This window comes from Pseudomonas sp. REST10, from assembly GCF_029542605.1.
Classification (GTDB): domain Bacteria; phylum Pseudomonadota; class Gammaproteobacteria; order Pseudomonadales; family Pseudomonadaceae; genus Aquipseudomonas; species Aquipseudomonas khazarica.
Genome location: NZ_CP035677.1, coordinates 3,329,803 through 3,385,918, shown reverse-complemented (window position 1 = coordinate 3,385,918; position 56,116 = coordinate 3,329,803). Strand labels below are relative to the sequence as shown.

Sequence of the window (56,116 nt, the reverse complement as noted above, 5' to 3'; positions counted from 1 at the left end):
GGTGCTGGCCTACGTCTACCAGCTGCGTCAGTACCGCGCCGGCAAGGGTAAGCGCCCCGGACCGCTGCCGGACCTGCCCATCCCGCCGGACCTGCGTCGCGACACGTAAGCGGCGTCGTACGCGGCTTCGGCATTTGTGGAACGCTTCTTGCCATTACCCCTCTAGGACGCAGTCTCGCGTCAAAAGATTGAATGGTTGGGGTAGGGCACGTGGCAGTAGATCGAGCACAGTTAATCGGTGAAGTGCGCAGCAACCTGGCAGGCTTGCGCCATGGCAACCTGGGCATTCCGCTGTTGCTGCTGGTCATGCTCGGCATGGTCATGCTGCCGATCCCGGCGTTCCTGCTCGATGTGCTGTTCACCTTCAGCATCGCCCTGTCGATCGTCGTCCTGCTGGTCAGCATCTACGCCCTGCGACCGCTGGATTTCGCCGTGTTCCCCACCATCCTGCTGGCGGCGACGCTGCTGCGCCTGGCGCTGAACGTGGCGTCCACGCGCGTGGTGCTGCTCAACGGTCACGAGGGGCATGGCGCGGCGGGGCAGGTGATCCAGGCCTTCGGCGAGGTGGTGATCGGCGGCAACTACGTGGTCGGTATTGTGGTGTTCGCCATCCTCATGATCATCAACTTCGTGGTGGTCACCAAGGGTGCCGGGCGCATCTCCGAAGTGAGCGCGCGTTTCACCCTGGATGCCATGCCCGGCAAGCAGATGGCCATCGACGCCGACCTCAACGCCGGCCTCATCGACCAGGTCGAGGCCAAGAAGCGCCGCAGCGAAGTGGCGCAAGAGGCCGACTTCTACGGTTCCATGGACGGTGCCAGCAAGTTCGTCCGCGGTGACGCCATCGCCGGTTTGCTGATCCTGTTCATCAACCTCATCGGCGGTATCGCCATCGGCGTGCTGCAGCACAGCCTGGCCTTCTCCGACGCCGGCAAGGTCTACACCCTGCTGACCATCGGTGACGGCCTGGTGGCGCAGATTCCTTCCCTGTTGCTGTCCACGGCAGCGGCGGTGATGGTGACCCGCGTGTCCACCTCCGAGGACATGGGCGCGCAGGTCAACCGGCAGATGTTCGCCTCGCCGCGTGCGCTGGCCGTGGCCGCAGCGATCATGATCGCCATGGGCCTGGTGCCGGGCATGCCGCACTTTTCCTTCATCGGCCTGGGCCTGATCGCCGCCGGTGGTGCGTACTGGATCGCCCACCGCCAGCGCAAGGCCAAGGAAGAGGAGGTCAAGGAGGTCCAGCGTCAGCAGGAGCTGCTGCCGGCGCAGAAGGCCCAGGAGGTCAAGGAACTGGGCTGGGATGACGTCACTCCGGTGGACATGGTTGGCCTGGAGGTGGGCTATCGCCTGATTCCGCTGGTCGATCGCAACCAGGGCGGCCAGTTGCTGGCGCGGATCAAGGGCGTGCGCAAGAAGCTCTCGCAGGAAATGGGCTTTCTCATGCCCTCGGTGCATATCCGCGACAACCTCGACCTGGCGCCCAACGCCTATCGCCTGACGCTGATGGGCGTCAGCGTCGCCGAGGCGGAGGTTTATCCCGATCGGGAACTGGCGATCAACCCCGGCCAGGTGTTCGGCCCGCTCAACGGGATCGCCGCCAAGGATCCGGCGTTCGGCCTGGAGGCGGTATGGATCGACCCTAGCCAGCGTGATCAGGCGCAATCGCTCGGCTATACAGTGGTCGACGCCAGTACGGTGGTCGCCACCCACCTCAACCAGATCCTGCACAAGCACGCCCACGAATTGCTTGGTCACGAGGAAGTGCAGCAGCTCATGCAATTGCTGGCCAAGAGCTCGCCCAAGCTGGCCGAGGAGCTGGTGCCGGGGCTGGTGTCGCTGTCGACCCTGCTTAAGGTGTTGCAGGCACTGCTGCAGGAGCAGGTGCCGGTACGCGATATCCGCACCATCGCCGAGGCGATCGCCAACGTCGCGCCGAAGAGTCAAGATCCCGCCGCGATGGTCGCCGCGGTCCGCGTGTCGCTGGCCCGCGCAATCGTGCAAAGCATCGTGGGACTAGAGCCGGAGCTGCCTGTGATCACCCTGGAACCAAGGTTGGAACAGATATTGCTGAACAGTCTGCAGAAGGCCGGTCAGGGCAGCGAGGATGGCATCCTCCTCGAGCCCGGCATGGCTGAAAAGCTGCAGCGTTCCCTGGTGGATGCGGCGCAGCGCCAGGAAATGCTCGGCAAACCGGTGATCCTGCTGGTGGCCGGTCCGATCCGGGCGATGCTCTCGCGCTTCGCGCGGCTGGCGGTACCCAGCATGCACGTGCTGGCGTACCAGGAAATTCCGGACAACAAGCAGGTCACCATAGTCGCTACGGTTGGCCAGAACTGAGGTAAAGGGTCATGCAGGTCAAACGCTTCTTCGCCGCCGATATGCGGACCGCCATGAAACTGGTGCGTGACGAACTGGGCGCCGATGCCTCGATCATCGGCAACCGCCGCGTGGCTGGCGGTGTGGAGCTGACGGCTGCGCTGGATTACCAGGCGCCGGCCCCGGCACGCCCGAACCCGGCGCTGGAAGCCGAGTTGCGCAAGACCCAGGCGCGCATCGCCAGCGCCCAGGCCGAGCTGACCACCCGTGCCGAACAGGATGCCGGCAAGGATCGCCAGTTGTTCGCCAACGAGTCGCTGCTGGCGCCCGAGCTGCCGGCGACGCCGGTCAAGCCGCAGCGCCCGCTCGAGGCGCCTGTCGCCGCTGCACCGGCGGTCGATCCCCGGGCTCTGGACGCGATGCGCTTCGAGCTGCATGGCCTGCGTGAGCTGATCGAAGTCCAGCTGGGGTCCATCGCCTGGGGGCAGCTGCAGAATCGTCGTCCGCAGCAGGCCAACCTCTGGCGTCGCCTGCAGCGCATGGGCCTGTCGGCCGAGCTGTCGCAAGCCCTGCTGAGCAAGGTGGCCGGTGTGGCCGAGCCGCGTCAGGCCTGGCGCATGCTGCTGGCCCACCTGGCTCACGCGATCAGAACGCCCAAGGTCGAGCCGCTGGAAGAGGGTGGGGTGATCGCCCTGGTCGGTCCGGCCGGCATGGGCAAGACCACCACGCTGGCCAAGCTGGCTGCGCGCTACGTGCTTAAGTACGGCGCGCAGCAGGTCGCTCTGGTGAGCATGGACAGCTATCGTATTGGCGCACAGGAGCAACTGAAGACGCTTGGGCGTATCCTTGGCGTATCGGTGACCCAGGTCGATCCCGGTCAGTCTCTGCTGCAGGCTCTGACGCCGCTGGCCAAGAAACGCGTGGTGCTGGTCGACACCGCAGGCCTGCCAGGTAACGATCCGGCACTGCGCCTGCAGCTGGAGAGCCTGGCGTCGCCACGTATCAAGTCGAAGAATTATCTGGTTTTGGCGGCAACGAGTCAGAACCAAGTGCTCAAGGCGGCCTACCATAGTTACAAGCGCTGCGGACTTTCTGGTTGCATACTGACCAAGCTGGACGAGGCTGCGAGCCTGGGCGAGGTATTGGGTCTGGCTATAGGCCAGCATCTGCCGGTAGCCTATGTGACAGACGGGCCGCGCATTCCGGATGACCTGCAGGTGCCGCGCAGCCACCAGTTGGTCAGCCGCGCAGTGGGCCTGCAGTCTGCGGAGGAGCCGAGTGAGGACGCCATGGCGCAGTTGTTCGCCGGGCTCTATCACCAGCCCGCGCAGCGCGCCGGGTGAACGGCGACAATGTTGCACCCTCTCGCGCATGAGCGCGGGAGTGAACGGCCTGATGGTCAAGTCGAAGTTAGACAAGGTGTAGAAAGAACATGGGTATGCATCCCGTACAGGTGATTGCGGTGACCGGCGGCAAGGGTGGCGTCGGCAAGACCAATGTGTCGGTGAATCTGTCCATGGCCCTGGCCGACCTCGGTCGGCGGGTGATGCTGATGGACGCCGACCTGGGGCTGGCCAACGTCGACGTGCTGCTGGGGCTCACGCCCAAGCGCACCCTGGCCGATGTGATCGCCGGCGAGTGCGATCTGCGTGACGTGCTGCTGCAGGGGCCGGGCGGCATTCGCATCGTGCCGGCCGCGTCGGGCACGCAGAGCATGGTCAGCCTCACGCCGATGCAGCATGCCGGGCTGATCCAGGCATTCAGCGACATCAGCGAGAACCTCGATGTCCTGGTGATCGACACCGCCGCCGGTATCGGCGATGCGGTGGTCAGCTTCGTCCGGGCGGCGCAGGAAATCCTCGTGGTGGTGTGCGACGAACCGACCTCCATCACCGACGCCTACGCCCTGATCAAGCTGCTCAATCGTGACCATGGCATCAGCCGTTTCCGCGTGCTGGCCAACATGGCTCACAGTCCGCAGGAAGGGCGCAATCTCTTTGCTAAGCTGACCAAGGTGACGGATCGTTTTCTTGATGTCGCCCTGCAGTATGTCGGCGCCGTGCCCTACGACGAGTGCGTGCGCAAGGCCGTGCAGAAGCAGCGTGCCGTCTATGAGGCGTTCCCACGATCCAAGTGCGCCCTGGCGTTCAAGGCGATTGCTCAGAAGGTCGACACCTGGCCGTTACCGGCCAACCCCCGCGGCCATCTGGAGTTCTTCGTCGAGCGTCTGGTGCAGCAACCGACGGCTGACAGTGCCGTATGACAGCAGCTTCTGGACTTCGTATGTACAACAAGGCGCAGGCGCAGGACTCCCAGCACCAGTTGATCGAGCGCTATGCCTCCCTGGTCAAGCGCATCGCCTACCACCTGCTGGCACGCCTGCCAGCCAGCGTGCAGGTCGATGATCTGATCCAGGCGGGGATGATCGGCTTGCTCGAGGCCTCGCGCAAATACGACTCCAGCAAGGGTGCCAGTTTCGAAACCTTCGCCGGCATCCGCATTCGCGGTGCCATGCTCGACGAGGTACGCAAGGGCGATTGGGCGCCGCGTTCCGTGCACCGCAACAGCCGTATGGTCAGCGATGCGATTCGTGCAGTCGAAGCCCGAACCGGGCGCGACGCTAAAGATCACGAGGTTGCTGCCGAACTCCAATTGAGTCTGGAGGATTACTACGGCATTCTTGGCGACACTTTGGGCAGCCGCCTGTTCAGCTTCGACGACCTCTTGCAGGATGGCGAGCACGGCGGCTTGCACGAAGACGCCGGGCACACCCATCTCGAACCTTCGCGGGACCTCGAAGACGAACGCTTTCAGGCGGCTTTGGCCGAGGCCATCGCCGGTTTGCCCGAGCGTGAACGTCTCGTGCTGGCGCTGTATTACGATGAAGAACTGAACTTGAAAGAAATCGGTGAAGTGCTGGGGGTTAGCGAGTCACGTGTGAGCCAACTGCACAGTCAGTGCGCGGCACGCCTGCGCTCGCGACTGAGTGAATGGCGCGCAGGCTGAACAGCGGCGTACTCGCAGGCGGAAGCGGTTTCTCGATTAAAGGACGTAGTTGCAAGCGCAATACGTTTGGGACTGTACGGAGGTCGACTTGGACAAGAACATGAAAATCCTCATCGTTGACGATTTCTCGACGATGCGACGGATCATCAAGAACCTCTTGCGGGACTTGGGTTTCACCAACACCGCAGAAGCCGATGACGGCACGTCGGCGCTGCCGATGCTGCAGAGCGGCAGCTTCGACTTTCTGGTGACCGACTGGAACATGCCCGGCATGACCGGTATCGACTTGCTGCGCGCCGTTCGCGCCGACGAGCGTCTCAAGCACCTGCCGGTGCTGATGGTGACCGCCGAAGCCAAGCGCGACCAGATCATCGAGGCGGCTCAGGCCGGCGTGAATGGCTACGTGGTCAAACCCTTCACCGCCCAGGTGCTGAAGGAAAAGATCGAGAAGATCTTCGAGCGAGTCAACGGCTGATGTCGGCCGCGAGGGTGCTATGGAACATGATGACTCCACGATGGGTGACCTCGAGTCGACCCTGAAAAACAACGCCCGTGACCTGGTCGATAGCCTCGAACAAGGCAATTTCGGCGCCGCGGTGCAACTGATCAACGAACTCAACAAGGTCCGTGATCGCGGGCTCTATCACGAGGTCGGCAAGCTGACCCGTGAGCTGCACAACGCCATCGTCAACTTTCAGATCGACCCGCGCATGCCGCATGCGCAGGAACTGTCGCAGATCGCCGATGCGACCGAACGCCTGAACTACGTCGTTACCCAGACCGAGAGGGCGGCCAACCGCACCATGGACCTGGTGGAGCAGAGCGCTCCGCTGGTCAATGACCTGAGCGATGAGGCGCAGAGCCTGAGCGCCGAGTGGGGCCGTTTCATGCGTCGCGAGATGGGTGCCGAGGGGTTCCGCGAGCTGGCCAAGCGCGTCGAGCTGTTCCTGGCGCGCAGCGAGCGTGACGGCGCCAAACTGTCCAATCACCTCAACGACATTCTGCTGGCGCAGGACTATCAGGACCTCACCGGGCAGGTGATCAAGCGGGTCACCCAGCTGGTGACCGAGGTGGAAGGCAACCTGCTCAAGCTGATGCTGATGGCCAGCCAGGTCGACCGTTTTGCCGGCATTCAGCATGACCACGAAGCGTTGCGTGCCGAACAGGAAAAAATAAAAGAGCCATCGCGGGGTGAAGGTCCGCAGATTCATGCCGATAAGCGTGATGACGTTGCCTCCAGTCAGGACGATGTCGACGACCTGCTGTCCAGCCTAGGGTTCTAAGGAGCACACAATATGAGCTTCGGCGCCGATGAAGAGATCCTCCAGGACTTCCTGGTAGAGGCCGGCGAGATTCTCGAACAGTTGTCCGAGCAGTTGGTCGAGCTGGAAAGCCGGCCGGACGACATGAACCTGCTCAACGCCATCTTTCGCGGTTTCCATACCGTCAAGGGCGGAGCGGGCTTCCTCCAGCTCAACGAGCTGGTGGAGTGCTGCCACATAGCCGAGAACGTGTTCGATATCCTGCGCAAGGGTGAGCGTCGCGTCGACTCGGAGCTGATGGACGTGGTGCTCGAGGCTCTTGATGCAGTCAACGGCATGTTCGGCGAGGTGCGCGAGCGCCGCGAGCCGACGCCTGCCACGCCGGAGCTGCTGGCCGCGCTGGCGCGCCTGGCTGAACCGGCTGGTGCCGAGCCGGCGCCTGCGCCGGTCGTGGCAGCCGCGCCGGAACCCGCGCCGGAGCCTGAGCCGGTTGCTGCGGCGTCCGGCGACATCACCGACAGCGAGTTCGAACAGCTGCTCGACGCCTTGGGCGATGCCCCGGCCGTGGAAGCGGCGGCGCCTGCCAGTGACGACATCACCGACGACGAGTTCGAGTCGCTGCTCGACCAGTTGCATGGCAAGGGGCAGTTCAGTGGCCCGGTCGAGACGCCTGCCAGCACCGCCAGTGCTGCCGCACCGGCGCCGGCGCCTGCCAGTGACGACATCACCGACGATGAATTCGAGGCGTTGCTCGACCAGCTGCACGGCAAGGGGCAGTTCTCCGGCCCGGCCGAAACCGCCGCGCCAGCCGTCGCTGCCAGCGAACCGCCGGCGCCTGCCGGTGACGACATCACCGACGACGAGTTCGAGTCGCTGCTCGATCAGTTGCACGGCAAGGGCAAGTTCGTGCCGCCGAGTGAACCGGCTGCTCCCTCTCCGGCAGCGAAACCGGCTGCACCTGCAGCCAAGCCCGCCGCAGCGGCCAAGGCTGCTGCACCTGCTGCGCCCGCCAAACCGGCCGCTCCGGCCAAGGCCGAGCCCGCTGCTGGCCGCGCCGCAGCCGCGCCGGCACCTGCTGGCGACAAGGCACCGGCGGCGAGCGAAGCGGAAACCACCGTACGCGTCGACACCGCGCGCCTCGACGAGATCATGAACATGGTCGGCGAGCTGGTGCTGGTGCGTAACCGCCTGGTGCGCCTGGGCCTCAACAGCGGCGACGAGGCGATGTCCAAGGCGGTGTCGAACCTCGACGTGGTCACTGCGGACCTGCAGACCTCGGTGATGAAGACCCGCATGCAGCCGATCAAGAAGGTGTTCGGGCGCTTCCCGCGTCTGGTCCGCGATCTGGCGCGCAACCTGAAGAAAGAGATCAACCTCGAGCTGGTGGGCGAAGAGACCGACCTCGACAAGAACCTCGTCGAGGCCCTGGCCGACCCACTGGTGCACTTGGTGCGCAACGCCGTCGACCATGGCGTGGAAACGCCGGAGGAGCGCGAGAAGGCGGGCAAGGCCCGTGCCGGTCGTGTGGTGCTGTCCGCCGAGCAGGAAGGGGATCACATCCTGCTGTCGATCACCGACGACGGCAAGGGCATGGATGCCGACGTGCTGCGCGCCAAGGCCGTGGAAAAGGGCCTGCTGGACAAGGACGCGGCGGATCGCCTGAACGAGTTCGAATGCTACAACCTGATCTTCGCCCCGGGCTTCTCGACCAAGACCGAGATTTCCGACGTGTCCGGCCGTGGTGTCGGCATGGATGTGGTCAAGACCAAGATCACCCAGCTCAACGGCACGGTGAACGTGTTCTCGCAGAAGGGCCAGGGCTCGAAGATCATCATCAAGGTGCCGCTGACCCTGGCGATCATGCCCACGCTGATGGTGATGCTGGAAAACCAGGCATTCGCCTTCCCGCTGGTCAACGTCAACGAGATTTTCCACCTCGACCTGTCGCGTACCAACGTGGTCGATGGCCAGGAAGTGGTGATCGTGCGTGACAAGGCGCTGCCACTGTTCTATCTCAAGCGTTGGCTGGTACCGCAGGCCTTCCAGGAGGAACAGCGCGAAGGTCACGTGGTGATCCTCACCGTGGGCAGCCAGCGCATCGGTTTTGTCGTCGATCAATTGGTGGGTCAGGAAGAAGTGGTAATCAAGCCACTGGGCAAGATGCTGCAGGGCACTCCGGGCATGTCCGGGGCGACCATCACCGGCGACGGTCGCATCGCGCTGATTCTCGACGTACCGAGCATGCTCAAGCGCTACGCTCGGCGTTTCTGATGGTTTTGCGGCACGGGCCGAAGCCCGTGCCGTCTAGGAGTGTTTATGACTGTCAAGGTCTTGGTGGTGGACGATTCCGGCTTCTTCCGCCGGCGTGTTTCGGAAATTCTGTCTGCCGATTCCAGTATTCAGGTGGTAGGGACGGCCACCAACGGACGTGAAGCCATCGATCAGGCATTGGCGCTCAAGCCCGATGTGATCACCATGGATTACGAGATGCCGATGATGGACGGCATCACCGCAGTGAGGAACATCATGCAGCGCTGCCCGACGCCGGTGCTGATGTTCTCCTCGCTCACCCACGAGGGCGCCCGTGTCACGCTCGACGCGCTGGACGCCGGTGCCGTGGACTTCCTGCCGAAGAACTTCGAGGACATCTCGCGCAACCCCGAGAAGGTCAAGCAGATGCTGTGCGAGAAGGTGCACAGCATTGCGCGCAGTAACCGCCGTTTCAGTTCGGCCGCGGTGGCTCCGGCGCCGACAGCGGCCAGTCCGACGGCAGCGCCGGTTAGTCGCCCGGCCGCACCGGCCCGGCCCGCTGTGGCCAGCCCGGCTGCGCGCAGCGCAGCGCCGTCCAGCAGCGCCTCGGCAGCGCCCAAGCGCAAGGCCTACAAGCTGGTGGCCATCGGTACCTCGACCGGCGGCCCGGTGGCCCTGCAGCGGGTTCTGACCCAGTTGCCAGGCAATTTTCCGGCGCCTCTGGTGCTGATTCAGCACATGCCGGCGGCGTTCACCAAGGCCTTTGCCGAGCGTCTGGACAAGCTGTGCCGGATCCAGGTCAAGGAAGCCGAGGATGGCGACGTGCTGCGCCCCGGGCTGGCACTGCTGGCGCCGGGCGGCAAGCAGATGATGGTCGATTCGCGCGGCGTGGTGAAAATCCTCCCGGGTGACGAGCGTCTGAATTACAAGCCCTGTGTCGACATCACCTTTGGCTCCGCCGCCAAGTCCTATGGCGACAAGGTGCTGGCGGTGGTGCTGACCGGCATGGGCGCGGACGGCCGCGAGGGCGCGCGTCTGCTCAAGCAGGGCGGCAGCCAGGTGTGGGCACAGGACGAGGCCAGCTGCGTGATCTATGGCATGCCCATGGCCGTGGTGAAGGCCAATCTGGCCGATGCCGTCTATGGCCTGGATGACATCGGTCGTCACCTGACCGAGGCTTGCCAGTGACCAACGCTAATGCGGATGCCTGCCAATGGATGTACTGAGCCTCATCGGCGTCATTCTGGCGTTCGTGGCGATACTCGGCGGCAACTACCTCGAAGGCGGCAATGCCGGCGCGCTGCTCAACGGGCCGGCCGCATTGATCGTGCTGGGTGGCACCGTGGGCGCGGCGTTCCTGCAGACGCCGGTGACCGTGTTCAAGCGTTCGATGGTCGTCGTGCGCTGGATCTTCTTTCCGCCGCGTATCGACCTGGTTGGCGGCATCAACCGGGTCGTCGGCTGGAGCATGGTGGCGCGCAAGGAGGGCCTGCTGGGGCTGGAGGCTGTCGCCGACGCCGAGCCTGACCCGTACGCGCGCAAGGGCCTGCAGCTGCTGGTCGACGGCGCCGAGCCGGAGTCGATCCGCAGCATCCTCGAGGTCGACCTCTACACCCAGGAAGCACGCGACATCCAGGCTGCCAAGGTGTTCGAGAGCATGGGCGGCTACGCGCCGACCATCGGCATCATCGGCGCGGTGATGGGGCTGATCCACGTGATGGGCAACCTGGCCGACCCGAGCATACTCGGCAGCGGCATTGCCGTGGCGTTCGTCGCCACCATCTACGGTGTGGGTTTTGCCAACCTGCTGCTGTTGCCGGCCGGCAACAAGCTCAAATCCATCGCGCTGCGTCAGTCGCGTTACCGCGAGATGCTGCTCGAGGGCATCCTGTCCATCGCCGAGGGTGAGAATCCGCGTTCCATCGAGCTGAAGCTGCAAGGCTTCATGGACTGATGGAGGGATGGCAGCATGGCGCGCAGGCGGCACCAGGAAGAACACGAGAATCATGAGCGTTGGCTGGTCTCTTACGCCGACTTCATCACCCTGCTGTTCGCGTTTTTCGTGGTGATGTATTCGATTTCGTCGATCAACGAAGGCAAGTACAAGATTCTCTCCGAGTCGCTGACGGGAGTGTTCAATCAGCCGGATCGTTCGATCAAGCCGATCCCGGTGGGTGAAGAAAGGCCGCGTACCAGCGAGCCTGACGACACCACGCACGACGATCCCAGCTCCGATTCCACCCTGCAGAGCATCGCCTCGAGCGTGCGCGAGGTGTTCGGCGAGCTGATCCAGAGCGATCAGCTGACGGTGCGGGGCAACGAGATGTGGATCGAGATCGAACTCAGTTCCAGTCTGCTGTTCCCAAGTGGAGACGCCATCCCGAACAACCAGGCGTTTTCCATCATCGAGAAGGTCGCCAAGATTCTGGCGCCCTATCAGAACCCGGTCAAGGTGGAGGGCTTCACCGACAACCTGCCGATCCAGACCGCTCAGTACCCGACCAACTGGGAGTTGTCGTCGGCACGGGCGTCGAGCATCGTGCGTATGCTGGCCATGGATGGTGTCGACCCTTCGCGCCTGGCGGCGGTAGGCTACGGCGAGTTTCAGCCGATAGCGGACAACGCCTCGGCGGAGGGCAGGGCGCGCAATCGCCGGGTGGTGCTGGTGATTTCGCGCAATCTCGATACCCGTCGCGGTGCAGGCAGTACCTCGACTCGACAGTCCGGCGCTGGCACGCAACCTGCACCGGCGTCTGCGTCGGGGGTTCCGCAATCGTGACCTGTCAAATCCCAGTCGCCTGCCGCGAGCAGGTGACAGCCATTCTCGGCCTGAGCGCTGCGTGCCGGGAGGATGAGAGAAAATGAAAGTCTGGGCAGTAGCCAATCAGAAAGGTGGTGTCGGCAAGACCACTACGTCCATCGCCCTGGCAGGCCTCCTGGCCGATGCAGGCAAACGTGTGGTGGTGGTCGACCTCGACCCGCATGGGTCGATGACCAGTTATTTCGGGCATGACCCGGATACCCTGGAGCACAGCTGCTTCGACCTGTTCCTGCATCAGGGCAACGTGCCCCAGGGCCTGCCGAAGCAACTGCTGCATGGCACCAGCCACGAGAACATCTCGCTGCTGCCGTCGAGCACCGCACTGGCCACCCTGGAGCGCCAGTCTCCGGGGCAGAGCGGCCTGGGCCTGGTGATCGCCAAGAGCCTGGCGCAGCTGTGGGAGGATTTCGACCACGCCATCATCGACAGCCCGCCACTGCTTGGCGTGCTGATGGTCAACGCCCTGGCGGCCAGCCAGCAGCTGGTGATCCCGGTGCAGACCGAGTTCCTTGCGGTCAAGGGGCTCGAGCGCATGATCAGCACGTTGACCATGATCAACCGTTCACGCAAGCAGGCGCTGCCTTACACCATCGTGCCGACCCTGTTCGATCGCCGTACCCAGGCGTCGATGAGCACGTTGCGCGTTCTGCGCAATACTTATCCCGAGCACCTCTGGCCAGCCTACATTCCGGTCGACACGCGCCTGCGCGATGCCAGCCGGGCCGGGCGCACCCCGTCGCAGTTCGACGCGGGCAGCCGTGGCGTGATTGCCTACCGTGCCTTGCTCAAGCATCTGCTCAGCCACCAGCCAGCGGCGCAGGTGGCCTGAGATGAACGCTTGTGTTGAACTGCGCCACTCAAGTCGGAGCAGGCTGCAGCCGATAGACTGTAAAGATATCGTTTCGGGTTCCAGTCATGAGTCGTAACCTCGCCACCGCCACGCGTTCCCAGTTGGCCCTGCAGTCCTATCTCGACGGGCTGTTGCAGGAGGCTGTTGCCGAGCTGGAAGAGTCCGTCAGCCTCGACGAATTCGAGGCTGCGGTGCTCGAGGAACAGGTGCGTGATGCGCGTCTGCTCGAACCCGTGAGCGTGATTGCCGTGGCCGAGGCGCCCGCGCCTGCTCCGGTGCAGGCAGCGGTGCTGGTGGAAGCGCCGCCCGTGGAATTGCGGGTGCCGGTGCCGGCGCCAGTCATCGATGAGGCGCCTCCCGCCCTCGACCTCGATCTGGAGGTCGCTGCGCAACCGGCCGGGCTGCTGGCGGATGGTCGTCCTGCCTGGGCAGAAGAGCCGTTCGAGTGCCTGCTGTTCGACGTCGCCGGGCTGACGCTCGCCGTGCCGCTGATCTGCCTGGGCTCCATCTACCCGCTGGAGGGTCAGGAGCTGACGCCGTTGTTCGGCCAGCCGGACTGGTTTCTCGGTATCCTGCCGAGCCAGGCCGGTAACCTGAAGGTGCTGGACACCGCGCGCTGGGTGATGCCGGACCGCTACCGCGAGGACTTCCGCGAGGGCCTGCAGTACGTGATTTCGGTGCAGGGCTACGAGTGGGGGCTTGCCGTTCACCAGGTCAGCCGCTCGATTCGCCTGGACCCGAGCGAGGTCAAATGGCGCAGCCAGCGCACCCAGCGGCCATGGCTGGCCGGTACGGTGATCGAGCATATGTGCGCGCTGCTGGACGTCGCCGCACTGGCCGAATTGATCGCCAGCGGTGGCGCCAAACGGCTGAACGGTGGAAAACTGCATTGATAATTGGTGAGTTCGTGGTCACGGGCTCTATAGTTGAATGACAAGCGGGTTGACCCGCGAACGCCGCACTGGGCGGTTTCTGACGAGGCTAGGGACATGAAGAAAAGTTCTGCACAAGGTGCCGAAGATCCGATTCTGCAGTGGGTGACCTTTCGCCTGGACAACGAGACCTATGGCATCAACGTGATGCAGGTGCAGGAAGTCCTGCGCTACACCGAGATCGCTCCGGTCCCGGGGGCACCGAGTTACGTGCTGGGCATCATCAACCTGCGCGGCAACGTGGTGACCGTGATCGATACCCGCCAGCGCTTCGGCCTGGGGTCGGCGCCGGTGACCGACAACACCCGTATCGTCATCATCGAGGCGGACAAGCAGGTCGTCGGCATTCTCGTCGACAGCGTGGCCGAAGTGGTCTATCTGCGTCAGTCCGAGATAGAGACTGCGCCGAACGTCGGTAACGATGAATCGGCCAAGTTCATCCAGGGCGTCTGCAACAAGAACGGCGAGCTGCTGATCCTGGTCGAGCTGGACAAGCTGATGTCCGAGGAAGAGTGGTCGGAGCTGGAGAGCATCTGAGCCATGTCCGAGTTTGCCATGCTCGCTGCGGCCCTGGCCTTCCTGGCGCTGGTCTGCGTGGCACTGGGCATCGTCTGCAACGGCCTGCATCGCAACCAGCAGCGCCTGCTCGCCGAGCAGGCCAAGCGCGATGCACTGCGTGATGCGCGGATCAAGGAGCTCGGCAAGCGGCTCGATGCCTACCTGACCGGCAGCATTCGCATGGGCGAAGAGCTGCACGAGCTGCGCCGCGTGGTGGCGCCGCTGCCGGACAAGGTCAGTCAGATCGAGCAGCGCGACCCCAGCAGCCTGTCCTTCACCCAGGCTGCACGCCTGGTCGGCATGGGCGCCAGCGTCGACGACCTGACCCAGTCCTGCGGGCTGAGCAAGGCGGAAGCCGAGCTGATCAGCCGCCTGCACAAGCCCAGGGCGGGGCAACCGCAATAGCTGCCACTGATAGTCGGCAGCGTTCTTAGCAGGTCCACGGGCCTGCCCAATCAGTCCTAGCGCCTGTTTCATCCCATCTAAGCTGAAAGAAGGTTCTCGTGCGGCATTCGGAGGGGGATGATCATGCGTCGTCTGCTCGTTCTGCTCGCCAGCTGCTTGCTCTGCCGGTCGCTGATGGCTCAGGAAGCGCCTTTGCAAGTGTCCGGCGCCATCACCGTCAACGTCATGCAGGCCAAGCACCTGCATGACCATGGCGCGCTGTTCATCGATGTACGCCCGGCGCGCGAGTGGGGCTGGGGACATGTGCAGGGCGCCGTGCACCTGGACCTGCACGGCCGTTTTCCCGGCCTCGCCGAGGCATCCCTGCCGCGCGAGACGCCCCTGGTGATCTACTGCGACAGCGAGGTGTGCGCGCAGAGCGCCGTGGCCGTCGAGCAGGCGGTGCGCTGGGGCTACACCCGGGTGTTCTATTTCCGTGGTGGCTACTTCGTCTGGCAGCTGTTCGACCTGCCCAGCAGCAAGGAGGCCGCCGACCAGCGTCTGGCGGTCAGTTCGCCGGCCCCTTGAGCAGGGGCAGCGGTGGCGTGACGTCGCGTTCGGCATCCGGGTCGAAGCCTGCGGGTGTCTTGCCCTGCAGGTACCAGGCGAAGGCGATGATCTCGGCGATGCAGCGATACAGCGTCTCGGGAATGGCGTCCCCCAGCTCCAGGCGCGCGAGCAGGCGCACCAGTTCGGCATTCTCGTAGATCGGCACTTCGTATTCGCGGGCGATGGCGAGTATGGCTTCGGCCAGCTCGTCGTCGCCTTTGGCGCTGAGCACGGGGGCGCTCTGTCCGTCGTAGTTGAGGGCGATCGCCTGGCGCGGCTCGGGCTGTGTCTTGCGGCTCATGCGGTTTCATCCACCCAGCGTTGTTCCAGCGAGGTCTTCGGGCCTTGTGGCGGCATGCCCAGACTGCAGGCCAGTTCGCCGACCTCCAGGCCGGCGGCCTGCAGGCGCTCACGCAGATGGCCAAGTTCGGCGTTGATCAGCTGGGTGGTGTCGGCGCGTTCGGCCCACAGCTGGCTGGACAGGCTGCCGCGCAGTAACTGTGCGCGTACCTGCAGCGGGCCGAGGTGGTCCAGCTCGAACGCCAGCTCGACCTTCCACAGCGTGTCCTTCTGCTCGGCTTTCTCCGCTTTGCCGCTGTCCTCGCGCTGCAACTTGACCTGCAAGGGGATCACCTCCTGCTGGTGGCGCATGGGCAGCTCCAGCTGCCAGGTGGTGACCAGGTTGCCGTTGGCGTCCACCTGGGTCTGCGCCAGGCTCGACAGCTGGTGCGTCTGCAGCCGCGATACGGCGGCAGCGGCGAGCTTCAACAGGGTTTCCAGATCGGCCTCGCCGTCCATGTTCTGCAGCAGGCGCGACGGCAGGGGGAAGGTCAGCGCCTGCTGGCGTGCGGAGCCGCCGGTGGCGTTCACGCCAAGCAGCTGTCGGGCCAACGTAGGCAGGTTCTGGTTGAGGGCGTTCTGCAGGCCGGCAAGCGCGCTTGCACCGCCTGGCAGCTGCGGCATGAGCTGGGCGATCAGGCGCAGCAGGTTGGCCTTGAGGTCCTGGGGCAGGGCGGCGGTCTGGCCTTGCAGCAGCTTGGCTTCAAGCAGTACGCCGCTGCTTTCCAGTGCCTGTGCCAGGCCCTTGGCGGTGCTCAGCTGACTGCTGTCGGGGAGGGCGCCGAGCAGTTTGTCGATGCTGCCGCGCAGGGCGTCGTCCCCGGCACTGAGGTTCTGCAGGCCTTTGAACAGGCCTTCCAGGGACGCCTGGCGGTTCTGCTGCGCGGCCAGCTGCTGGCCCAGCACCAGCTGGTCCAGGCGGCCGCTCAGCGGCAGGAAGGCCAGATTCTGGCTGCCCTGTACCTGGGCGCTGAGCAGGCTGCCGAGGGGCAGCTCCAGCGGGCTGTCCAGGGCCAGCTGGCTGCCAGCCAGCGGTGTGTTGAGCAGGTTCACCAGCAGGCGATAGACCGGCTGGGCGTTCTGCGTCGGCAGCGCATCGCGGCTGACGACCTTGCCCTGCACCAACGTGCCCAGGGGCAGCTGCTGCAGGTCCAGGCTGGTCAGCGGTTTGTCGCCGCCGGCCTGCAGCGCCAGGGCCAGGCGGGTGTCCGACAGCGCCGTCACCAGCAGCGCGCTGCCCTGCGCCAGTGGTCGTGGGCTTTCCGCCTGCAGGGTGGTCTGCTTGCCGCCATCGAGCGTCAGCTTGAGCAGCAGCTGGAAGCTCTGCGCCTGCTCACGGATGGCGACCACCTCGGCCTTGGCGCTTTCGCCCGCGGCCAGCATGCCCTCCAGCGGCTGCAGCAGGCGCACGGCCAGGTCAGCGGCCGTCACCGTGCTGCGAATCACCGGTGGCGAGGAGGGAAGCGGACGTGGGCTGCTGATTTCGCTCATCTGGGCTCTTGGTCGAAAGTCTGTTAACAACCTGTCGAAAATGCTGACTGCGGGGACAGTGATGCGACATGTATAATGCCGCCCCGTTCCGCACCGTACTTCCGGCTCGCGTCAGTATAGCGGCCTGGACTCTGCCTACTTTAACCCTGCCAGGTATCGATGACCCGTACCGTTCCCTTTCTCGAAGCCGTAGCGCTCAGCTGTGAGCGGGATTGGCGCATGTTGTTCGAGCATCTGGATTTCTCCCTGCAGGCCGGGGACATGCTGCAGATCAGCGGCCCCAACGGCAGCGGCAAGACCAGCCTGCTGCGCCTGCTGGCCGGCCTGCGGCAGCCGACGGCGGGCGACATCCTGTTGCAGGGGCGGGCGCTGGCGCAGCAACGCAGCGAGCTGGCGCATGACCTGCTGTGGATCGGCCACGCGGCCGGTATCAAGGGCCTGCTGACTGCCGAGGAAAACCTGGCCTGGCTGTGCGCCCTGCATCGTGCGGCCGACCGCGAGGCGATCTGGCAGGCGCTGGAGGCGGTAGGCCTGCGTGGTTTCGAGGACGTGCCCTGCCACACCCTGTCCGCCGGGCAGCAGCGCCGTGTGGCCCTGGCCCGGCTGTATCTGCCCGACACGCCGCCGCTGTGGGTGCTCGACGAGCCGTTCACCGCCCTGGACAAGCATGGCGTGGCGCAACTGGAGGCGCATCTGGCGCGCCACTGCGAGCAGGGTGGCGTGGTGGTGCTGACCACCCACCACAGCCTCGCGCACAAGCCGGCTACCTACCGCGAACTCGATCTGGGGCAGCACGCCGCATGAGCAACGTCTTCACGCAACTGCTCAGCCGCGAGATGCGCCTGCTGGCCCGTCGCCCATCCGACCTGGCCAACCCGCTGGTGTTCTTCGCCATCGTCATCGCCCTGTTCCCCCTGGCGGTCGGGCCGGAGACGCAATTGTTGCAAACCCTTTCTCCCGGCCTGCTCTGGGTAGCGGCGCTACTGGCCGTGCTGCTCTCGCTGGACGGGCTGTTCCGCAGTGATTTCGAGGACGGCTCGCTGGAGCAGTGGGTCCTTTCGTCGCACCCCCTGCCTCTTCTGGTGTTGGCCAAGGTGCTGGCACACTGGCTGTTTAGCGGCCTGGCGCTGGTGTTGCTGGCGCCCCTGCTGGCCCTGATGCTCGGTTTGCCCGGGCGCTGCCTGCCGGTCCTGCTGCTGTCGTTGTTGCTCGGCACGCCGGTGCTGAGCCTGCTCGGCGCGGTGGGCGCAGCCCTCACCGTAGGTCTCAAGCGCGGCGGGTTGTTGCTGGCGCTGCTGATTCTGCCGCTGTACATCCCGGTGCTGATTCTCGGCAGCGGGGCTCTGCAGGCGGCCTTGCAAGGATTGCCGGCTGGCGGCCACCTGTTGTGGCTGGCCAGCCTCACTGCCCTGGCGGTGACGCTGACACCTTTTGCAATTGCCGCTGGCCTGACCATCAGCGTCGGCGAATAAGAACGAACCGTGATGCGTAGCCCGGATACAGTCCGGGCCACGTTACAGATGATGAGTCGACTGAATGAACTGGACGTGGTTTCACAAGTGGGGTTCGCCCAAGTGGTTCTATGAGATGAGCGGCCGCTGGCTGCCCTGGCTGAGCGTCGCGGCGCTGCTGCTGATCGCCGTCGGCCTGGTCTGGGGCCTGGCCTTCGCGCCGCCGGACTACCAGCAGGGCAACAGCTTCCGCATCATCTATATCCACGTTCCTGCGGCCTTCCTGGCCCAGTCCATCTACGTCATGCTGGCCGTCGCCGGCCTGGTCGGGCTGGTCTGGAAGATGAAGCTGGCCGATGTCGCCCTGCAACAGGCCGCGCCGGTCGGCGCCTGGATGACGGCGATCGCGCTGGTCACCGGTGCCATCTGGGGCAAGCCGACCTGGGGCACCTACTGGGTCTGGGACGCGCGCCTGACGTCGATGCTGATCCTGCTGTTCCTCTACTTCGGCGTCATCGCCCTGGGCAACGCCATCAGCAACCGCGACAGCGCCGCCAAGGCCTGCGCCGTGCTGGCCATCGTCGGCGTGGTCAACATTCCGATCATCAAGTACTCGGTCGAGTGGTGGAACTCGCTGCACCAGAGCGCGACCTTCAAGATCACCGAGAAACCGGCGATGCCGGTCGAGATGTGGCTGCCGCTGCTGCTCGCGGTGCTGGGTTTCTACTGTTTCTTCGGCGCCGTGCTGCTCTATCGCATGCGCCTGGAAGTGCTCAGGCGCGAGGCCCGCAGCAGCTGGGTCAAGGCTGAAGTGCAGGCACTGGTGGAGGGCAAGGCATGAGTTTCGCGTCGTTCTCCGAGTTTCTCGCCATGGGCACCCATGGCGCCTACGTCTGGAGCGCCTATGGCATCAGCCTGGTCGTCCTGGCGTTGAATGTGGTGCTGCCGATCCTGGCACGCCGCCGTTATCTGCAAGACGAGGCGCGCCGTTTGCGCCGGGAGAAGTCGAAGTGAATCCGGTTCGCAAGAAACGCCTGTACATCGTCCTGGCCATTCTCTGTGGCGTCAGCATCGCCGTCGCCCTGGCGCTGAGCGCGCTGCAGCAGAACATCAACCTGTTCTACACGCCGACGCAGATCGCGGCCGGCGAGGCGCCGGTCGATACCCGCATCCGCGCCGGTGGTCTGGTGGAAGAGGGCTCGGTGAAGCGTTCGGCGGATTCGCTGCAAGTGGACTTCGTCGTCACCGACGGCGCTCACGGCGTGACCATTCGCTACCACGGCATCCTGCCGGACCTGTTCCGCGAAGGGCAGGGCATCGTCGCCCTGGGTCGGGTCAACGAAGACGGCGTGCTGGTGGCCGACGAGGTGCTGGCCAAGCACGACGAGAACTACATGCCGCCTGAAGTCATGCAGGCGCTGGAAAAGAGCGGGATGATGCAGAAACACGATGAGGCCAAGGCCGCCAAACAGGGCTATCAGCAGGAGCGTGCGCAATGATCCCCGAGCTCGGCCATCTGGCGATGATCCTGGCGCTGTGCCTGTGCCTGGTGCAGGCGACGCTGCCGCTGATCGGCGCCTGGCGCGGTGACCACCAGTGGATGAGCCTGGCGCAGCCGGCTGCCTGGGGTCAGTTCGCCTTCCTGCTGTTCTCCTTCCTGTGCCTGACCTACGCCTTCATGGTCGACGACTTCTCCGTCGCCTACGTCGCCAGCAACTCCAACACCGCGCTGCCCTGGTACTACAAGTTCAGTGCCGTATGGGGCGCTCACGAGGGTTCCCTGCTGCTGTGGGCGCTGATCCTCGCTGGCTGGACCTTCGCCGTCTCGATCTTCTCGCGGCATCTGCCGGAGGAGATGCTCGCCCGCGTGCTGGCCGTGATGGGCATGATCAGCGTCGGCTTCCTGCTGTTCCTGATCATCACCTCCAACCCCTTCGAGCGCCTGCTGCCGAATGCGCCGATCGACGGCCGCGACCTCAACCCGTTGTTGCAGGACTTCGGCCTGATCGTGCATCCGCCGATGCTGTACATGGGCTACGTCGGTTTCTCGGTGGCCTTCTCCTTCGCCATCGCCGCGCTGCTCGGCGGCAAGCTGGACGCGGCCTGGGCACGCTGGTCGCGGCCCTGGACCATCGTTGCCTGGGCCTTCCTCGGCATCGGCATCGCCCTGGGCAGCTGGTGGGCCTACTACGAACTGGGCTGGGGCGGCTGGTGGTTCTGGGACCCGGTGGAGAACGCCTCCTTCATGCCCTGGCTGGTGGGCACCGCGCTGATCCACTCGCTGGCGGTGACCGAGAAACGTGGCGTATTCAAGAGCTGGACGGTGCTGCTGGCCATCGCGGCCTTCTCCCTGAGCCTGCTGGGGACCTTCCTGGTGCGCTCCGGTGTACTGACTTCGGTGCACGCCTTCGCCACCGACCCGGAGCGGGGCGTGTTCATCCTCGCCTTCCTGCTGGTGGTGGTCGGCGGATCGCTGGCGCTGTTCGCCGTGCGCGCGCCGGTGGTCAAGAGCCAGGTCGGCTTCGGCCTGTGGTCGCGCGAGACGCTGCTGCTGGTCAACAACATCGTGCTGGTGGTGTCCGCCGCGATGATCCTGCTCGGTACGCTGTACCCGCTGGTGCTCGATGCCCTGACCGGCGCCAAGCTGTCGGTCGGCCCGCCGTATTTCAACGCGCTGTTCCTGCCGCTGATGGCGCTGCTGATGGCGGTGATCAGCGTCGGCGTGCTGGTGCGCTGGAAGGACACGCCTCTGAAGTGGCTGGGCAGCATGCTGACCCCGGTGCTGGTGGCCAGCGTGGTGCTGGCGGCCATTGCCACCTTCGTCCACGGCGATTTCCACTGGGCGGTGCTGGCTGTGTGTGTGCTGGCCTTCTGGGTGATCCTCGCGGGGGTGCGCGACATCCTCGACAAGACCCGCCACAAGGGCCTGCTCAAGGGGCTGCCGAGCCTGGGCCGCAGCTACTGGGGCATGCAGATGGCGCATTTCGGTTTCGCCGTATGCGCCCTCGGTGTGGTGCTGACCAGCCTGGGCAGCTACGAGCGTGACCTGCGCATGGCGCCGGGTGACTCGGTGGAGCTGGCCGGCTATCGCTTCCAGTTCGACGGTGCCGTGCATCATGAGGGCCCGAACTTCATCTCCGACAAGGGCACGGTGCGGGTCTTCGACGGCGAGCGCGAGGTCAAGGTGCTGTATCCCGAGAAGCGTCTGTACACCGTGCAGCAGGCGACCATGACCGAGGCGGGCATCGATGCCGGGTTCACCCGTGACCTCTTCGTCGCCCTCGGCGAGCCGCTGGAGCAGGGCGCCTGGGCCGTTCGCGTGCACATCAAGCCGTTCGTGCGCTGGATCTGGCTGGGCGGCCTGCTGATGGCCTTCGGTGGCTTCCTGGCTGCCGCGGACAAACGCTACCGGATCAAGGTGCGCACCCGCGTGCGCGAGGTACTGGGTCTGCAGGAGGCCAGCGCATGAAACGTCTACTGATGCTGTTGCCGCTGCTGGCGTTCCTGGCGATTGCCGTATTCCTCTATCGTGGCCTGTTCCTCGATCCGTCGGAATTGCCCTCGGCGCTGATCGGCAAGCCGTTCCCGGCCTTCAGCCTGCCGTCGCTGGAGGACCCCGAGCGCGCCATCAGCGAGGCCGACATCAAGGGCAAACCGGCCCTGGTCAACGTCTGGGCCACTTGGTGTCCGTCGTGCCGCCACGAGCATCCGGTACTGAACAAGCTGGCCGAGGCCGGCGTGGTGATCCACGGGGTGAACTACAAGGACCAGCGCGAGCCCGCACAGAAGTGGCTGCGCGAACTGCACAACCCCTACCAGCTCAACATCGAGGATGCCAAGGGCAGCCTGGGCTTCGACCTGGGCGTGTACGGCGCGCCGGAAACCTTCTTCGTCGATGCCAAGGGCATCATTCGCCACAAGTACGTCGGCACCATCGACGAGCGCGTGTGGCGCGAGCAACTGGCACCGATCTATCAGCAACTCGTCGATGAGGCCCGGCCATGAAGCGTCTGTTGCTTGCTGCCGGCCTGGCATTGGGCCTGGTGGCCGTGGCCCATGCGGCCATCGATACCTACGAGTTCGCCAGCGAGGCGGAGCGTCAGCGCTACCGCACCCTGGTGGAAGAGCTGCGTTGTCCGAAGTGCCAGAACCAGAATATCGCCGACTCCAACGCGCCGATTGCCATGGACCTGCGCGACGAGGTCTATCAGATGGTCGAGGCGGGCAAGACGGACGCACAGATCATCGACTTTCTGGTCGCCCGCTATGGCGACTTCGTGCTCTACAACCCCCCGGTGACCAGCCGCACCTTGCTGCTCTGGTACGGCCCGGCCGGGTTGCTGCTGATCGGCTTCGTGGTGCTCGGCGTGATCGTGCTGCGCCGCCGTGGCCAGCAGAAGGACCGTGCCGACGCAGGCCTCTCCGTTGATGAGCAGGCGCGACTCGCCGCGCTGCTCGACCAAGCTTCTCAGGACAAGAAAGACCGATGATCGATTTCTGGTTGCCCGCCGGGCTGCTGTTGCTGACTGCCCTGGCGTTTCTGCTCATTCCTGTGCTGCGCATCCGCAAGCTGCAGGCCGAAGAAGACCGCACCGCGCTCAACGTCACCCTGTACCAGGAGCGCCTGCAGGAGCTGGAATCCCAGCGCCAGGCAGGTGTGCTCGACGACGCGCAGCTCGAGGCCGGCCGTGCCGAGGCCGCCCGCGAACTGCTGGACGACACCGAGGGCGTGCAGCGTCGCAGCAGCGTGCTGGGCGGCAAGATTCCGCTGTTCGCCGCCTTGCTGGTGCCCGTGCTGGGTGTCGGCCTGTACCTGCACTGGGGCGCCATCGACGAGCTCGAGCAGACGCGCCTGCTGGCGGCCCAGCAGCCGCAGAGCATCGAGGAAATGACCGCGCGCCTGGAGCAGGCGGTCAAGGAGCAGCCGCAGTCCGCCGAGGCCTGGTACTTCCTCGGACGTACCTACATGGCGCAGGAGCGTGCAGGCGACGCCGCCAAGGCGTTCGAACAGGCGGTGAACCTGGCCGGGCGTGCGCCGGAGCTGCTGGGTCAGTGGGCGCAGGCGCTGTACTTCGCCGAAGGCAAGCAATGGAGCGAGCGTCTGCAGGCGCTCACCGACGAGGCGCTCAAGGGCGATCCGCAGGAAGTGACCAGCCTGGGTCTGTTGGGCATCGCGGCCTACGAAAGCCAGCGCTATGCGGATGCCGTACGCTACTGGGAGCGCCTGGTCGCGGTGCTGCCGGAGCAGGACCCGTCGCGTGCCGCCATCGTCGGTGGTATCGAGCGGGCTCGCGAGCAGATGGGCGACGCCGGGCAGGCCAGTGCTGCCGCCGAACCGGGTGCCAAGGTGCATGCGCTGGAGGTCAGCGTGTCGTTGTCGCCCGAGGTGCAGAAGAATGTGCAGCCGGATGATGCCGTGTTCGTCTTCGCCCGTGCCCTCAGCGGCCCGCCGATGCCGCTGGCGGTCAAGCGCCTGAAGGTCTCCGACCTGCCGGCCCGGATCAGCCTTTCGGATGTCGACGCGATGATGCCGGAACTGAAGATCTCCCGATTCGATCAGGTACAGCTGGTGGCCCGCGTGTCCCGCGCGGGCAATGCCACCCAGGGCGAGTGGATGGGCCAGGTCGGCCCGGTGGCCAACACCGCGCGTGAGACCCAGACGCTGTTGATCGACAGCCGCGAAGGGCAGGTGCAATGAAGCGCCTGGTGCTGGCGGCATTGTTCGGATTCGGTCTGAGCGGCTGCGTGCTGCAGCAGCCGAACACACCGATCGACGATCTGCCGCCGGTCCAGCAGCCCTCGCATCCGCGTTATGCGCCGCCGCCTGGGGTGAAGAGCCACTGGAGCCCGGCGCTGGGGGTCTACGTGGTCGAAGGCGCGCGGGACCTGTACTACCGTGAGCGCGTCTTCTATCGCTTCGACGGTGGCTGGAGCTGGTCGCCCCGCGTGGCCGGTCCCTGGCAGGCGACCGACAGCAGCGGCATTCCGCCCGGGCTGTTCCGCCACTATCAGAACCGCTGATCAGGCGGTCCCCGCACATGAAAACGGCGCCCGCAGGCGCCGTTTTTCGTTTGTGCGAGCCGGGCTCAGTGCGCCCAGATCAGCCCTACCAGCAGGTAGCAGATCAGCGTCACCAGCACCACGCCGAACAGGTTGAGGGCAAAGCCCGCCTTGATCATCGACTGGATCTTCATGTGCCCGGTGCCGAACACGATGGCGTTGGGTGGCGTCGCCACCGGCATCATGAAGGCGCAGCTGGCGGCGATGGCGGCGGGAATCGCCAGCAGTTCCGCCGGCATGCCCTGGGACACGGCGAGGGCGCCGAGCAGCGGCAGGAAGGCGGCGGCGGTCGCGGTGTTGGAGGTCACCTCGGTGAGGAAGATGATCACCAGGACCACCACGCCGATCATCGCGATCACCGGCAGGGCGCCCAGCGCCCCCAGGCTCTGCGCGATCCACTCGGCCAGGCCGGTGCTGCGAATCACGCTGGCCAGCGACAGGCCGCCGCCGAACAGCAGCAGCACGCCCCAGGGCAGCTTGCTGGCGCTTTCCCAGTTCATCAGGAACACGCGCTTGCGGGTGTCCACCGGGATGATGAACAGGGCCATGGCGGCTGCGATGGCGATGCTGGTGTCGTTGACGCCGGGTAACTTGTCGGCGATCAGCGGCTGGAATACCCAGGCCAGGGCGGTGAGCACGAACACCAGGGCCACCAGCTTCTCGCCGCGACTCAGTGGGCCGAGTTCGGCCAGTTCGCTGCGGATCAGCTGCGAGCTGTCGTGGCCGGCCAGCTTGAAGCCACCACGGGTCAGCCACCACCAAGTGAGCACCAGCATCACGAACGCCACGGGCAGGCCCAGCAGCATCCATTGGCCGAAGCCGATCTGCACGTCGTAGTTCTCGGCCAGGAAGGCCGCCAGCAACGCGTTCGGCGGCGTGCCGATCAGCGTGGCGATGCCGCCGATGCTGGCGGCGTAGGCGATGGCCAGCAGCAGTGCGGTGGCGAAGCGCTCGCGCTCGGCGCCACCGGAGTCCCGTTCGCCGGCAAGCATGGCCACCACCGACAGGCCGATGGGCAGCATCATGATGGTCGTGGCGGTGTTGCTCACCCACATGCTGAGGAAGGCGGTGGCCAGCATGAAGCCGGCGATCTGCCGGCTCGGCTTGCTGCCCACGGCCAGCAGCGTCATCAGCGCGATGCGCTTGTGCAGGTTCCAGCGTTCCATGGCCAGGCCGAGGATGAAACCGCCGAGGAACAGGTAGATGGTCGGGTTGGCGTAGGGCGCGCTGGCAGCGTTGAGGCTGTCGATGCCCAGCGCCGGGATCAGCAGGATCGGCAGCAGCGACGTGGCCGGGATCGGGATGGCCTCGGTGGACCACCAGGTCGCCATCAGCAGGGTCAGGCCGATGGTGGCCCAGGCGGCACTGGAGAGTCCGGCAGGCGGTTCCGTGAGCAGGCAGGCGAGCAGCAGCAGCGGCCCGAGAATCAGGCCAATCCACGCCGCCTTGGCAGGCGCCGTGGTTTCATTGGTGGTAACGGCCATGGCGCTTCCTTCAGCGTAAAAAAGGCGGCTTTATAGCCCAGCGGGCGACTCTATGACCACGCGCTGGCCCATCGGTTTTGCTTCAGTCTGTTTCACGGCTGTCGCGAGGCGCTGAAGAGGCGGCATCGCAGCGCGTGAACAGCGGCCCGCCGCAGCGGTTGCAGAACGCCGCACTGTGCTCGTGGCGGGGTTTGCGGCAGTGCGGGCAGTCGTGCTCCATCTGGCCGTCCTGGCGCATGGCGTTGGCCAGTTCCGCGGTGAAGATGCCGGTCGGCACGGCGATGATCGAGTAGCCGGTGATCATCACCATCGTCGCCAGCATCTGCCCCAGCGGCGTCTTCGGCGTGATGTCGCCGAAGCCCACGGTGGTCAGCGTCACCACTGCCCAGTAGATGCTGGTGGGGATGCTGGTGAAGCCGTTGGCCGGGCCTTCGACCACGTACATCAGCGCGCCGAACACCGTGACCAGGGTAGAGACGCTGACCAGGAAGACGATGATCTTCTGTTTGCTGCCACGTAGCGCCACCAGCAGGAAATTGGCCTGGGTCAGGTAATGGCGCAGCTTGAGCACGCGGAAGATGCGCACCATGCGGATCGCGCGGACGATCATCAGGTACTGCGCGTCGGCGAACATCAGCGCCAGGATGGCCGGCAGCACGGCCAGCAGGTCGACCAGGCCGAAGAAGCTGAAGGCATAGCGCAGCGGCTTGGGCGAGCAGTACAGGCGCAAGGCGTATTCGACCGCGAACAGTGCGGTGAAGAACCACTCCAGCGCACTGAACAGCCCGGCGTACTGGTTGTGGAAGCGTTCGATGCTGTCGAGCATCACCACCACCAGGCTGGTGAGGATGGCCACCAGCAGCCAGTTGTCGAAGCGCTGCGCTGCCGGCGTGCTGGTCTCGAAGATGATGATGTACAGGCGCTGACGCCAGCTCTGCCGATTGTCCATGGCAATGTCCGAAATCTGAAAAGGGGCACAGCCTAGGCAGGAAGGGGGGAGAGGGCAAGGGACGGCGAGGATTGCTGGCCGCTGCTGGGGGGAAGTGGACGTTTACGAGGTAGAAATCGTGACGCCACCCAGCAAATCACGCTTGGTGGCAAGATGCCATGTGAGCTAACATGAGCCGGTTTTTCGGCGCCGTTTTTTTGCTGTTCAACGGATGGGTGACACGCGCCTCCGCATTGCGCTCCGTTGAGCGTGAAGCAACGCGTTGCCATCGCAGGTCTTCATACAAGGATAGTGTTGATGAGGCGTGACTCTGGTTCACTGGTCGAGGGCGCTCCTGGCGCGTCGGGGTTCATCGGCTGGATACGTGGCTGCACATTGCTGTTGTCTGTCGTGCTGCTGGCTGGCTGTGCAGGACGGGGTGCAGAGCCGCCGAAGCCTGCGACAAATCCGCTGGAGAACATGAACGAGCTGTTGCTGTCGCTGGCTCAGCGACTTGAAACGCTCGCCACGGGCGATCGCGAGCTGGCTCTGGCTCTGCGTAGCAAGGCTGAGTCATTGGACTCGCTCGGCAGGTCACAGCCGGCGCTGGAGGCCATCGACAAGGCGCTTGCCCTGGCGCCCGACGCCGAACTGCAGCAAGAGCTGCTGTCGACCAAGGCTGCGATCCTGTTCAGCCTGGACAGGGCATCGGATGCGCTGGCCATTCTGGTGCCGATGCTTGCGCTGGAGCAGTCGCCGTCTGCCGAGCAGATGGCTGCTGGCCAGGGCGACCTCTCTCAGGAATACATCGTCGCAGCGTTCTGCTACATGAGGCTGGAACGCTGGTCGGATGCAGCACGAGCGCTTTCTCGCACTCAGCCTGCCGGGCCGGAAGACGATCTCGCAGCCTACGTGGCGCTGACCTACAGCTACATCAAGGCCCGCTCTGGCGAGTCCGTGTCTGACGCCTGGCTGGATGCGCAGGTCGAGTTCTCTGCCGCCAGCGATGCGGGGCACTACGGCGCGCTGATTCAGATGTGGCAGGGGGATTTCAACGGCGACCAGATCGCCAAGGGCCTGAGTGCTCTGAAGGGCACTGAGCAGCAGGACGCTCTGGGTGAGGTGCTGTTTCATCGAATGGCCTACGCCAGGTACGTGGAAGACGACCCGGACATGGCTGCCGAGCTGTACGGACGCCTCAACGATCTGGCTCCCTACGGAAACATCGAGTGGATCTATGCCAGGCAGTTCGTCGGCACCGTGCGATGAGCGACTGCCTGTTCGTGCCTGGCACCTGCGGTCGGCCGATTCGTGCCTGCTACCGGCGCATCAGTGCTCGCAGCGCGTAGAGACCGGCCAACCTCTCCCGCTGTTTTCGATTCGCTTCGGCGTCGGACTTATTGCTTCATTCTGATCACGCCTCCCGGAGCAGAGCCCCGGCTTGCAGGCGCTACATTCACGATTCAATCCGGGGCCCGAGGCTCCGCCAGGCTGCCACGGAGGCCGCGCAACAGCATGATCATCGGAATCGACCTAGGCACAACCAACAGTCTTGTCAGCGTCTGGGATGGCGGGGCGGCGAAACTGGTCCCCAATGCGTTGGGGCGTATGCTGACCCCGAGTGTCGTCGGGCTCGATGATGAGGGGCAGCTGGTTGTCGGGGATATCGCTCGCGAGCGCTTGCAAACCCATCCTCACCTCACGACTGCGCTGTTCAAACGGCACATGGGCAGTGCGCACAGTACGCAGCTCGGGTCGCACAGCTTCCGTCCCGAGGAACTCTCGGCGCTGGTGCTGCGCAGTCTCAAGGAGGATGTGGAACGCGCCTACGGCGAGCCCGTTGTCGAGGCCGTGATCAGCGTACCGGCCTACTTCAGTGACGCGCAGCGCAAGGCCACACGCATCGCTGGCGAACTGGCTGGTTTCAAGGTCGAGAGGTTGATCAACGAACCCACTGCCGCTGCACTGGCCTATGGCGTGCATCAGAAGGGTGATGCTTCTTTTCTGGTGTTCGATCTGGGCGGTGGCACCTTCGACGTCTCCGTGCTGGAGCTTTTCGATGGCGTGATGGAGGTTCGTGCCAGTGCGGGCGACAACTTCCTCGGAGGCGAGGATTTTGACGACGCGATAGTGGCCCATGTCGTCGCTGCATTGACCGCTCAGGGGCTGCCCGATCCGCAGCGACCTGCCATTCGCCATCGTCTGCGGCGCGAGGCCCAGCGTGTCAGACACGCGCTTGGGCAGCAGAGTGAGGCCAGGTTCCAGCTGAGCGAGGACGGGCGTGAATGGACTGTGGCCCTGACGCAGGAGCGTCTGCTGGAAATCTGTGAACCGTTGCTCGAGCGGTTGCGTGCGCCAATCGAGAGGGCCTTGCGCGATGCGCGTATCAAAGTGGCGGATCTTGACGAGGTGCTGCTGGTGGGGGGCACGACGCGTATGCCACTGGTGCGCAAGTTGGTGGCGAGTCTGTTTGGGCGCTTTCCCGCGATGCACCTCAACCCGGATGAAGTGATCGCTCAGGGTGCCGCAGTTCAGGCGGCGCTCAAGGCTCGTGATGCGACGCTGGAGGAAGTGGTGCTCACCGATGTGTGCCCATACAGCCTTGGAGTGGAGGTAGCCAGCCATGTCGGTGGGCAGCTGCAGAACGGGCACTATCTGCCGATCATCGAGCGCAATTGTGTGGTTCCTGTCAGTCGGGTGAAGAGCGTCCAGACGCTTCGCGATGGGCAGAAGCACGTGAATGTCCGCATCTTCCAGGGAGAGAGCCGGCTGGTGGCCAATAACATCTTCCTGGGGGAGCTGGAAGTCGAGGTTCCGCCCAGGCCGGCTGGCGAGGTGTCGCTGGACATTCGCTTCACCTACGACATCAATGGCCTGCTCGAAGCCCAGGTGGATACCCTGCTGACCGGGCAGAGCCAATCGCTGGTGATCGAAAACAATCCCGGAGTCATGACTCCGGATGAGATTGCCGAACGCTTCAGCGCTTTGCAGGCGCTCAAGACCCATCCGCGTGATCAGCAAGTCAACAGTGCCCTGATGGCCAGACTGGAGCGCCTGTACCAGGAGAGCCTGGGCGATCTGCGAGAGCATGTAGGGGTGTTGGCCGGGCATTTTTCTGCGGTGCTCGAGCGTCAGGACGAGCGCGAGATCCGTGAGGCGCGCGCGGAACTCCTGACGCGTCTGGATAGCATCGAGAGCGGCTACTGACATGCACCCCTGGACCCTGTTGGGGCTGAGCGCGGATGCTGACGTACGTAGCATCAAGCGACGTTATGCCCAGTTGCTGAAAGACACCCGGCCTGACGACGACGCGGACGCCTTCCAGCGCCTTCGCCACGCGTATGAGCTGGCTCTGGACATTGCCCAGCGTGGTGACGGCGCCGCCGTCCCCGCGCCGCCTTCCGAATTCGTGCCGCCTCGGCAGGAAGCTGCTGCCGAGGCGGAACAGGCGAGCCTGCATGAGCAGGTCGCTCGTCTTGTCGAGGCGTCCCCCTCACTGGACGCGGCATTGCAGCAGGCAGCTGATTTGCAGCTTGAGCGAGAGTTGCAGCTGTATTTGCTCGCACGCTGCAATTCTCTGGATGAGAAGGGCTGTGAAATCCTTCGCTGGGCCATGGCGCGGCTGCACTGGTTGTCGCCCTGGCAAGCCGACTACCTGCCGCAGCTCCAGCTGGAGCTACTGGCCGACAGGTGGCTCGCCCAGGAGCTCCAGGTGGCGGCGGCTCTGCTGCAGGCGGGAACGGAGCGGTCTGCTCTGGATCATCTGGTCGAACTGGCCCGTAGCGAGTGGTTGCGGCCATTCGAGCGCAATCTGCAGTTTCAGGAAGGCGTGCTACGTCTGCTTGAGCAGACTGAGCAGTGGTCTCCTGCTTTCTTCGAGCGTCTGGCGGACCGCTTGGGATGGGTTGAGGAACAGGGGCGGTTGCCTTGTCCGCTCGATCGCTGGGAGCGCCTGAACAGGCGTTGTGAGTACCAGGCGGTGAAGCAGCGCTTGCTCAAGCACTTGAACGAGAAGTGGCCCCTGAGTGCAGAGCAGCGCGCCGCCTGGCTTCTGCTCAAGCCCATGACGTCGATCGAGCGACGTCTCCTAGTCGACCGTTTCGTCGAGGAGGATTGGTGGGCCTGCGAAGCGCTCGATGGGCGGCTCAGGCATGACTACCCCGAGCTGCCCGCACAGCTCGGCGCTACTGCCTGGCAGAGCTGGCAGGATTGGCGCCCACGGCGCTGGGCCTCGGCTGCGGCTTGCTATGCCTGGCTGTTGCTCTTCGCTGCCATGCTGCTGGGGATGTTGTACGGCAATGATCCGCTTCAGATTGCGGGGCATGGCAAGGGGCTGCAAGGCGCTGTGGTGGCCAACCTGATGTCCAGTCTGGCCATTGTCGGGCTGCTCGCCAGCCTGGTCAGGGGATGGAGCAGGCTGACGCGGTTCATGCTGTGGGCTGAGCTTCCCTTGAGTCGCTTGCTGCTGCCAGCGACCTGGCATGCTGATGGCTCTGGCATGCTGGTCTTGCGTCATTGTGTACCCGCCGCCGCGCTGGCCAGCCTCGTTGCGCTGTTCGACCCCTGGACGGGTGGATGGGCCTTTGCGCTTGCTGTGTTCGCCCTGGCGCTGCTGTTTCTCGGCCACGTCTGCAGCGGCAAATCGCCCTGGCCGGGTTCGCTCAAGGGCGTCAGTGACATGTTCAAGGTCGACTACAGTCGCAAGGCGGAGTGGTGAGTTCGATGCTGCCCAGCGATATGTTCGACCTCGATGCCGGGACCGACGTCAGGAGCGTCAAGCGCCGCTACGCCCAATTGCTCAAACAGTTTCGTCCCGAGGATGACCCGGAGGCATTTCAGCGTCTGCGTGATGCTTACGAACAGGCCCTTGAGTGGGTCAGCCGCGGTCAGGGCGCGTCCATGCCAGTACTGGAAAAGGCAACGGACGCGACTTCGGATATCACGCTGCCGCGTTCCAGCCTTGAGCCGGCGGGGGAGCCGGATTGCGCCGAAGCGAAAAGGGTGCGTGCTTTGCCCGATACCTGTGGCTCGATGTCAGAGGCATTGGCACAGGCACGTGAGATGCATCAGGAGGAGGTGTTGCAGCTCGAGTTGCTGCGCCGCAGTCAGTTGTCTGGTGCGAGGGCGATCGAACTCATCAGATGGGCCGTCGAACACCTGAATTGGCTGACGCCGTGGCAGCCCAATTATCTTCCGGCCACCGCCATGGCCCAGCTGGCGCAGGGCCTGCTCGAGCACGAGCTGACCCTGCTCTGGGAGCAATTGCCTACGGTCACCGAAGCCGTACTCTATGAAAACGTCGAGGCTCTGGCGTGTCAGAAATGGATGCAGCCCCTCGAGCTCAACAGCCAGTTGCAGCAAGGCCTGATTGCCGTGCTGGAGTGTTACCAGCACGGCTCACCTGATCTGCTCAGGCAGATGTCGGCATTGTTTGGCTGGAACGACAGGGATGGATTCCTGCCTTGTGACCCTGAGCGCTGGGAGCGCCTGGCTGACCACCTCGCTTATACCTCCATGTGGAAAACCTTGTTGAGCCAGCTTGCGCTGCCGTCACCGCAGCAGCCGAAAGAGCGCGCGTGCTGGTTCCTGTTCAAACCCATGAGCGATGCGAAGCGCCGGAAGATGGCCGATCGCTTCGAACCGGCCGACTGGGCTGCCTGCGAGCACCTGGCACGTGAGGTCGAACGACGCCAGCCGCACATTCCGCAGCGCATGGGAGTCGAATACGTTGCCAACTGGCGCCAGTGGAGACACCAGGACTGGGGCGGCTGGGCCATCCTGTATGCCTGGCTGATCATCTCGGTAGTGTTGATGGTCGATCAGCTGCACCAGGCACAGTCGGGAGGTGAGACTTCGATGTATCAGGGGCTGGCGCTCGCTCTGATCGCCAGTAGCTTCATGACGGTCATTCTGAGCCAGCTGAGGCGGGCATGGGCGTGGTTGGCACGTGAGTTGGCTCATCCGGATGTATGGGGAAGCCGCTTTCTTGTCCCGCCCGCGATGTTCAGGCAAGGCTCCGGACTGCTGATGTTGCGGCATGTCATGCCGGCGGCTGTTTTCGCCGTGCTGGTCAGTGCCTGGGCGCAGCACGCCCCCATGGCCATCACGCTGCTGTTGGGCACGCTGGTGTTTGTAGCCAGTCTCTGTTTTCTGCACCGGGTGACGCGAGGGGCCCTGCCTTACGCGTGGCTGATCCCCTTCGCACGCCTGGTCAGTGTCATCAACTGGAAGATGTTTCTGCTCTGGCTGGTGATTATCGTGGGGGGCGTGTTGTTGGCGCGCCTGGCCGGCCCGAATGTGCTCAAGCGCCAAGCCATGCCCGCAGACCCTCTGACCGCGTGCAGCCGACCGGTAGGTGAGCAGCAGCAGAGGGATTGCGAGTGGGCCGAGAAGAAGCTTCGTGAACTGATGGCGAAGTCGAGGTCCGCCGATTGAGCTCGCATCGGCCTTCAGGCCGGCAGAGCGTTTACAGGCGTCTGCCGTTGCCCGTTCACAGGTTGTCCGGCTCATCCTCCTGGATAAATGGCGTGGGGACCTGAGCCGTCAGCCAGACGCCATTCTCCGCATGGAAGAAGGTGAAGCCCTGTTGGTGCATGCGTCGGGCCTCGATCTTCAGTAGCACAGGCTTGCCATAACGCTGGCCGACTGCAATGGCGGTTGCGATTTCCTGCGACAGATGCACATGGTGGCGTGCGCCCGGGATCAAGCCCTGTTGCCTGATCGACTGCAGAAAGCGTGTGGCCGTGCCGTGGTAGAGGAACTCCGGTGGTTCCTTTTCCACGTGCTGCAGGTTCACGCTTGCGGTCGAGTGTCCCTGCACGGCACGTATGCTCAGCCCGTCATCAGAGAGGCTGAAGCGCTTCTTGTCGCTGCTGCTGACCACCGCCCGGATCAGGGCGATATCCAGCGCCCGCCCATCCCTGGCGGCGCCAGCTATCAATGATTCAATGCTTGCCCAGCCCTCGCAATCGAGCTGCAGGCCGATTGCCTGCGGCTCATGCCTGAGCACATAGCTGAGGAACTTGCTGGTCTCGTTGAGTCGCTTGGTATCCATACTGTTCGTTGTCTCCGGGGGCGTGGGCACGAGGTCGAGTGGTACGGTTGGAAGGTCCGTTCGTTGTGCCATTGTCTCTGTGAGTGCAGCAGCGTCTCGCTGGGCGGGCGCTCATTCCCCCGCCAGCGACGACTCCTCCCGTGGGTCGGCCAGGATGAAGCTGTCACCGGTCACTGCGGTGATGCGTGCCGTGCCCAGGTTGAGCAACTGCCACTGCCATTCCCCGTAGCGCGTGCGCAAGGTGCCGTGCGCCTGGCAGGGGCCGTGGAGGTACCAGTCGTGTTCCTGGCGCGGCGTGATGAGGATGGCGTGGCGCAGGAAGTCGGCGACCATCGCCGCGCTGACGGTGAACGTCTGGCAGCCCTCCTGCTGTGGGCCGCTGCGATCCTCGCTGACGAGGATGTCGCTGACCGGGCCGATCAGGCTGGGGCTGGTTTCTGCGCTGGCCGTGGCTGCAGCCAGCAGCAGGCCGAGGCCGAGTGTGCGTCTGTCCATGATCCTGGGGTTCCCTGAGCGGCTCATGGCGCGATCTTAACCTGTCGGTGTGCTGTCCTTCACTGCGCGTTGCCAGCTTTGTGCGCCGGCTCTGATCAGCCAGCAGGTCAGGATGAACGGCATGGTCAGGGCCGGCAGCCCGACGGCGCTGAAACCCGGCTGCAGGATCAGGGCGAGGAGGATGCCCGCTGCCGGTGCCAGCGGGCTGCGGTGCACCTGGGCCAGGGCAATGGCCGCGAGGCTGGCGTTGTAACCAAACAGGCCGGCCAGTGCCCCCTCGTCGGGCCAGCCCTGGGTGATTGCCAGGGCGAGCCCGGCACTCGAGCCGAGCAGCGCCCAGAAGGCCGCACGGCCATCGGCCAGCCGCAGGCCGAGCAGCAGGCACAGGCCGGCCAGTGGCGAGTCGAGGAAGATGACCTGGCCGAGGCCGCGCAGCACGGCCAGCAGCAGCTGCAGCGCGTTCAGCTCAGGCATGCCGGGGGGCGCTGGTGGTGTGTCGGTCGGCCATTGCAGCTGGGCCGTCAGCGCCAGGAGCAACCAGCCCAGCAGCACGAAGGGGAAGGTGAAGGCCGGTAGCCAGCCCTGTTGGCGCATGCGCTGCATCCAGGGGGCCAGCAACAGGCTGGAAAGGCCGGCACTGGTGACGATCAGCCCGGGCAGCAGTGGTGTCCAGGGCAGTTTCAGGCTGAGCAGCAGGCCGAGCAGGATGCCGTTGTAGCCGTACAGGCCGATGGCGATGTCCGCAGGCGGGTAACCGCGGCGCTGCGCGACCAGGGTCGAGGTCAGGCCGCCGAGCAGGGCGCCGGCGAGCAGCTCCGGCGCGCCGACGAGGATGGCCAGCAGCACCAGCAGGCCACAGCCCGGGTGCTGCTGGAGGAATATCTGGGCGAAGCCGCTGAGCAGGGCGCGCAGGCTCTGCAGGGCGGGGTAGGCGGTTGTCAGTGGACGCATGATCGATGTGCCAAGAGAGCTGTCTCCCCCAGCCCCTCTCCCATACGCGGGAGAGGGGCGCCGCCCGGACAGCCCGGCGGATCTGTGCAGGGCCGCCGGCTCAGGCATTCCCCGGATTTCATCCGGGCTACGCCTCAATGCAGCGTTTCGATCCTCAGGCTGTTGGTGCTGCCTGGCTGGCCGAAGGGTTCGCCGGCGGTGATCACCACTGTCTCGCCACGCTTGGCCATGCCCTGGGCCTGGGCGATCTCCAGGGCCGTGCTGGTGACTTCCTCGACCTTGCGCAGGCGTTCGTTGACCACCGAGTAGATGCCCCAGGCCACGGTCAGGCGGCGGGCGGTGGTCAGGCTCGGCGTCAGGCTCAGGATCGGGGCTTTCGGCCGTTCCCGCGAGGCGCGCAGGCTGCTGGCGCCGGACTCGCTGTAGTTGACCAGCGCAGCGACCGGGAGGATCGAACTGATGCGGCGAATGGCGCAGCTGATGGCATCGCTGGCCGTGGCTTCGGCCTGCGGACGGCCGACATCGAGCTGGCTCTGGTAGTCCGGGCCGCTCTCCACCTGGCGGATGATCTTGCTCATCATCTGCACGGTTTCCAGCGGATAGTCGCCGGAGGCGGTTTCTGCCGACAGCATCACCGCATCGGCGCCCTCGGCCACGGCGTTGGCCACGTCGGTGACTTCGGCCCGGGTCGGCGCCGGGGAGAAACGCATGGACTCGAGCATCTGCGTGGCCACTACCACCGGACGGCCGAGCTGACGGCAGGTGCGCACGATGTCTTTCTGGATGCGCGGCACGTTCTCCGCCGGCACTTCCACGCCCAGATCACCGCGCGCGACCATGATGGCGTCGCACAGCCTGGCGATGTCTTCCAGGTGGGTGACGGCCGAGGGTTTCTCGATCTTGGCCATGAGGAAGGCCTTGCCACCGATCAGTTCGCGGGCTTCGATGATGTCCTCGGGGCGCTGCACGAACGACAGCGCCACCCAGTCCACGCCCAGCTCCAGGCCGAAGGCCAGGTCGCGGCGGTCCTTCTCGGTCAGCGGCGACAGCTGCAGCACGGCCTCGGGCACGTTGACGCCCTTGCGGTCGGACAGCTCGCCACCGGCCACCACGCAGGTGTCCACGGCGTCGCGCTGCTTGCCGGTCACCTTCAGGCGCAGGCGGCCGTCGTCCAGCAGCAGGCTCATGCCCGGCTGCAGGGCCTCGATGATTTCCGGATGGGGCAGGTTGACCCGGCTGGCGTCACCGGGCGTGGCGTCCAGATCCAGGCGCAGGCTCTGGCCGTTGACCAGTTGCACCTTGCCTTCGGCAAAGCGGCCGACGCGCAGTTTCGGCCCCTGCAGGTCCATGAGGATGCCGATGGGCTGATTCAGCTCGCGCTCCACGTCGCGTACCCACTGGTAGCGCTGGGCATGATCGGCATGTTCGCCGTGGCTGAAGTTGAGACGGAACAGGTTGACCCCGGCCTCCACCAGCTGGCGGATATGGGCGGCGTCGCGAATCGCCGGGCCGAGGGTGGCGAGGATCTTCACTTTCTTGTCAGCGTTCATTGGGTTGGGGCCTCGAGAATCAGGAGAGCACGGAAATCGTTGACGTTGGTACGGGTCGGCCCGGTGACGATCAGCTCGTCGAGGGCGGCGAAGTAGCCGTAGCCGTTGTTGTTGTCCAGTTCGTCGCGGGCCGACAGGCCCTTGATGCCGGCACGGGCATAGCTGTAGGGCGTCATGATGGCGCCGGCGTTGTCTTCGGAACCGTCGATGCCGTCGGTGTCGCCAGCCAGCGCATAGACACCAGGCAGGCCCTTGAGGCTGTCGGTGAGGCTGAGGAGGAACTCGGCGTTGCGCCCGCCGCGCCCGTTGCCGCGCACGGTCACGGTGGTTTCGCCACCGGAGAGGATCACGCATGGCGGCTTGATCGGCTGGCCGTGCAGCTGCACCTGGCGGGCGATACCGGCGTGCACCTTGGCCACGTCGCGGGATTCGCCTTCCAGGTCGCCGAGGATCAGCACCGGCAGGCCAGCCGCCTCGGCCCTGGCGGCAGCGGCGTCGAGCGACTGCTGTGGGGTGGCGATGAGCTGGAAGTGGCTGCGGGCGAGTACCGGATCACCCGGTTTGACCGTTTCCGAGCGCGGGTCCTGCAGCCAGCTGCGCACGTTGCTCGGGATGTCTATGGCGTAGCGCGCGAGGATCGCCAGGGCCTCGGCCGAGGTGGTCGGGTCGCCCACGGTAGGGCCGGACGCGATCACCGTGGCTTCGTCGCCGGGCACGTCGGAGATGGCGTAGGTGTAGACGGTGGCCGGCCAGCAGGCCTTGGCCAGACGGCCGCCCTTGATCGCCGAGAGATGCTTGCGCACGCAGTTCATCTCGCCGATGGTGGCGCCGGATTTCAGCAGCGCCTTGTTGATCGCCTGCTTGTCGGTCAGCGAGATGCCCGCCGCCGGCAGGGCCAGCAGCGAGGAGCCGCCGCCGGAGAGGAGGAAGATCACCCGGTCGTCTTCCGAGAGGTTGGACACCAGCTCCAGCACGCGACGGGCGACGCGCTCGCCAGCGTCGTCCGGCACCGGGTGGGCAGCTTCCACCACTTCGATCTTCTTGCACTCGGCGCCGTGTTCGTAGCGGGTCACCACCAGGCCGCTCACCTCGCCTTGCCACTCCTGCTCGATGACCTCGGCCATGGCCGCAGCCGCCTTGCCGGCACCGATGACGATGACGCGGCCGCTGCGGTCGGCGGGCAGGTGGTCGGCCAGCACCTGGCGCGGATGCGCGGCGGCGATGGCGGTGGCGAACAGGTCGCGCAGCAGGCGTTGCGGATCGAAGGTCATGGCGGTGTTCTCTTGGTCTTGGCTTGAGAGTCGCGCAGCGACGCCTTTCTTCATGGCCTTCTCCTGGCGGGAGCAGGTGGCGCGAGGCGCCGGATGAGGGAGGCGGGCAGGCCGCGTAGGAGTCGATGAGCCGGGGTGCCTGCGCGGCATGTCCGTCAGGGTGATGCTGGATCGATTCCATTCCCCAGGCGCCGCCTGGCAGCGCCTGGGGAATGGAATCGACCAACCTGGCAATCGGGCCGTGACACCTCCTGCCAGGAAGGTCGAAAGGGTGGGCGAAGGACTCAGGGAGCCCGTGGGAGGGGCTTCAGCCGCGACAGTCGCCGCTGAAGCGCCTCCCACAAGATCTGTTCCCGAATCGGCTTCAGGCCTTTTCGCCGCGGATATTGAAGTTGGCCATGTGCTCCAGGCCCTTGATCAGGGCGGAGTGATCCCAGCCGCTGCCGCCGAGGGCCGCGCAGGTGCTGAACACCTGCTGGGCATTGGCGGTGTTGGGCAGGTTCAGGCCCAGCTCGCGGGCACCGGACAGCGCCAGGTTGAGGTCCTTCTGGTGCAGGCTGATGCGGAAGCCTGGGTCGAAGGTGCCCTTGATCATGCGCTCGCCGTGCACTTCGAGGATCTTCGAGCCGGCGAAGCCGCCGGACAGCGCTTCACGCACCTTGGCCGGATCGGCGCCGTTGCGGGCGGCGAACAGCAGGGCTTCGGCCACGGCCTGGATGTTCAGGGCGACGATGATCTGGTTGGCCACCTTGGCGGTCTGGCCGTCGCCGTTGCCGCCGACGCGGGTGATGTTCTTGCCCATGGACTGGAACAGCGGCAGGGCGCGTTCGAAGGCGTTCGGGCAGCCACCGACCATGATCGACAGGGTCGCGGCCTTGGCACCGACTTCGCCGCCGGATACCGGGGCGTCCAGGTAGGCGGCACCGGTGGCCTTGATCTTCTCGGCGAAGGCCTTGGTGGCGGTGGGGGAGATCGAACTCATGTCGATCACCACCTTGCCGGCGCCGACGCCGCTCGCCACGCCGTTGTCGCGGAACAGCACGTCTTCGACCTGCGGGGTGTCCGGCACCATGACGATGATGAACTCGGCTTCCTGCGCGACCTCCTGCGGGTTGGCCAGGGCGATGGCGCCGGCGGCCAGGAGGTCGGCAGGGGCCGGGTCGTGGTGCTCCGAGAGGAACAGGGTGTGGCCGGCTTTCTGCAGGTTCTGCGCCATGGGTTTGCCCATGATGCCGGTGCCGATGAATCCGATTTTAGCCATGAGAGATAACCTCGTTGTAGGTGATGAACCGAGCCTGTAGGGGCGGGTTTACCTGCGAAACGGACGCCGCGGTGAGTGGCACCGGCTTCGCCGGTGTTCGCGGATGAATCCGCTCCTACAGGTGCAGCTTTCAGATTGCGTTGTGCGCTTTCATCCAGCCGAGGCCGGCAGCGGTGGTGGTTGCCGGCTTGTATTCACAGCCGACCCAGCCCTGGTAGCCGATGCGGTCCAGGTGCTCGAAGAGGAAGCGGTAGTTGATTTCGCCGGTACCCGGCTCGTTGCGGCCCGGGTTGTCGGCCAGCTGCACGTGGTTGATGGCGGCCAGGTTGGTCTCGACGGTACGGGCGAGGTCACCTTCCATGATCTGCATGTGGTAGATGTCGTACTGCAGGTACAGGTTGGTGCTGCCGACCTTGTCGCGAATCTCCAGGGCCTGGCGGGTGTTGTTCAGGTAGAAGCCGGGGATGTCGCGGGTGTTGATGGCTTCCATGACCAGGCGGATGCCGGCCGCTTCGAGCTTGCCTGCGGCATAGCGCAGGTTGTCGACGAAGGTCTTCTCCACGGTGGCGCAGTCCACGCCCTGCGGGCGGATGCCGGCCAGGCAGTTGATCTGCTTGTTGCCCAGTACCTGGGCGTAGGCGATGGCCTGGTCGACGCCCGCGCGGAACTCCTCGACGCGATCCGGGTGGCAGGCGATGCCGCGCTCGCCCTTGCCCCAGTCACCGGCTGGCAGGTTGAACAGCACCTGGCTCAGGGCGTTTGCGTCCAGGCGGGCCTTGATCTCTTCTGCCGCGAAGTCATAGGGGAAGAGGTATTCCACACCGCTGAAGCCGGCTTCGGCGGCGGCGGCGAAACGGTCCAGGAAGTCCACCTCGGTGAACAGCATGGACAGGTTGGCAGCAAAACGGGGCATGGTGTCGCTCCTTTCGTGTGTCTCCCCCCGCCCGCAGGCGGGAGAGGGGATGGGTTGCATCAATCCAGCAGCGCGATGGCGGTCGGGGCGTCGACGCCGCGCTCGGCCAGTTCCTCGAACTCGTTGATGGCGTTGATCTCGGTGCCCATGGAGATGTTGGTGACACGCTCCAGGATCACCTCGACCACCACCGGTACGCGGTGCTCGGCCATCAGGCGCTTGGCTTCGGCGAAGGCGTTCTGCAGCTCGTTCGGGTCGAACACGCGGATCGCCTTGCAGCCGAGGCCTTCGACGACCGCGACGTGGTCGACGCCGTAGCCGTTGATTTCCGGCGCGTTGATGTTCTCGAACGCCAGCTGCACGCAGTAGTCGATGTCGAAGCCGCGCTGCGCCTGGCGGATCAGGCCCAGGTAGGAGTTGTTCACCAGCACGTGGATGTACGGCAGGTTGAACTGCGCCCCTGCAGCCAGTTCTTCGATCATGAACTGGAAGTCATAGTCGCCGGACAGCGCCACGACCTGGCGTGCCGGGTCGGCCTTGACCACGCCGAGGGCCGCCGGAATGGTCCAGCCCAGCGGGCCGGCCTGGCCGCAGTTGATCCAGTGACGCGGCTTGTACACGTGCAGGAACTGCGCGCCGGCGATCTGCGACAGGCCGATGGTGCTGACGTAGCAGGTGTCCTTGCCGAAGGCCTCGTTCATCTCCTCGTACACGCGCTGCGGCTTGGCCGGCACGTTGTCGAAGTGGGTCTTGCGTTGCAGCGTGCGCTTGCGCTCGCGGCAGCTGTCGACCCAGGCGCTGCGGTCCTTCAGCTTGCCAGCGGCCTTCCATTCGCGAGCGACCTCGAGGAAGGCATCCAGCGCCTTGCCCGCGTCGGAAACGATGCCCAGGTCCGGGTTGAACACGCGGCCGATCTGCGTCGGTTCGATGTCGACGTGGATGAACTTGCGGCCTTCGGTGTACACCTCGACCGAACCGGTGTGGCGGTTGGCCCAGCGGTTGCCGATGCCGAACACCAGGTCGGAGGCGAGCAGGGTGGCGTTGCCGTAGCGGTGCGAGGTCTGCAGGCCGACCATGCCGACCATCAGCCGGTGATCGTCGGGAATCGCGCCCCAGCCCATCAGGGTCGGCACCACCGGCACGCCGGTGAGTTCGGCGAACTCGACCAGCTTGTCCGCCGCGTCGGCGTTGAAGATGCCGCCGCCAGCGACCAGCAGCGGGCGCTCGGCCTCGTTGAGCATGGCGATGGCTTTCTCGGCCTGAACGCGGGTGGTGCTCGGCTTGGCCACCGGCAGCGGCTCGTAGGCGTCGATGTCGAACTCGATCTCGGCCATCTGCACGTCGAACGGCAGGTCGATCAGCACCGGGCCCGGTCGGCCGCTGCGCATTTCCTGGAAGGCACGCTGGAAGGCGCGCGGCACCTGGCCCGGCTCCATCACGGTGGTCGCCCACTTGGTGACCGGCCCGACGATGCTGGTGATGTCGACGGCCTGGAAGTCTTCCTTGTGCATGCGTGCACGCGGTGCCTGGCCGGTGATGCACAGGATCGGGATGGAGTCGGCGCTGGCCGAGTACAGGCCGGTGACCATGTCGGTGCCAGCCGGGCCGGAGGTGCCGATGCACACGCCGATGTTGCCGGCGTTGGTGCGGGTGTAACCCTCGGCCATGTGCGAGGCGCCTTCGACGTGACGAGCCAGGACGTGATCGATTCCGCCGAGTTTCTTCAGTGCAGCGTAGAGCGGGTTGATGGCGGCACCGGGGACACCGAATGCGGTGTCGACACCTTCGCGACGCATCACCAGTACGGCTGCCTCGATTGCTCTCATTCTGGCCATGACCATTGTTCTCCGAGTCGGTGGTTTTTCTTCTTGGGAGCAAGGATGACGGCTGTACCGGAACGACGGAATTGTTGGATACTTCAGTTCTGTCGATATCTGGAGTATCGAATGGACCGCCATACCCTTATCCGTAGTTTCGTGTTGGTCGCCGACAACGGCAGCTTTGCCGCCGCTGCGCTCAGCGAAGGCGTGACCCCCGTGGTGATGGGGCGGCGCCTGGATGCCCTGGAGCGCCATCTCGGCGTCAAGCTGATGCACCGCTCCACGCGCGGCCTGCAGCTGACCGACCTCGGCGAGCAGTACCTCGACCGTGCACGCAGCCTGCTCAAGGACTTCGATGAAGCCGACGCCAGCGTGGCCCGCGGCGGCAAGTCGGTGCGCGGGCACCTGGTGGTGTCCGCCCCGGCGGCGTTCGGCAGGCGGCACATTGCGCCGCATGCGGCGGCCTTCCTGCTGCGCTACCCGGACCTGAAGCTGTCCTTCAACTTCACCGACAGCCTGGTCGACCTGGTGCGCCAGGGCTACGACATGGGCATCCGCATCGGCGAGGTCACCGACCCCAACTACGTCGCGGTGAAGCTGTTCCCCAATCGCCGCGTGGTCTGCGGTGCACCCGGCTACTTCGAGCTGCATGGCGTGCCGCGCACCCTCGAGGATCTGGCGCGGCACAACTGCCTGGCGTTCAACCTGCAGGGCGGTCAGCAGCGTGGCTGGACCTTCCTGCGCGAAGGGCGTCAGGTGGCGGTGAAGGTGGCGGGCAACCTCGACTGCAATGACGGCGAGCTGCTCTACAACTGGGTCAAGCAGGGGCTGGGCATCGGCTGGCGTTCGACCTGGGAGATCCAGGCGGAGCTCAAGGCTGGCGAGCTGGTGACGGTGCTGGACGATTACGAGATCCCGGCCTACGACATCCAGGCGGTCTATCCGCAGCAGCGTTATCTGCCGGCCAAGGTGCGTTTCTTCATCGACTATCTCAAGGACATCTACAACACGCCGGGGTACTGGGAGAACCGGGCGGACTAGCTCATATGCTCGATACTTTGATTGTGATTTTCAGATAAAAATATTGTGTACATATTTTATTGATTTTGTGTTTTGTTGTTGCAACAAAGCTTCTCTTCAGCTATTGCATAAGGCGCTTATCCATGCCGCACACCTTCAGGGCACCTCTAAAAACGTAGGCGAGGCAGTCAGCGCAAGGCAGAACCAGGCGAAGAAGCGCAGTTTACGTGCTGTAAATGAGCATTCTGAGCCTGTTTTTAACGCCGCGATGGCAACGCAGGTCGTTTATAGAGGTGCCCTTCACCGGCCAGTGCGGCGAATGCCCATTCGCTTTTCTGGAGAACCTGCATGACCACGATCACTCTTTCCACAGCGGTGAACATCACCCGCAATGCCCTGGCCGTCGGGCGTGACCTCAGCGCTGCGCCGCTGACGGTGGCGGTGCTGGATGCCGGCGGCCACCTGATCAGCCTGCAGCGCGAGGACGGCGCCAGCCTGCTGCGCCCGCAGATCGCCATCGGCAAGGCCTGGGGTGCGCTGGCGCTCGGCAAGGGTTCGCGGGCGATCGCCAACGACGCGCAGCAGCGTCCGGCCTTCATCGGCGCGGTGAATACCCTGGCCGAGGGCAGCCTGGTGCCGGCGCCGGGCGGCGTGCTGATTCGTGACGAGCATGGCGCGGTGATTGGCGCCGTCGGCATTACCGGCGACACCTCGGACATCGACGAGCAATGCGCGCTCGGCGCGCTGGAGTCGCTTGGCCTGAAGGCGGATCCCGGGGTCTAGGGACCAGGCAGCCGCCCCGGATTTCCTGCGGGTGGCGACCAGGGCGGTGGATCGGCACGGCGCGATCCACCCCTGACGCGGAACAGAACCCTACGTAGGGTGGATGTCGCTTTCCACATCCACCAGAACGCTGGAGCGGTAACTCGCGATTCTGCGAGGCCTGGATGCGTAAGGCGCCCCGCGAAGTGCCATGTACGGGGGGCTGCGTAGGGTGGATGTCGCTTTTCACATCCACCAGAACGATTGACAGGTAACCCGCGATCTTCCCGACGCCGGGTCGGGTGCACGCAGCGCGACGAATGACCCTGCGCCGATCTAGGCGCTGGTCACCAGCTCGGAGGCGCTCGATGGCAGCGGGTCGACGTCGCAGCCCTTGAGCACCAGGCGGATGATGGTCTGTGCGGCGGCTTCGTAGTCGGCATCGTCCAGGCTGGCCTTGCCGGTGACGATGGAGATCTGCCAGTCGAAGTCGGCATAGGTCTGGGTCGCGGCCCAGATGCTGAACAGCAGGTGGTGCGGATCGATCGGGGCCATCAGCCCCTGGTCCACCCAGCGCTGGATGCAGGCGATGTTGTGCTTGGCCTGAACGTTGAGCTGTTCGGTCTGCTCCGGCGACAGGTGCGGTGCGCCATGCATGATCTCGCTGGCGAATACCTTGGAGGCGTGTGGCAGTTCGCGGGAGATGCGGATCTTCGAGCGGATGTAGGCCGTCAGCACTTCACTCGGGTGGCCCGGCTGGTTGAAGGGGGCCGAGGCGGCCAGCAGGGGGTCGACGATACTTTCCAGGACCTCGCGGTAGAGGTTTTCCTTGGATTTGAAGTAGTAGTAGACGTTGGGCTTGGGCAGGCCGGCCTTGGCCGCAATGTCACTGGTCTTGGTGGCGGCGAAGCCCTTGTCGGCGAACTCCTCGCTGGCTGCGCGCAGGATGAGCTCTTTGTTACGCTCGCGAATGCTGGTCATAGGCCCTGTGTTTTCCTTTTCCGCCGGGCGGCGGTCGGGCATGGTAGCACCGGCTCCGCGCGGGGCTCAAGGCAACGGCTGCGGGCTGCCTGGCGCTTATCTGACCCTTGGGTCAAATTGTTGTATACAAGAAAACGCTTTTCTGTTTTTATCCCGCGCAGCAATATCCATGACAAGAAAGTCTCGGCGCGTGACGCTGCAGGAGACCCACCGTGCACACCCATCAACTGGTCGATCCGTTCGGTCGTCGCATCACCTACCTGCGTCTGTCGGTGACCGATCGCTGCGACTTTCGCTGCACCTACTGCATGAGCGAAGACATGCAGTTCGCGCCGCGCCAGCAGATCCTCAGCCTGGAAGAGGCCTATGCCGTGGCCGACGCCTTCATCGCGCTGGGCGTGCGGCGCATCCGCATCACGGGCGGCGAGCCGCTGGTGCGCAAGAGCGTCCTGAGCCTGCTGCAGCGCCTGGGCGCGCGGGACGAACTCGAGGACCTGGCGATCACCACCAACGGTTCGCAGCTTGGCGAGCTGGCGGCGCCGTTGCGTGCAGCGGGTGTGCGTCGCCTGAACATCAGCCTGGACTCCCTGCAACGCGAGCGCTTTGCCGCCTTCACCCGGCGCGACAAGCTGGAGCAGGTGCTGGCGGGCATCGAGGCGGCGCGTGCTGCCGGGTTCGAGCGGATCAAGCTCAACAGCGTGGTGCAGAGCGGGCGCAACGACGACGAGGTGCTCGATCTGGTCGAGTTCGCCATCGCCCGTGGTCTGGATATCAGTTTCATCGAGGAAATGCCGCTGGGTAGCGTGGTCAGCCACAGCCGCGAGCAGACCTTCTGCTCCAGTGACGAGGTGCGCCGGCGCATCGAGCAGCGTCATGCGCTGGTGCGCAGCAACAAGGTCACCGGCGGGCCGTCGCGCTACTGGCAGGTGGTCGGTACGCAGACCCAGGTCGGTTTCATTTCCCCGCACAGCCACAACTTCTGCGGTGATTGCAATCGCGTGCGGGTCACTGCCGAAGGCAAGCTGGTGCTGTGCCTCGGGCATGACGATGCACTGGACCTCAAGCGCCTGTTGCGCGCGCATCCGGGTGACGGCGAGCGCCTGCGCCAGGCGCTGGTCGAGGCGCTGCGCCTGAAGCCCGAGCGGCACCACTTCGCCAGCGACGAGCAGGTGCAGGTGGTGCGCTTCATGAGCATGACCGGCGGCTGAGACGGCCTGATCGGAATCCCACAACAAAAACAAGGAGGCTCGCAATGAAGCCCGTACGACCCTGTCTGCTGTTTGCCGTTCTGCTGTCACCCGCTGTCTGGGCGCAGACCTATGTGGTGGGGGTGGAGGACCTGCCGTTCGCTCCGCATTACAGCCTCGATGCGGGAGGCAAGTACCAGGGGTTCGCCCGTGAGGTGCTGGACGCCTTCGCCGCTGACAGCGGCATCGACCTGACCTACAGGGCGCTGCCGGTCGAGCAGTTGCTGCCGGCCCTGCAGCGCGGCGAGATCGACTTCAAGTACCCGGACAGCCCGCTCTGGGCCGGCGCGCAGAAGACCGGCATGACGCTGCACTACAGCGCGGCGGTGGTCGATTACGTCGATGGCGTGCTGGTGGCGCCGCAACGCCAGGGGCAGGCGCTGGACAGTATTCATCGCCTGGCCATGGTGCAGGGCTGGACACCGCGAGGCTACGAGCAGCGCATCGACGAAGGGCAGATTCAGCTGAGCTACAGCGATGACCTGCGGCAGATGATCCGCCAGGCGCTGAAGCAGGACACCGATGGCGCCTATTTCAACGTGGTGGTGGCGACCCACTACCTCGACAACATCCGGGCGCGCCCTGGTGCCTTGGTGTTCGACCCCAAGCTGCCGCATACCCGTGGCAGCTTCCACCTGTCGAGCGTGCGTCAGCCGCAGCTGATCGCCCGTTTCGACCGCTTCCTCGGCGAACGCTCGGCCCAGGTGGCGGCGCTCAAGGCGAAGTACCGGGTCGAGGCCAACCTGGACAGCGAGTACATGGGGCTCGAGCAGTGGAAGGTCGACTTTCTCGAACGCCAGAAAGCCAAAGCCGGCGCACAGGCGCCGGCTTCGTCCCCGCGTTGATGGTTCAGGCGCTGGCGTTGGCGCGTTTCAGCGCCTGCGCCTGGCCGTGCATCAGGCCATAGTGCAGCACCGCGCCGAGCAGGGCGCCGAGCAGCCAGGCGTAACCCGACAGCTGGCTCAGACCGGGAACCCAGACCGAGGCCACCGAGAACAGCGAAGCAACGACGAACGCGACCAGTGCCTTGCGGTTCCAGCCGCCGTCGAAGTAGTAGGCCGAGCCGACCTCGGCGCTGAACAGCTGCTGCAGGTCGAGCTTGCGCCGGCGTACCAGGTAGTAGTCGGCGACGATGATGCCGTACAGCGGCGCCAGTACCGCGCCCAGGGTATCGACGAAGGCGGCGATGCCGACGTTGCTGATGAAGGCCACCCACAGGGCACCGATGAAGAAGGCGATGGCCGCGGTGATGAAGCCGCCGGTGCGGGCACTGATGTGCGCGGGGGCGAGGTTGGCCAGGTCGTAGGCCGGCGGGATGAAGTTGGCCACCAGGTTGATGCCCACGGTGGCGGCGAAGAAGGTCAGCGCGGCGATGATGGTCAGGGTCAGGTTGTCGACCCGGGCGACGATGTCGGTCGGATTGGTCAGCGTCTCGCCGAACACCACCACGGTACCGGCGGTAATCACCAGGGCGATCAGCGAGAAGAACGCCAGGCTCACCGGCAGGCCGAGGAAGTTGCCGATGGTCATCTGCCTTTCGCTTTTGACGAAGCGGGCGAAGTCACCGTAGTTGATCACCACGGCGGCGAAGTAGGCGACCATGGTGCCGACAACGGCGAAGAAGGCGGCCACCGGCCCGGCGGCATAGTCGCCGCTGCCACGGAAGATGTTGCCCAGCTCGCCCAGCAGGCTCGGCCCGGCCTTGTACCAGATCATGATCATCAGGGCGATCATCACCACATAGACCAGCGGGCCGGCCCAGTTGAGGAAGCGGGTGATCCAGCTCATGCCGCAGATGAACAGGCCGACCTGGAACAGGCAGACGATCACGTAGGACAGCCAGCCGATGGCGGTCAGGCCGAGGTACAGGGCGGGTTCCTGCGGTTGCAGCAGCGAGTTGAGCAGCAACGCCACGGCGGTGGAGGCGAAGTAGGTCTGCACGCCGTACCAGAAGATGGCGACGATGCCGCGTACCAGTGCAGGGAAGTTGGCGCCGCGCACACCCATGCTGGCGCGGGCGAACACCGGGAAGGGGATGCCGTACTTGACGCTGGGCTTGCCGGTCAGCTGGACCAGGCCCATGACGATGAAGCCGGCCAGCACGATGCCGGCCAGCACCGCCCAGCCATTGAGCCCGTAGGAGATGAACAGTGTCGCGGCGAGGGTGTAGCCGAACAGGCTCTGGATGTCGTTGGACCACACGTTGAATATCTCGAACCAGCCCCAGGTGCGCTTCTCCGGCGCCAGTGGAGCGAGGTCCTCGTTATGCAGCGTGGGGTCGATCTGCTTGATGCGAAAGTCGTCAGTGTCGGACATGAACCGCTCCCAGTATTGTTCTTGCGCACGGTGGCGTATGAGGAGGTTTGCCTGCAGGTTTCATTCCGCTTTTGTATGCGCTTCGTGACTGGGTTTGTGTATACAGCCACTTCGACAGTGTTTCGGATGGAACCTGAGTGTCTTGTACACATAAAAAACCTTGATGAACATGGTTTTCTTGAAGATTGAACACAAAAATCATAAATATTGTGATCAAAAACTTGACCATATGATCAGTTTCATGCAGGGAAAGAGGCATGCCTCAAGGTGGCAGCAGGGTTGCGGATCAGCACCGATACGGTGCCGGGGTGACATGCGCGGGTCGCAATGGTGCGCTGCGGATCGGCGCGCGGCTGCGCGCTGCAGCCGAGGCAGGTGTGTCCGGGGCCCCAGGGGGCTCGCCCGAAACGAAGAAAAGGGGAAAGGGCGCGAACGCCGATCCCCCCTTTACCCGGCCGTTGTCCCTACCCGACATCGGCCAAGTGCGTTGCGGCAGTGGTCAGAAGTGGTACTTGACCAGTGCCTGTACGGCGGTCTGGTCGAAGCGGTCCCCCGATCCGTCTACCGGTTTCACGCCGTACTTGGCGCGCCACATGTTCACTTCGGTTCCAACGTAGAGCTGGCGCTCCTTGCCGAACAGCGCCTTGCCCGCATCCCACTTGATCTGGATCGAGGAGCCTACCGAGGTCTGGGTGCCGGCATCGCGGGACGGTGAGCGCCAGTCGACGAAGCCATCCACCAGGAAGTCCTGTTCGCCCAGGCTGAACGGATAGGCCGCGCTGACCGTCAGCTGGGTCGCATAACCGTTGCTGTTGCGGTCGGCGAAGAAGGTGTGGTTGTTGATCTTCACCTGGTACAGGTTGGTCTTGAAGAAGTTGAAACCCGGTACGTCCCAGTCCAGGCCGATGCCGTACAGGTAGTTCTCCGGCCCCGGGCCGCCTTCGCCTTTCTCGTAGGTGAAGGCGGCATAGACGTCCTTGATCGGGCCGACGGCCAGCTCTTGCCCGGTCAGCCAGCTCAGGCTCACGCGCGGGGAGAACTCCATGTAGTAGAAGGAGTTGCGCTCGTGCTGGCGGAAGCTGCCGTTGTCGAAGCTGCCGCGCGTCTGCACGTTGTCGGTACGGATGTAGTCGAGGAAGTAGAAGATGTCGCCCCAGGCCCAACCACTGGCATGCTCGAAGGTGAAGGTGGTCTGGGTGCGCTGCTCTTCGCCGTTGAAGTTCATGCGCTGGAAGTTCTCGCCGTACAGGTAGGACAGGCTGTTGTCCTGCCAGTGCAGCAGGTCGCCGGCAAGCGCCTGCTGACCGGAGAACAGTCCGGCAGAGAGGGCGAAGCAGTGAGGCAGATGCTTGAGTTTCATGGGTTTTCCTTGTTCTTTTGACGTGCAGACGGGTACCCCCGGCAGCGCGCTGCCGGGAGTGGACGGGTGGGGCGTGATCAGCTGGTGCGCGCGTCCGGGGTCAGGTCGCGGCCGAGGCTCTTGAGGCTGCTGTCGTCGACGCTATCGTCCTGGCGGTTCTGCAGCACGGTGTGCAGGTGCGCCTCCGGGTCGTAGTCGTCTTCTTCCACTTCCTGCTGTTCGTCGGGCAGGAAGATGTTCAGCGCAATGGCACTGAAGGCTCCGATGGTGATCGGCGAGCCGAAGATGTTCTTCAGCACGTCCGGCATGTGCGACAGCACCTCCGGTACGCCGGCGACTCCCAGGCCGAGGCCCAGGGAGATGGCCACGATCAGCACGTTGCGACGGTGCAGACCGGCTTCGCTGAGAATCTTGATGCCGGCGACCGCCACGGTGCCGAACATGATCAGGGTGGCGCCGCCGAGCACCGGCTTGGGCATCAGTTGCAGCACCGCACCGACCGCCGGGAACAAGCCCAGCAGGATGAGGATGGCGGCGATGTAGAAGGCCACGTGGCGGCTGGCGACGCCGGTGAGCTGGATCACTCCGTTGTTCTGGCTGAACGTGGTCATCGGCAGGCTGTTGAACATGGCGGCGACTGCCGAGTTGCAGCCGTCGGCCAGCACCCCGGACTTGATCCGGCGCATGTACAGCGGACCCTTGACCGGCTGCTTGGAGATGATCGAGTTGGCCGTCAGGTCGCCAGCGGTTTCCAGCGGGGTGATCAGGAAGATCACGGCGATGGGCACGAAGGCGATCCAGTCGAAGCTGAAGCCGTACTTGAACGGTTGCGGCACACTGAGCAGCGGCACCTCGGCCATGTTGGCGAAATCCACCCGGCCGTTGAACCAGGCCACGGCGAAGCCGAGGGTCAGGCCGATGATCACGGCCGACAGGCGCAGCACCTGTGATGGCGCACGGTTGAGCAGGACGATGGTGCCCAGCACCAGACCGCCGAGCGCCAGGTGGTGCAGGGCGCCGAGATCGGCAGCGCCGTAGCCGCCGGCGAGGTCGGTCATGCCCACCTTGATCAGCGACAGGCCCATCAGGCAGATGATGGTGCCGGTCACCACCGGGGTGATCACCTTGCGCAGCTTGTTGATGAACTGGCTGAAGGTGATTTCGACGAAGGCCGCGCAGAAGCAGATGCCGAACAGCGTGGCGAGAATTTCCTCCTCGCTGGCGCCGCGGCCCTTGACGATGAAGCCGGCGCTGAGGATCACGCTGAGGAAGCCGAAGCTGGTGCCCTGCAGGCACAGCAGGCCGGAACCGATCGGGCCGATGCGCTTGGCCTGGACGAAGGTGCCGAGACCCGAGACGAACAGGGCCATGCTCACCAGGTAGGGCACGTGGGCGCCGAGGCCCAGGGCACTGCCGACGATCAGGGTGGGGGTGATGATGCCGACGAAGCTGGCCAGCACATGCTGCAGCGCCGCGAACAGGGCGGGGGCGAAAGCCGGGGTGTCATCCAACTGGTAGATCAGGTCGCTGTTGCCGGTAGGCGCAGCTGGGGTGGGGGCGTTGCTGTTTGTGGTCATGTCATAGCCTGCCATTTGTTTTTATACGGTCATGGGCTTACACGAGGCTTCACGGCACCTCTTTCCTGTTTGCTAGAAAGTTGTCTAGGTGGTCAGGATGTGGCGACTATAGCAACATGTGGACATGGTTAAAAACAATTTATTTATGGATTGTGCACAAAAAAAGAACCGCCGGTCAGCTTGCGCTGCCGGCGGTTCCGGGGCGTAAAAAGATGCCGCGCCCAGTCACGGGCACGGCACGTGTGGCAATCAGTTGGTCGGCGCGCCCTTGGCGATCCAGTTGCCGATCAGGTCGCGCTCGTCCTGGGTCATCTGGGTGATGTTGCCCAGCGGCATGATCTGCGAGGCAACGCTCTGGGCGTGGATCTTCGCGGCCTGAGCCTGCATCTGCTCGGGCGTGTCGAGCATCAGGCCGGCTGGCGCCGCGCTGAACATCGGGCTGCTCGGGGTGGCCGAATGGCAGACGGTGCAGCGTTCATGGATCACGCTCTCGACCTTGCCGAAGTCGGCAGCCGTCGCCGCTCCACCTGTTGCCGGGGCCGGATTTTCCTGGGTATCTGGCTGGCTGCTGGCAACTTCTTCCACCTTGCTCAGGGTCTCGCTGGCTGCCGGCTGTTCCACGGCTGCCACCGGGGCAGCGGCGGGAGCGCGGTTCGCCGGGGAGGTGACGTAGGCCAGGCAGATCATGCCCAGGGCCGCGGCCGGCAGGGTCCAGACATACTTGCTGCTGTCGTGGCGGGTGTTGAAGTAGTGGCGTACCAGCACGGCCAGGATCGCGATGCCCGCCAGGATCAGCCAGTTGTACTGGCTGCCGTAGGTGCTCGGGAAGTGGTTGCTGATCATGATGAACAGCACCGGCAGGGTGAAGTAGTTGTTGTGGCGCGAGCGCAGCAGGCCCTTGGCCGGCAGCAGCGGGTCGGGGGTGGTGTTGGTCTCGATGGCCTTAACCAGCGCGCGCTGGGCCGGCATGATGGTGAAGAACACGTTGCCGACCATGATGGTGCCGATGATGGCGCCGACATGGATGTACGCGGCACGACCGCTGAAGATCTGGCTGAAGCCATAGGCCGCGGCGATGATCAGCACGAACAGCACGGCGCCGAGCAGGGCCGGGCGCTTGCCCAGCGGCGAGTCGCAGAGCACGTGATAGATCAGGTAGCTGGCGGCCATGGAGCCGAGGCCGATGGCGATGGCGGCGGCTGGCGCCAGATCGACACCCGGCTTGACCAGGTACAGGCTCGGGTTGAGGTAGTAGACCACCAGCAGCAGGGTGACGCCTGACAGCCAGGTGAAGTAGGCCTCCCATTTGAACCAGTGCAGGTTCTCCGGCATTTTCGGGGGGGCCAGCTTGTATTTTTCCAGGTGGTAGATCCCGCCGCCGTGAATCGCCCAGAGGTCGCCCGAGAGGCCCTCGCGTGGGTTGCTACGGTTGAGGTTGTTCTCCAGCCAGACGAAATAGAAGGATGCGCCGATCCAGGCGATGCCGGTGATCATATGGATCCAGCGGACGCCCAGGTTTAGCCATTCGGTGAAATGTGCTTCCACGATCTGTACCTCTTTCCCGGGGGAGACACGCCAGCCCCGGGCTTCTCTTATTGGTGGGGGTTGAGGAGAAGAAGCTCGTCCTCATTGAAGAAATGCTCATCGCAGTTGTTGCCGGAACCACTGCGATCAACCACCAGGAAGTCATCCCGCTTTTCGATCGTCAGCACCGGGTGGTGCCAGACGCCGCGATGGTAATTGACGCCCTGCCTGCCATTGCTGAGGAAGGCACGGACGGACCCTGATACAGGTACATCGCCAACTGGCGCGACCACGATCAGAAAGGGGTTGCCGAGCAGCGGCACGAAGGCCTGGCTGCCCAGCGGATGGCGTTCCAGCATGCGGATGGTCAGCGGCATCTGCAGCGCCTCGGCGCTGAAGATGCTGATGATGGCCTGGTCCTCCGGCTGCGCCGTCTCCACGCTGGCCAGCTTGTGATAGCGGCGGGTGGAGCCGTTGTTGATCATGAAGAAATCGCTGCCTTCGGTTTCGATCACGTCACCGAAAGGGGCGAAGGCTTCTTTGCTCAGGGGCTCGATGGTCAGGCTACGCATGGCTGTTCTACTTGTTCTGTTCGGTTGAAGGGGGCAGCGCCTTACAGCTGCTGCAGGCGGAATAGGGCGATCTTGTTGATCTCGGCCAGGGCGGTGCTGAACTCCTGCTCCGGGCTGTTGTGAATGCGCTCTTCGAAGGCTGCCAGGATCTGGTGGCGGTTGCTGCCCTTGACGGCCTTGATGAAGGGGAAGCCGAACTTGGCCTTGTAGGCGTCGTTGAGCTCGGTGAAGCGGGCAAACTCCTCGGCGGTGCATTCGTGGATGCCGGCACCGGACTGCTCGGCGGTGCTGGAGGCTGTCAGTTCGCCGCGCACGGCAGCCTTGCCGGCCAGGTCCGGGTGCGCGTTGATCAAGGCCAGCTGGGCATCCGTGCTGGCGGACAGGAGGATGTCGGCCATGCGCTGCTGCAGCCCGTCGATGTCGTCGACGCTGTCGTCCAGGCCGAGGTCATACGCCTTCTCGGCCACCCAGGGCGAGTGCTCGTAGATGTCGGCGAAGGCCGCGACGAACGCGTCACGGCTCAGCTGGGAAGGGGTCAGGGTCTGGAAACGGCTCATGGGCGGCTCTCTCATTCGGTCGCGCGGAAGGGGTGGGTGGCGTGCCAGTGCCTGGCGATGTCGACACGGCGGGCACACCAGACCTTGTCATGGCGCTTCACGTATTCGATGAAGCGGGCCAGCGACGCCAGGCGGGCCGGCCGGCCGAGCAGGCGGCAATGCATGCCGATCGACAGCATCTTCGGCGTGCCGGCTTCGCCCTCGGCGTAGAGCACGTCGAAGGCGTCCTTGAGGTATTCGAAGAAGTCGTCGCCCTTGTTGAAGCCCTGCACCTGGGTGAAGCGCATGTCGTTGGTGTCCAGGGTGTAGGGAATCACCAGGTGCGGCTTCTCCACGGTACTGGCCGGGTCCCAGTAGGGCAGGTCGTCGTCATAGGTGTCGGAGTCGTAGAGGAAGCCACCCTCTTCACGCACGATGCGCCGGGTGTTCGGGCCCAGGCGGCCGGTGTACCAGCCCAGCGGGCGTTCGCCGGTCAGCGCGGTGAGAATGCGGATGGCTTCGAGCATGTGCTCGCGCTCGCCGGCTTCGTCCATGTTCTGGTAGTCGATCCAGCGATAGCCATGGCTGCAGATCTCATGGCCGGCGGCGACCATCTGCTTGATCACTTCAGGGTGACGCTGGGCGGCCATGGCCACGGCGAAGACGGTCAGCGGAATGTCGTGCTTGCGGAACAGCTCGAGCAGGCGCCAGACCCCGGCGCGGCTGCCGTACTCGTAGAGCGACTCCATGCACAGGTTGCGCTGGCCCTGCAGCGGCTGGGCGGCGACCATCTCGGAGAGGAAGGCCTCGGACTCCTTGTCCCCATGAAGAATGTTGCGCTCGCCACCCTCTTCGTAGTTGAGCACGAAGGACAGGGCGATACGGGCGTCGCCCGGCCAGTGCGGGTGGGGCGGGTTGGCGCCGTAGCCGATCAAATCGCGTGGGTAATCAGCGTTCACTGCAGTCTTCCTGTATGGAGCGTTGCGGTCACTGCGTGCCTGGCTTCAGGGTTACGCGACCGGGATGGCTAATTGTATACAAAGTAGATTGCCGTTTGTAAATCGACTTTTCATTATTTTATCGGCCGTGCGGCATAACCGGAAATTTGCCCGGGTGGTCAGCTCCGAGCCGCTTACGCAGCGCCAAGCGTGCATCGCAACGGGCTTCGCCATGAACCTGTTTGGTGCATGGCAGAAAGTGGTGGGGTAATTATTGTGTACAATTTGTCTGTGAAAGTGTTGTATATTCTGCCTGCATGCTATCCTGCCGATGCGTCGGAGCATTGCGACGAACCGATTTCAACAGAGCAGAGGAGGTGTGGTGTCCGTCTGGCGCTGGGCGCAACGGGCATCCGAGACCCATGGGACGTTTGACTACGCATGTACTGGACGCCGCGCACGGTTGCCCAGGGAGTGACATCAAGGTCGAGCTGTACCGCGTCGAAGGCGCGCAGCTGGAGCTGATCAACAGCGTTACCACCAATCACGATGGCCGCTGCGATGCGCCGGTGCTGCAGGGCGATGACTACCGCACGGGCGTCTATCAACTGCACTTCCATGCCGGTGACTACTACCGCGCACGTGGCGTGAAGCTGCCGGACACGGCCTTCCTCGACGTGGTCGTGCTGCGCTTCGGCATCGATGCCGGCCAGGAGCACTACCACGTGCCACTGCTGATTTCCCCCTACAGCTACTCCACCTATCGCGGTAGCTGAGTGAGCGGCAGGCCACTGCCTGCCGGACGAATGCTTGTCACCCTCAGACTCGTTTGAGTCCTTACGCCCGCTCACACTGCGGGCTTTTTTTTGCCCGCATTTCGGGGGAGGGGCTGTAGCTGGATGATCCATCATCACGGCCCATCGATGGCGCATCTGTTTCGATTGGTGTGGGGGCGCACGCTGTCGAGCCGGTCTTCGGCGCATGCTCCGGATGAAAACCGGGTATGGGCTGGCGACGTGCCTGCGTTGCTGAGACAAACGAAAAAACCGGCACAAGGCCGTAGCGCTGTTCACATAAGAAGTGGCCGGACGCGATGAGTCCCTCGCCCCGTTGGGGAGAGGGTTAGGGCGGGCCGCGTTTGGAGAGGGGGAAACTGGCAGTTTTGCGGCATTTCGGCCCTCTCCCCCAGCCCCTCTCCCCTGGAAGGGCGGGGGGAGGCAAGCG

The 56,116-nt window shown here is 64.7% G+C and carries 55 protein-coding genes (1 of these 55 cut by a window edge); 35 read left to right on the top strand and 20 right to left on the bottom strand.

Annotated features, from left to right (window positions below; translation table 11 throughout):
• The 16 genes from flhB to EWH21_RS15940 all read left to right on the top strand — a co-directional run.
• Positions 1-109 carry the end of a flagellar biosynthesis protein FlhB gene (gene flhB / locus EWH21_RS16015; RefSeq protein WP_037050454.1) on the top strand. Its footprint begins 1,028 nt before the window's first position, so 109 of the gene's 1,137 nt are visible here — the last part of the coding sequence; its start codon lies off the left edge, out of view; it ends in the stop codon at positions 107-109.
• Between the two features lie 83 nt (positions 110-192).
• Positions 193-2,340, top strand: coding sequence for a flagellar biosynthesis protein FlhA (gene flhA, locus EWH21_RS16010; RefSeq protein WP_037050457.1), 2,148 nt, complete (start codon positions 193-195; stop codon positions 2,338-2,340).
• A gap of 11 nt (positions 2,341-2,351) precedes the next feature.
• Positions 2,352-3,662: a flagellar biosynthesis protein FlhF gene (flhF, locus tag EWH21_RS16005; RefSeq protein ID WP_134675534.1), complete on the top strand. Its 1,311-nt coding sequence runs from the start codon at positions 2,352-2,354 to the stop codon at positions 3,660-3,662.
• An 89-nt stretch (positions 3,663-3,751) separates the two neighbouring features.
• Positions 3,752-4,582: a flagellar synthesis regulator FleN gene (gene fleN, locus EWH21_RS16000; protein WP_167494315.1), complete on the top strand. Its 831-nt coding sequence runs from the start codon at positions 3,752-3,754 to the stop codon at positions 4,580-4,582.
• Positions 4,579-5,325, top strand: coding sequence for an RNA polymerase sigma factor FliA (gene fliA / locus EWH21_RS15995; RefSeq protein ID WP_037050464.1), 747 nt, complete (start codon positions 4,579-4,581; stop codon positions 5,323-5,325). Before fleN ends, fliA begins: the two co-directional genes overlap by 4 nt.
• 100 nt (positions 5,326-5,425) lie before the next feature.
• Complete coding sequence (locus EWH21_RS15990) at positions 5,426-5,800, top strand: chemotaxis response regulator CheY (RefSeq protein WP_169968482.1); 375 nt, start codon at positions 5,426-5,428, stop codon at positions 5,798-5,800.
• A 19-nt stretch (positions 5,801-5,819) separates the two neighbouring features.
• The gene (locus EWH21_RS15985) at positions 5,820-6,608 is read left to right on the top strand and encodes a protein phosphatase CheZ (RefSeq protein WP_037050467.1); all 789 of its coding nucleotides are present in this window, start codon (positions 5,820-5,822) and stop codon (positions 6,606-6,608) included.
• 12 nt (positions 6,609-6,620) lie between these two features.
• Positions 6,621-8,858 (top strand): chemotaxis protein CheA, encoded by a 2,238-nt coding sequence (locus EWH21_RS15980; protein ID WP_277698813.1) that lies wholly within the window; start codon positions 6,621-6,623, stop codon positions 8,856-8,858.
• A 45-nt stretch (positions 8,859-8,903) separates the two neighbouring features.
• Entirely contained in the window at positions 8,904-10,025 is a 1,122-nt protein-coding gene (locus EWH21_RS15975) for a chemotaxis response regulator protein-glutamate methylesterase (RefSeq protein ID WP_037050471.1), read from the top strand.
• A 25-nt stretch (positions 10,026-10,050) separates the two neighbouring features.
• On the top strand, positions 10,051-10,791 hold the full coding sequence (locus tag EWH21_RS15970; protein ID WP_277698812.1) for a flagellar motor protein: 741 nt from the start codon (positions 10,051-10,053) through the stop codon (positions 10,789-10,791).
• A 15-nt stretch (positions 10,792-10,806) separates the two neighbouring features.
• Positions 10,807-11,616, top strand: a complete 810-nt coding sequence (gene motD / locus EWH21_RS15965; protein ID WP_037050475.1) for a flagellar motor protein MotD — start codon at positions 10,807-10,809, stop codon at positions 11,614-11,616.
• Between the two features lie 82 nt (positions 11,617-11,698).
• Entirely contained in the window at positions 11,699-12,487 is a 789-nt protein-coding gene (locus tag EWH21_RS15960) for a ParA family protein (protein ID WP_037050478.1), read from the top strand.
• Between the two features lie 86 nt (positions 12,488-12,573).
• Complete coding sequence (locus tag EWH21_RS15955; protein WP_175253830.1) at positions 12,574-13,401, top strand: CheW domain-containing protein; 828 nt, start codon at positions 12,574-12,576, stop codon at positions 13,399-13,401.
• A gap of 96 nt (positions 13,402-13,497) precedes the next feature.
• Positions 13,498-13,977 carry a chemotaxis protein CheW gene (locus EWH21_RS15950; RefSeq protein ID WP_037050483.1) on the top strand — a complete coding sequence of 160 codons (480 nt, stop codon included), beginning with the start codon at positions 13,498-13,500 and terminating at the stop codon, positions 13,975-13,977.
• A 3-nt stretch (positions 13,978-13,980) separates the two neighbouring features.
• Positions 13,981-14,403, top strand: a complete 423-nt coding sequence (locus EWH21_RS15945; protein ID WP_037050486.1) for a DUF2802 domain-containing protein — start codon at positions 13,981-13,983, stop codon at positions 14,401-14,403.
• A 123-nt stretch (positions 14,404-14,526) separates the two neighbouring features.
• Positions 14,527-14,970, top strand: a complete 444-nt coding sequence (locus EWH21_RS15940; RefSeq protein ID WP_277698811.1) for a rhodanese-like domain-containing protein — start codon at positions 14,527-14,529, stop codon at positions 14,968-14,970.
• On the opposite strand, the gene EWH21_RS15935 is transcribed toward EWH21_RS15940, so the two are convergent.
• Complete coding sequence (locus EWH21_RS15935; RefSeq protein WP_037050489.1) at positions 14,951-15,292, bottom strand: EscU/YscU/HrcU family type III secretion system export apparatus switch protein; 342 nt, start codon at positions 15,290-15,292, stop codon at positions 14,951-14,953. The two genes, EWH21_RS15940 and EWH21_RS15935, sit on opposite strands and share 20 nt — an antisense overlap.
• Entirely contained in the window at positions 15,289-16,821 is a 1,533-nt protein-coding gene (locus EWH21_RS15930) for a flagellar hook-length control protein FliK (RefSeq protein WP_277698810.1), read from the bottom strand. The genes EWH21_RS15935 and EWH21_RS15930 overlap by 4 nt, the downstream gene beginning before the upstream one ends.
• Before the next feature lie 159 nt (positions 16,822-16,980).
• Between EWH21_RS15930 and ccmA the strand changes: the two genes are divergently transcribed.
• The 10 genes from ccmA to EWH21_RS15880 all read left to right on the top strand — a co-directional run bounded on the left by ccmA (position 16,981) and on the right by EWH21_RS15880 (position 24,293).
• Entirely contained in the window at positions 16,981-17,625 is a 645-nt protein-coding gene (gene ccmA / locus EWH21_RS15925) for a cytochrome c biogenesis heme-transporting ATPase CcmA (RefSeq protein ID WP_277698809.1), read from the top strand.
• Positions 17,622-18,293, top strand: a complete 672-nt coding sequence (gene ccmB, locus EWH21_RS15920; RefSeq protein ID WP_037050495.1) for a heme exporter protein CcmB — start codon at positions 17,622-17,624, stop codon at positions 18,291-18,293. Before ccmA ends, ccmB begins: the two co-directional genes overlap by 4 nt.
• 64 nt (positions 18,294-18,357) lie before the next feature.
• A complete protein-coding gene (locus EWH21_RS15915; RefSeq protein ID WP_179554517.1) occupies positions 18,358-19,113 on the top strand; it encodes a heme ABC transporter permease in 756 nt (251 codons plus the stop codon).
• Entirely contained in the window at positions 19,110-19,286 is a 177-nt protein-coding gene (gene ccmD, locus EWH21_RS15910; RefSeq protein WP_037050499.1) for a heme exporter protein CcmD, read from the top strand. Before EWH21_RS15915 ends, ccmD begins: the two co-directional genes overlap by 4 nt.
• Positions 19,283-19,771, top strand: coding sequence for a cytochrome c maturation protein CcmE (gene ccmE / locus EWH21_RS15905; RefSeq protein ID WP_037050501.1), 489 nt, complete (start codon positions 19,283-19,285; stop codon positions 19,769-19,771). Before ccmD ends, ccmE begins: the two co-directional genes overlap by 4 nt.
• Entirely contained in the window at positions 19,768-21,741 is a 1,974-nt protein-coding gene (locus EWH21_RS15900) for a heme lyase CcmF/NrfE family subunit (protein ID WP_277698808.1), read from the top strand. The genes ccmE and EWH21_RS15900 overlap by 4 nt, the downstream gene beginning before the upstream one ends.
• Positions 21,738-22,277, top strand: coding sequence for a DsbE family thiol:disulfide interchange protein (locus tag EWH21_RS15895; RefSeq protein WP_037050505.1), 540 nt, complete (start codon positions 21,738-21,740; stop codon positions 22,275-22,277). Before EWH21_RS15900 ends, EWH21_RS15895 begins: the two co-directional genes overlap by 4 nt.
• A complete protein-coding gene (locus EWH21_RS15890; RefSeq protein ID WP_037050507.1) occupies positions 22,274-22,762 on the top strand; it encodes a cytochrome c-type biogenesis protein in 489 nt (162 codons plus the stop codon). The genes EWH21_RS15895 and EWH21_RS15890 overlap by 4 nt, the downstream gene beginning before the upstream one ends.
• Positions 22,759-23,970 (top strand): c-type cytochrome biogenesis protein CcmI, encoded by a 1,212-nt coding sequence (ccmI, locus tag EWH21_RS15885; RefSeq protein WP_277698807.1) that lies wholly within the window; start codon positions 22,759-22,761, stop codon positions 23,968-23,970. The genes EWH21_RS15890 and ccmI overlap by 4 nt, the downstream gene beginning before the upstream one ends.
• Positions 23,967-24,293, top strand: a complete 327-nt coding sequence (locus EWH21_RS15880; protein ID WP_037050511.1) for a hypothetical protein — start codon at positions 23,967-23,969, stop codon at positions 24,291-24,293. The genes ccmI and EWH21_RS15880 overlap by 4 nt, the downstream gene beginning before the upstream one ends.
• A gap of 65 nt (positions 24,294-24,358) precedes the next feature.
• Here EWH21_RS15880 and EWH21_RS15875 read toward each other — a convergent pair whose 3' ends face one another.
• Positions 24,359-25,816 (bottom strand): DASS family sodium-coupled anion symporter, encoded by a 1,458-nt coding sequence (locus EWH21_RS15875; protein ID WP_037050513.1) that lies wholly within the window; start codon positions 25,814-25,816, stop codon positions 24,359-24,361.
• A gap of 82 nt (positions 25,817-25,898) precedes the next feature.
• Positions 25,899-26,765, bottom strand: coding sequence for an ion transporter (locus EWH21_RS15870; protein WP_277698806.1), 867 nt, complete (start codon positions 26,763-26,765; stop codon positions 25,899-25,901).
• A 297-nt stretch (positions 26,766-27,062) separates the two neighbouring features.
• Here EWH21_RS15870 and EWH21_RS15865 point away from each other — a divergent pair, with 297 nt between their 5' ends.
• The 4 genes from EWH21_RS15865 to EWH21_RS15850 all read left to right on the top strand — a co-directional run bounded on the left by EWH21_RS15865 (position 27,063) and on the right by EWH21_RS15850 (position 33,179).
• Positions 27,063-28,013: a hypothetical protein gene (locus EWH21_RS15865; protein WP_277698805.1), complete on the top strand. Its 951-nt coding sequence runs from the start codon at positions 27,063-27,065 to the stop codon at positions 28,011-28,013.
• Positions 28,014-28,259: 246 nt separating this feature from the next.
• Positions 28,260-29,951, top strand: a complete 1,692-nt coding sequence (locus tag EWH21_RS15860) for a molecular chaperone HscC (RefSeq protein WP_277698804.1) — start codon at positions 28,260-28,262, stop codon at positions 29,949-29,951.
• Position 29,952: 1 nt separating this feature from the next.
• A complete protein-coding gene (locus tag EWH21_RS15855; protein ID WP_277698803.1) occupies positions 29,953-31,461 on the top strand; it encodes a J domain-containing protein in 1,509 nt (502 codons plus the stop codon).
• A 5-nt stretch (positions 31,462-31,466) separates the two neighbouring features.
• Positions 31,467-33,179: a hypothetical protein gene (locus tag EWH21_RS15850; RefSeq protein WP_277698802.1), complete on the top strand. Its 1,713-nt coding sequence runs from the start codon at positions 31,467-31,469 to the stop codon at positions 33,177-33,179.
• Positions 33,180-33,234: 55 nt separating this feature from the next.
• On the opposite strand, the gene EWH21_RS15845 is transcribed toward EWH21_RS15850, so the two are convergent.
• From EWH21_RS15845 to gcl, 8 genes are all read right to left on the bottom strand, one after another.
• On the bottom strand, positions 33,235-33,798 hold the full coding sequence (locus EWH21_RS15845) for an RNA 2'-phosphotransferase (protein WP_277700626.1): 564 nt from the start codon (positions 33,796-33,798) through the stop codon (positions 33,235-33,237).
• Positions 33,799-33,909: 111 nt separating this feature from the next.
• Positions 33,910-34,293: a hypothetical protein gene (locus EWH21_RS15840; protein WP_277698801.1), complete on the bottom strand. Its 384-nt coding sequence runs from the start codon at positions 34,291-34,293 to the stop codon at positions 33,910-33,912.
• A gap of 36 nt (positions 34,294-34,329) precedes the next feature.
• Complete coding sequence (locus EWH21_RS15835; protein ID WP_277698800.1) at positions 34,330-35,244, bottom strand: urea transporter; 915 nt, start codon at positions 35,242-35,244, stop codon at positions 34,330-34,332.
• Positions 35,245-35,378: 134 nt separating this feature from the next.
• On the bottom strand, positions 35,379-36,794 hold the full coding sequence (pyk, locus tag EWH21_RS15830; protein WP_047588620.1) for a pyruvate kinase: 1,416 nt from the start codon (positions 36,792-36,794) through the stop codon (positions 35,379-35,381).
• Complete coding sequence (locus EWH21_RS15825; RefSeq protein WP_037050595.1) at positions 36,791-38,065, bottom strand: glycerate kinase; 1,275 nt, start codon at positions 38,063-38,065, stop codon at positions 36,791-36,793. Before EWH21_RS15825 ends, pyk begins: the two co-directional genes overlap by 4 nt.
• 364 nt (positions 38,066-38,429) lie before the next feature.
• The gene (locus tag EWH21_RS15820; RefSeq protein ID WP_134675546.1) at positions 38,430-39,326 is read right to left on the bottom strand and encodes a 2-hydroxy-3-oxopropionate reductase; all 897 of its coding nucleotides are present in this window, start codon (positions 39,324-39,326) and stop codon (positions 38,430-38,432) included.
• Positions 39,327-39,456: 130 nt separating this feature from the next.
• Positions 39,457-40,239 (bottom strand): hydroxypyruvate isomerase, encoded by a 783-nt coding sequence (hyi, locus tag EWH21_RS15815; protein ID WP_037050527.1) that lies wholly within the window; start codon positions 40,237-40,239, stop codon positions 39,457-39,459.
• Between the two features lie 59 nt (positions 40,240-40,298).
• Entirely contained in the window at positions 40,299-42,074 is a 1,776-nt protein-coding gene (gcl, locus tag EWH21_RS15810; protein ID WP_037050596.1) for a glyoxylate carboligase, read from the bottom strand.
• Positions 42,075-42,185: 111 nt separating this feature from the next.
• Between gcl and EWH21_RS15805 the strand changes: the two genes are divergently transcribed.
• Positions 42,186-43,100 (top strand): LysR family transcriptional regulator, encoded by a 915-nt coding sequence (locus EWH21_RS15805; protein ID WP_037050530.1) that lies wholly within the window; start codon positions 42,186-42,188, stop codon positions 43,098-43,100.
• 327 nt (positions 43,101-43,427) lie between these two features.
• Positions 43,428-43,862 carry a heme-binding protein gene (locus tag EWH21_RS15800; protein ID WP_037050531.1) on the top strand — a complete coding sequence of 145 codons (435 nt, stop codon included), beginning with the start codon at positions 43,428-43,430 and terminating at the stop codon, positions 43,860-43,862.
• A gap of 315 nt (positions 43,863-44,177) precedes the next feature.
• On the opposite strand, the gene EWH21_RS15795 is transcribed toward EWH21_RS15800, so the two are convergent.
• Positions 44,178-44,822, bottom strand: a complete 645-nt coding sequence (locus EWH21_RS15795) for a TetR/AcrR family transcriptional regulator (RefSeq protein ID WP_277698799.1) — start codon at positions 44,820-44,822, stop codon at positions 44,178-44,180.
• A gap of 212 nt (positions 44,823-45,034) precedes the next feature.
• Between EWH21_RS15795 and moaA the strand changes: the two genes are divergently transcribed.
• Both moaA and EWH21_RS15785 read left to right on the top strand, forming a co-directional pair.
• Positions 45,035-46,030: a GTP 3',8-cyclase MoaA gene (gene moaA / locus EWH21_RS15790; RefSeq protein ID WP_277698798.1), complete on the top strand. Its 996-nt coding sequence runs from the start codon at positions 45,035-45,037 to the stop codon at positions 46,028-46,030.
• Positions 46,031-46,074: 44 nt separating this feature from the next.
• Positions 46,075-46,914: a transporter substrate-binding domain-containing protein gene (locus EWH21_RS15785; protein WP_277698797.1), complete on the top strand. Its 840-nt coding sequence runs from the start codon at positions 46,075-46,077 to the stop codon at positions 46,912-46,914.
• Positions 46,915-46,918: 4 nt separating this feature from the next.
• On the opposite strand, the gene EWH21_RS15780 is transcribed toward EWH21_RS15785, so the two are convergent.
• The 7 genes from EWH21_RS15780 to puuE all read right to left on the bottom strand — a co-directional run bounded on the left by EWH21_RS15780 (position 46,919) and on the right by puuE (position 54,913).
• Positions 46,919-48,385: an NCS1 family nucleobase:cation symporter-1 gene (locus EWH21_RS15780; protein WP_152489076.1), complete on the bottom strand. Its 1,467-nt coding sequence runs from the start codon at positions 48,383-48,385 to the stop codon at positions 46,919-46,921.
• 499 nt (positions 48,386-48,884) lie between these two features.
• Positions 48,885-49,745, bottom strand: a complete 861-nt coding sequence (locus tag EWH21_RS15775) for an outer membrane protein OmpK (RefSeq protein WP_152489075.1) — start codon at positions 49,743-49,745, stop codon at positions 48,885-48,887.
• A gap of 77 nt (positions 49,746-49,822) precedes the next feature.
• Positions 49,823-51,322: a nucleobase:cation symporter-2 family protein gene (locus tag EWH21_RS15770; RefSeq protein WP_230622769.1), complete on the bottom strand. Its 1,500-nt coding sequence runs from the start codon at positions 51,320-51,322 to the stop codon at positions 49,823-49,825.
• Between the two features lie 249 nt (positions 51,323-51,571).
• Positions 51,572-52,867: a urate hydroxylase PuuD gene (locus tag EWH21_RS15765; RefSeq protein ID WP_277698796.1), complete on the bottom strand. Its 1,296-nt coding sequence runs from the start codon at positions 52,865-52,867 to the stop codon at positions 51,572-51,574.
• A gap of 47 nt (positions 52,868-52,914) precedes the next feature.
• A complete protein-coding gene (locus EWH21_RS15760) occupies positions 52,915-53,418 on the bottom strand; it encodes an ureidoglycolate lyase (RefSeq protein WP_037050551.1) in 504 nt (167 codons plus the stop codon).
• 41 nt (positions 53,419-53,459) lie between these two features.
• Positions 53,460-53,975: a 2-oxo-4-hydroxy-4-carboxy-5-ureidoimidazoline decarboxylase gene (gene uraD, locus EWH21_RS15755; protein WP_277698795.1), complete on the bottom strand. Its 516-nt coding sequence runs from the start codon at positions 53,973-53,975 to the stop codon at positions 53,460-53,462.
• An 11-nt stretch (positions 53,976-53,986) separates the two neighbouring features.
• Complete coding sequence (gene puuE / locus EWH21_RS15750) at positions 53,987-54,913, bottom strand: allantoinase PuuE (RefSeq protein WP_277698794.1); 927 nt, start codon at positions 54,911-54,913, stop codon at positions 53,987-53,989.
• A gap of 401 nt (positions 54,914-55,314) precedes the next feature.
• Here puuE and uraH point away from each other — a divergent pair, with 401 nt between their 5' ends.
• The gene (gene uraH, locus EWH21_RS15745; protein WP_003460854.1) at positions 55,315-55,668 is read left to right on the top strand and encodes a hydroxyisourate hydrolase; all 354 of its coding nucleotides are present in this window, start codon (positions 55,315-55,317) and stop codon (positions 55,666-55,668) included.
• Positions 55,669-56,116 lie beyond the last annotated feature (448 nt).

Coding starts and splice junctions, on each gene's coding strand:
- flhA (WP_037050457.1), top strand. CDS start 193: ATGGTTGGGGTAGGGCACGTGGCAGTAGATCGAGCACAGTTAATCGGT.
- flhF (WP_134675534.1), top strand. CDS start 2,352: ATGCAGGTCAAACGCTTCTTCGCCGCCGATATGCGGACCGCCATGAAA.
- fleN (WP_167494315.1), top strand. CDS start 3,752: ATGGGTATGCATCCCGTACAGGTGATTGCGGTGACCGGCGGCAAGGGT.
- fliA (WP_037050464.1), top strand. CDS start 4,579: ATGACAGCAGCTTCTGGACTTCGTATGTACAACAAGGCGCAGGCGCAG.
- EWH21_RS15990 (WP_169968482.1), top strand. CDS start 5,426: ATGAAAATCCTCATCGTTGACGATTTCTCGACGATGCGACGGATCATC.
- EWH21_RS15985 (WP_037050467.1), top strand. CDS start 5,820: ATGGAACATGATGACTCCACGATGGGTGACCTCGAGTCGACCCTGAAA.
- EWH21_RS15980 (WP_277698813.1), top strand. CDS start 6,621: ATGAGCTTCGGCGCCGATGAAGAGATCCTCCAGGACTTCCTGGTAGAG.
- EWH21_RS15975 (WP_037050471.1), top strand. CDS start 8,904: ATGACTGTCAAGGTCTTGGTGGTGGACGATTCCGGCTTCTTCCGCCGG.
- EWH21_RS15970 (WP_277698812.1), top strand. CDS start 10,051: ATGGATGTACTGAGCCTCATCGGCGTCATTCTGGCGTTCGTGGCGATA.
- motD (WP_037050475.1), top strand. CDS start 10,807: ATGGCGCGCAGGCGGCACCAGGAAGAACACGAGAATCATGAGCGTTGG.
- EWH21_RS15960 (WP_037050478.1), top strand. CDS start 11,699: ATGAAAGTCTGGGCAGTAGCCAATCAGAAAGGTGGTGTCGGCAAGACC.
- EWH21_RS15955 (WP_175253830.1), top strand. CDS start 12,574: ATGAGTCGTAACCTCGCCACCGCCACGCGTTCCCAGTTGGCCCTGCAG.
- EWH21_RS15950 (WP_037050483.1), top strand. CDS start 13,498: ATGAAGAAAAGTTCTGCACAAGGTGCCGAAGATCCGATTCTGCAGTGG.
- EWH21_RS15945 (WP_037050486.1), top strand. CDS start 13,981: ATGTCCGAGTTTGCCATGCTCGCTGCGGCCCTGGCCTTCCTGGCGCTG.
- EWH21_RS15940 (WP_277698811.1), top strand. CDS start 14,527: ATGCGTCGTCTGCTCGTTCTGCTCGCCAGCTGCTTGCTCTGCCGGTCG.
- EWH21_RS15935 (WP_037050489.1), bottom strand. CDS start 15,292: ATGAGCCGCAAGACACAGCCCGAGCCGCGCCAGGCGATCGCCCTCAAC.
- EWH21_RS15930 (WP_277698810.1), bottom strand. CDS start 16,821: ATGAGCGAAATCAGCAGCCCACGTCCGCTTCCCTCCTCGCCACCGGTG.
- ccmA (WP_277698809.1), top strand. CDS start 16,981: ATGACCCGTACCGTTCCCTTTCTCGAAGCCGTAGCGCTCAGCTGTGAG.
- ccmB (WP_037050495.1), top strand. CDS start 17,622: ATGAGCAACGTCTTCACGCAACTGCTCAGCCGCGAGATGCGCCTGCTG.
- EWH21_RS15915 (WP_179554517.1), top strand. CDS start 18,358: ATGAACTGGACGTGGTTTCACAAGTGGGGTTCGCCCAAGTGGTTCTAT.
- ccmD (WP_037050499.1), top strand. CDS start 19,110: ATGAGTTTCGCGTCGTTCTCCGAGTTTCTCGCCATGGGCACCCATGGC.
- EWH21_RS15900 (WP_277698808.1), top strand. CDS start 19,768: ATGATCCCCGAGCTCGGCCATCTGGCGATGATCCTGGCGCTGTGCCTG.
- EWH21_RS15895 (WP_037050505.1), top strand. CDS start 21,738: ATGAAACGTCTACTGATGCTGTTGCCGCTGCTGGCGTTCCTGGCGATT.
- EWH21_RS15890 (WP_037050507.1), top strand. CDS start 22,274: ATGAAGCGTCTGTTGCTTGCTGCCGGCCTGGCATTGGGCCTGGTGGCC.
- ccmI (WP_277698807.1), top strand. CDS start 22,759: ATGATCGATTTCTGGTTGCCCGCCGGGCTGCTGTTGCTGACTGCCCTG.
- EWH21_RS15880 (WP_037050511.1), top strand. CDS start 23,967: ATGAAGCGCCTGGTGCTGGCGGCATTGTTCGGATTCGGTCTGAGCGGC.
- EWH21_RS15875 (WP_037050513.1), bottom strand. CDS start 25,816: ATGGCCGTTACCACCAATGAAACCACGGCGCCTGCCAAGGCGGCGTGG.
- EWH21_RS15870 (WP_277698806.1), bottom strand. CDS start 26,765: ATGGACAATCGGCAGAGCTGGCGTCAGCGCCTGTACATCATCATCTTC.
- EWH21_RS15865 (WP_277698805.1), top strand. CDS start 27,063: ATGAGGCGTGACTCTGGTTCACTGGTCGAGGGCGCTCCTGGCGCGTCG.
- EWH21_RS15860 (WP_277698804.1), top strand. CDS start 28,260: ATGATCATCGGAATCGACCTAGGCACAACCAACAGTCTTGTCAGCGTC.
- EWH21_RS15855 (WP_277698803.1), top strand. CDS start 29,953: ATGCACCCCTGGACCCTGTTGGGGCTGAGCGCGGATGCTGACGTACGT.
- EWH21_RS15850 (WP_277698802.1), top strand. CDS start 31,467: ATGCTGCCCAGCGATATGTTCGACCTCGATGCCGGGACCGACGTCAGG.
- EWH21_RS15845 (WP_277700626.1), bottom strand. CDS start 33,798: ATGGATACCAAGCGACTCAACGAGACCAGCAAGTTCCTCAGCTATGTG.
- EWH21_RS15840 (WP_277698801.1), bottom strand. CDS start 34,293: ATGGACAGACGCACACTCGGCCTCGGCCTGCTGCTGGCTGCAGCCACG.
- EWH21_RS15835 (WP_277698800.1), bottom strand. CDS start 35,244: ATGCGTCCACTGACAACCGCCTACCCCGCCCTGCAGAGCCTGCGCGCC.
- pyk (WP_047588620.1), bottom strand. CDS start 36,794: ATGAACGCTGACAAGAAAGTGAAGATCCTCGCCACCCTCGGCCCGGCG.
- EWH21_RS15825 (WP_037050595.1), bottom strand. CDS start 38,065: ATGACCTTCGATCCGCAACGCCTGCTGCGCGACCTGTTCGCCACCGCC.
- EWH21_RS15820 (WP_134675546.1), bottom strand. CDS start 39,326: ATGGCTAAAATCGGATTCATCGGCACCGGCATCATGGGCAAACCCATG.
- hyi (WP_037050527.1), bottom strand. CDS start 40,239: ATGCCCCGTTTTGCTGCCAACCTGTCCATGCTGTTCACCGAGGTGGAC.
- gcl (WP_037050596.1), bottom strand. CDS start 42,074: ATGGCCAGAATGAGAGCAATCGAGGCAGCCGTACTGGTGATGCGTCGC.
- EWH21_RS15805 (WP_037050530.1), top strand. CDS start 42,186: ATGGACCGCCATACCCTTATCCGTAGTTTCGTGTTGGTCGCCGACAAC.
- EWH21_RS15800 (WP_037050531.1), top strand. CDS start 43,428: ATGACCACGATCACTCTTTCCACAGCGGTGAACATCACCCGCAATGCC.
- EWH21_RS15795 (WP_277698799.1), bottom strand. CDS start 44,822: ATGACCAGCATTCGCGAGCGTAACAAAGAGCTCATCCTGCGCGCAGCC.
- EWH21_RS15785 (WP_277698797.1), top strand. CDS start 46,075: ATGAAGCCCGTACGACCCTGTCTGCTGTTTGCCGTTCTGCTGTCACCC.
- EWH21_RS15780 (WP_152489076.1), bottom strand. CDS start 48,385: ATGTCCGACACTGACGACTTTCGCATCAAGCAGATCGACCCCACGCTG.
- EWH21_RS15775 (WP_152489075.1), bottom strand. CDS start 49,745: ATGAAACTCAAGCATCTGCCTCACTGCTTCGCCCTCTCTGCCGGACTG.
- EWH21_RS15770 (WP_230622769.1), bottom strand. CDS start 51,322: ATGACCACAAACAGCAACGCCCCCACCCCAGCTGCGCCTACCGGCAAC.
- EWH21_RS15760 (WP_037050551.1), bottom strand. CDS start 53,418: ATGCGTAGCCTGACCATCGAGCCCCTGAGCAAAGAAGCCTTCGCCCCT.
- uraD (WP_277698795.1), bottom strand. CDS start 53,975: ATGAGCCGTTTCCAGACCCTGACCCCTTCCCAGCTGAGCCGTGACGCG.
- uraH (WP_003460854.1), top strand. CDS start 55,315: ATGGGACGTTTGACTACGCATGTACTGGACGCCGCGCACGGTTGCCCA.